Origin of the sequence: Nonomuraea sp. H19 (genome assembly GCF_052068215.1) — a bacterium.
In the GTDB taxonomy this organism is placed as follows: domain Bacteria; phylum Actinomycetota; class Actinomycetes; order Streptosporangiales; family Streptosporangiaceae; genus Nonomuraea.
In genome coordinates this window covers 1-47960 of record NZ_JBQHCV010000045.1, presented here as the reverse complement: position 1 = coordinate 47960, position 47960 = coordinate 1, and the positions used below count along the sequence as shown (strand labels likewise).

The 47960-nt window shown below is 68.4% G+C and carries 47 protein-coding genes and 3 pseudogenes; 25 read left to right on the top strand and 25 right to left on the bottom strand.

Annotation, left to right across the window (positions count from 1 at the left end):
• Positions 1-233 precede the first annotated feature (233 nt).
• The 6 genes from ACTMTI_RS52205 to ACTMTI_RS52180 form a co-directional block, all read right to left on the bottom strand.
• On the bottom strand, positions 234-362 hold the full coding sequence (locus ACTMTI_RS52205) for a hypothetical protein (RefSeq protein ID WP_441128373.1): 129 nt from the start codon (positions 360-362) through the stop codon (positions 234-236).
• A gap of 27 nt (positions 363-389) precedes the next feature.
• Positions 390-593 (bottom strand): DUF4158 domain-containing protein, encoded by a 204-nt coding sequence (locus ACTMTI_RS52200; protein ID WP_441128371.1) that lies wholly within the window; start codon positions 591-593, stop codon positions 390-392.
• A 239-nt stretch (positions 594-832) separates the two neighbouring features.
• Positions 833-1414: a recombinase family protein gene (locus ACTMTI_RS52195; RefSeq protein WP_441128370.1), complete on the bottom strand. Its 582-nt coding sequence runs from the start codon at positions 1412-1414 to the stop codon at positions 833-835.
• 135 nt (positions 1415-1549) lie between these two features.
• A complete protein-coding gene (locus ACTMTI_RS52190; protein WP_441128368.1) occupies positions 1550-1729 on the bottom strand; it encodes a hypothetical protein in 180 nt (59 codons plus the stop codon).
• Between the two features lie 248 nt (positions 1730-1977).
• A complete protein-coding gene (locus ACTMTI_RS52185) occupies positions 1978-3570 on the bottom strand; it encodes an N-acyl-D-amino-acid deacylase family protein (RefSeq protein WP_441128367.1) in 1593 nt (530 codons plus the stop codon).
• A 12-nt stretch (positions 3571-3582) separates the two neighbouring features.
• On the bottom strand, positions 3583-4776 hold the full coding sequence (locus ACTMTI_RS52180; RefSeq protein WP_441128365.1) for an amino acid deaminase: 1194 nt from the start codon (positions 4774-4776) through the stop codon (positions 3583-3585).
• 137 nt (positions 4777-4913) lie between these two features.
• Between ACTMTI_RS52180 and ACTMTI_RS52175 the strand changes: the two genes are divergently transcribed.
• Positions 4914-5852, top strand: coding sequence for a LysR family transcriptional regulator (locus tag ACTMTI_RS52175; protein ID WP_441128363.1), 939 nt, complete (start codon positions 4914-4916; stop codon positions 5850-5852).
• A 4-nt stretch (positions 5853-5856) separates the two neighbouring features.
• Here the strand turns inward: ACTMTI_RS52175 and ACTMTI_RS52170 are convergent, their stop codons facing one another.
• The 5 genes and pseudogenes from ACTMTI_RS52170 to ACTMTI_RS52150 all read right to left on the bottom strand — a co-directional run bounded on the left by ACTMTI_RS52170 (position 5857) and on the right by ACTMTI_RS52150 (position 12794).
• Entirely contained in the window at positions 5857-6696 is an 840-nt protein-coding gene (locus ACTMTI_RS52170; protein ID WP_441128361.1) for an SDR family NAD(P)-dependent oxidoreductase, read from the bottom strand.
• Positions 6681-7439, bottom strand: a complete 759-nt coding sequence (locus tag ACTMTI_RS52165; protein ID WP_441128359.1) for an SDR family oxidoreductase — start codon at positions 7437-7439, stop codon at positions 6681-6683. The genes ACTMTI_RS52170 and ACTMTI_RS52165 overlap by 16 nt, the downstream gene beginning before the upstream one ends.
• 8 nt (positions 7440-7447) lie before the next feature.
• Positions 7448-7900, bottom strand: a complete 453-nt coding sequence (locus tag ACTMTI_RS52160; RefSeq protein WP_441128358.1) for a 2,4'-dihydroxyacetophenone dioxygenase family protein — start codon at positions 7898-7900, stop codon at positions 7448-7450.
• Positions 7901-8119: 219 nt separating this feature from the next.
• Positions 8120-11216 (bottom strand): annotated as a pseudogene (locus ACTMTI_RS52155) (Tn3 family transposase); the annotation flags it as partial.
• Between the two features lie 465 nt (positions 11217-11681).
• Entirely contained in the window at positions 11682-12794 is a 1113-nt protein-coding gene (locus ACTMTI_RS52150; RefSeq protein WP_441128357.1) for a tyrosine-type recombinase/integrase, read from the bottom strand.
• 121 nt (positions 12795-12915) lie between these two features.
• Between ACTMTI_RS52150 and ACTMTI_RS52145 the strand changes: the two genes are divergently transcribed.
• The 3 genes from ACTMTI_RS52145 to ACTMTI_RS52135 all read left to right on the top strand — a co-directional run bounded on the left by ACTMTI_RS52145 (position 12916) and on the right by ACTMTI_RS52135 (position 16513).
• Positions 12916-14319 (top strand): hypothetical protein, encoded by a 1404-nt coding sequence (locus ACTMTI_RS52145; protein WP_441128356.1) that lies wholly within the window; start codon positions 12916-12918, stop codon positions 14317-14319.
• 5 nt (positions 14320-14324) lie between these two features.
• Complete coding sequence (locus tag ACTMTI_RS52140) at positions 14325-14477, top strand: hypothetical protein (RefSeq protein WP_441128355.1); 153 nt, start codon at positions 14325-14327, stop codon at positions 14475-14477.
• An 836-nt stretch (positions 14478-15313) separates the two neighbouring features.
• Positions 15314-16513, top strand: coding sequence for a hypothetical protein (locus ACTMTI_RS52135; RefSeq protein ID WP_441128354.1), 1200 nt, complete (start codon positions 15314-15316; stop codon positions 16511-16513).
• A 1048-nt stretch (positions 16514-17561) separates the two neighbouring features.
• Here the strand turns inward: ACTMTI_RS52135 and ACTMTI_RS52130 are convergent.
• Positions 17562-17894, bottom strand: coding sequence for a hypothetical protein (locus ACTMTI_RS52130; protein WP_441128353.1), 333 nt, complete (start codon positions 17892-17894; stop codon positions 17562-17564).
• 31 nt (positions 17895-17925) lie between these two features.
• Here ACTMTI_RS52130 and ACTMTI_RS52125 point away from each other — a divergent pair, with 31 nt between their 5' ends.
• Positions 17926-18435 carry a Tn3 family transposase gene (locus tag ACTMTI_RS52125; RefSeq protein WP_441128376.1) on the top strand — a complete coding sequence of 170 codons (510 nt, stop codon included), beginning with the start codon at positions 17926-17928 and terminating at the stop codon, positions 18433-18435.
• Positions 18436-18691: 256 nt separating this feature from the next.
• Here the strand turns inward: ACTMTI_RS52125 and ACTMTI_RS52120 are convergent, their stop codons facing one another.
• On the bottom strand, positions 18692-19369 hold the full coding sequence (locus ACTMTI_RS52120) for a helix-turn-helix domain-containing protein (protein ID WP_441128352.1): 678 nt from the start codon (positions 19367-19369) through the stop codon (positions 18692-18694).
• Between the two features lie 146 nt (positions 19370-19515).
• On the opposite strand from ACTMTI_RS52120, the gene ACTMTI_RS52115 reads away from it, so the two are divergent.
• From ACTMTI_RS52115 to ACTMTI_RS52100, 4 genes are read left to right on the top strand one after another with little or no spacing between them, the layout of a single operon-like run.
• Positions 19516-20724 carry a cytochrome P450 gene (locus ACTMTI_RS52115; protein WP_441128351.1) on the top strand — a complete coding sequence of 403 codons (1209 nt, stop codon included), beginning with the start codon at positions 19516-19518 and terminating at the stop codon, positions 20722-20724.
• A 5-nt stretch (positions 20725-20729) separates the two neighbouring features.
• Complete coding sequence (locus ACTMTI_RS52110; protein ID WP_441128350.1) at positions 20730-21656, top strand: ATP-binding cassette domain-containing protein; 927 nt, start codon at positions 20730-20732, stop codon at positions 21654-21656.
• Positions 21653-22411, top strand: a complete 759-nt coding sequence (locus tag ACTMTI_RS52105) for an ABC transporter permease (RefSeq protein WP_441128349.1) — start codon at positions 21653-21655, stop codon at positions 22409-22411. Before ACTMTI_RS52110 ends, ACTMTI_RS52105 begins: the two co-directional genes overlap by 4 nt.
• Positions 22412-22419: 8 nt before the next feature.
• Positions 22420-23511, top strand: a complete 1092-nt coding sequence (locus ACTMTI_RS52100; protein ID WP_441128348.1) for a hypothetical protein — start codon at positions 22420-22422, stop codon at positions 23509-23511.
• A 139-nt stretch (positions 23512-23650) separates the two neighbouring features.
• Here the strand turns inward: ACTMTI_RS52100 and ACTMTI_RS52095 are convergent, their stop codons facing one another.
• Together ACTMTI_RS52095 and ACTMTI_RS52090 are read right to left on the bottom strand one after the other, a co-directional pair.
• Positions 23651-24763 (bottom strand): alkene reductase, encoded by a 1113-nt coding sequence (locus ACTMTI_RS52095; RefSeq protein WP_441128347.1) that lies wholly within the window; start codon positions 24761-24763, stop codon positions 23651-23653.
• A 508-nt stretch (positions 24764-25271) separates the two neighbouring features.
• Positions 25272-26615: an aldehyde dehydrogenase family protein gene (locus ACTMTI_RS52090; protein WP_441128346.1), complete on the bottom strand. Its 1344-nt coding sequence runs from the start codon at positions 26613-26615 to the stop codon at positions 25272-25274.
• Positions 26616-26788: 173 nt separating this feature from the next.
• Here ACTMTI_RS52090 and ACTMTI_RS52085 point away from each other — a divergent pair, with 173 nt between their 5' ends.
• A complete protein-coding gene (locus ACTMTI_RS52085; protein WP_441128345.1) occupies positions 26789-27712 on the top strand; it encodes a helix-turn-helix domain-containing protein in 924 nt (307 codons plus the stop codon).
• A 67-nt stretch (positions 27713-27779) separates the two neighbouring features.
• Here the strand turns inward: ACTMTI_RS52085 and ACTMTI_RS52080 are convergent, their stop codons facing one another.
• Entirely contained in the window at positions 27780-28070 is a 291-nt protein-coding gene (locus ACTMTI_RS52080; RefSeq protein WP_441128344.1) for a hypothetical protein, read from the bottom strand.
• A 67-nt stretch (positions 28071-28137) separates the two neighbouring features.
• Here ACTMTI_RS52080 and ACTMTI_RS52075 point away from each other — a divergent pair, with 67 nt between their 5' ends.
• Together ACTMTI_RS52075 and ACTMTI_RS52070 are read left to right on the top strand one after the other, a co-directional pair.
• Positions 28138-28479, top strand: a complete 342-nt coding sequence (locus ACTMTI_RS52075; RefSeq protein WP_441128343.1) for a helix-turn-helix domain-containing protein — start codon at positions 28138-28140, stop codon at positions 28477-28479.
• 140 nt (positions 28480-28619) lie between these two features.
• Positions 28620-29279: an IS630 family transposase gene (locus ACTMTI_RS52070; protein ID WP_441128342.1), complete on the top strand. Its 660-nt coding sequence runs from the start codon at positions 28620-28622 to the stop codon at positions 29277-29279.
• A gap of 52 nt (positions 29280-29331) precedes the next feature.
• Here ACTMTI_RS52070 and ACTMTI_RS52065 read toward each other — a convergent pair whose 3' ends face one another.
• Positions 29332-29634, bottom strand: a complete 303-nt coding sequence (locus tag ACTMTI_RS52065; RefSeq protein WP_441128341.1) for a hypothetical protein — start codon at positions 29632-29634, stop codon at positions 29332-29334.
• 33 nt (positions 29635-29667) lie between these two features.
• Here ACTMTI_RS52065 and ACTMTI_RS52060 point away from each other — a divergent pair, with 33 nt between their 5' ends.
• A complete protein-coding gene (locus ACTMTI_RS52060; protein ID WP_441128340.1) occupies positions 29668-30072 on the top strand; it encodes a UTRA domain-containing protein in 405 nt (134 codons plus the stop codon).
• Between the two features lie 297 nt (positions 30073-30369).
• Here ACTMTI_RS52060 and ACTMTI_RS52055 read toward each other — a convergent pair whose 3' ends face one another.
• The gene (locus tag ACTMTI_RS52055) at positions 30370-30774 is read right to left on the bottom strand and encodes a hypothetical protein (RefSeq protein WP_441128339.1); all 405 of its coding nucleotides are present in this window, start codon (positions 30772-30774) and stop codon (positions 30370-30372) included.
• Positions 30775-31083: 309 nt separating this feature from the next.
• Between ACTMTI_RS52055 and ACTMTI_RS52050 the strand changes: the two genes are divergently transcribed.
• Together ACTMTI_RS52050 and ACTMTI_RS52045 are read left to right on the top strand one after the other, a co-directional pair.
• Entirely contained in the window at positions 31084-31461 is a 378-nt protein-coding gene (locus ACTMTI_RS52050; RefSeq protein ID WP_441128338.1) for a hypothetical protein, read from the top strand.
• 998 nt (positions 31462-32459) lie between these two features.
• Positions 32460-33326: a hypothetical protein gene (locus tag ACTMTI_RS52045; protein WP_441128337.1), complete on the top strand. Its 867-nt coding sequence runs from the start codon at positions 32460-32462 to the stop codon at positions 33324-33326.
• Between the two features lie 73 nt (positions 33327-33399).
• Here the strand turns inward: ACTMTI_RS52045 and ACTMTI_RS52040 are convergent, their stop codons facing one another.
• Positions 33400-35988, bottom strand: a complete 2589-nt coding sequence (locus ACTMTI_RS52040) for an ATP-binding protein (protein WP_441128336.1) — start codon at positions 35986-35988, stop codon at positions 33400-33402.
• 200 nt (positions 35989-36188) lie between these two features.
• Here ACTMTI_RS52040 and ACTMTI_RS52035 point away from each other — a divergent pair, with 200 nt between their 5' ends.
• Positions 36189-36431: an STAS domain-containing protein gene (locus tag ACTMTI_RS52035; protein WP_441128375.1), complete on the top strand. Its 243-nt coding sequence runs from the start codon at positions 36189-36191 to the stop codon at positions 36429-36431.
• 103 nt (positions 36432-36534) lie between these two features.
• Positions 36535-36915, top strand: coding sequence for a RidA family protein (locus tag ACTMTI_RS52030; RefSeq protein WP_441128335.1), 381 nt, complete (start codon positions 36535-36537; stop codon positions 36913-36915).
• 279 nt (positions 36916-37194) lie between these two features.
• Here ACTMTI_RS52030 and ACTMTI_RS52025 read toward each other — a convergent pair whose 3' ends face one another.
• Positions 37195-37746, bottom strand: a complete 552-nt coding sequence (locus ACTMTI_RS52025; RefSeq protein WP_441128334.1) for a hypothetical protein — start codon at positions 37744-37746, stop codon at positions 37195-37197.
• A 536-nt stretch (positions 37747-38282) separates the two neighbouring features.
• On the opposite strand from ACTMTI_RS52025, the gene ACTMTI_RS52020 reads away from it, so the two are divergent.
• From ACTMTI_RS52020 to ACTMTI_RS52005, 4 genes are all read left to right on the top strand, one after another.
• The gene (locus tag ACTMTI_RS52020) at positions 38283-38642 is read left to right on the top strand and encodes a hypothetical protein (protein WP_441128333.1); all 360 of its coding nucleotides are present in this window, start codon (positions 38283-38285) and stop codon (positions 38640-38642) included.
• A gap of 212 nt (positions 38643-38854) precedes the next feature.
• A complete protein-coding gene (locus ACTMTI_RS52015) occupies positions 38855-39556 on the top strand; it encodes a DUF4386 domain-containing protein (protein ID WP_441128332.1) in 702 nt (233 codons plus the stop codon).
• Positions 39557-39678: 122 nt separating this feature from the next.
• Positions 39679-40416, top strand: a complete 738-nt coding sequence (locus ACTMTI_RS52010; RefSeq protein ID WP_441128331.1) for a DUF4386 domain-containing protein — start codon at positions 39679-39681, stop codon at positions 40414-40416.
• A complete protein-coding gene (locus tag ACTMTI_RS52005; RefSeq protein WP_441128330.1) occupies positions 40413-41051 on the top strand; it encodes a DUF4386 domain-containing protein in 639 nt (212 codons plus the stop codon). The genes ACTMTI_RS52010 and ACTMTI_RS52005 overlap by 4 nt, the downstream gene beginning before the upstream one ends.
• Before the next feature lie 298 nt (positions 41052-41349).
• Here ACTMTI_RS52005 and ACTMTI_RS52000 read toward each other — a convergent pair.
• The 4 genes and pseudogenes from ACTMTI_RS52000 to ACTMTI_RS51985 all read right to left on the bottom strand — a co-directional run.
• Positions 41350-41760 (bottom strand): annotated as a pseudogene (locus ACTMTI_RS52000) (cytochrome P450); the annotation flags it as partial.
• Positions 41761-42425: 665 nt separating this feature from the next.
• Positions 42426-43010, bottom strand: a complete 585-nt coding sequence (locus ACTMTI_RS51995; protein ID WP_441128329.1) for a hydrolase — start codon at positions 43008-43010, stop codon at positions 42426-42428.
• A gap of 115 nt (positions 43011-43125) precedes the next feature.
• Positions 43126-43884: an SDR family oxidoreductase gene (locus ACTMTI_RS51990; protein WP_441128328.1), complete on the bottom strand. Its 759-nt coding sequence runs from the start codon at positions 43882-43884 to the stop codon at positions 43126-43128.
• Between the two features lie 14 nt (positions 43885-43898).
• Positions 43899-44396, bottom strand: coding sequence for a carboxymuconolactone decarboxylase family protein (locus tag ACTMTI_RS51985; RefSeq protein WP_441128327.1), 498 nt, complete (start codon positions 44394-44396; stop codon positions 43899-43901).
• Positions 44397-44598: 202 nt separating this feature from the next.
• Between ACTMTI_RS51985 and ACTMTI_RS51980 the strand changes: the two genes are divergently transcribed.
• Positions 44599-45537 (top strand): RNA polymerase sigma-70 factor, encoded by a 939-nt coding sequence (locus tag ACTMTI_RS51980; protein ID WP_441128326.1) that lies wholly within the window; start codon positions 44599-44601, stop codon positions 45535-45537.
• Between the two features lie 9 nt (positions 45538-45546).
• Here ACTMTI_RS51980 and ACTMTI_RS51975 read toward each other — a convergent pair whose 3' ends face one another.
• Entirely contained in the window at positions 45547-45837 is a 291-nt protein-coding gene (locus tag ACTMTI_RS51975) for a helix-turn-helix domain-containing protein (protein WP_441128325.1), read from the bottom strand.
• Between the two features lie 71 nt (positions 45838-45908).
• On the opposite strand from ACTMTI_RS51975, the gene ACTMTI_RS51970 reads away from it, so the two are divergent.
• The 3 genes and pseudogenes from ACTMTI_RS51970 to ACTMTI_RS51960 form a co-directional block, all read left to right on the top strand.
• Entirely contained in the window at positions 45909-46661 is a 753-nt protein-coding gene (locus tag ACTMTI_RS51970) for an EamA family transporter (RefSeq protein ID WP_441128324.1), read from the top strand.
• 31 nt (positions 46662-46692) lie between these two features.
• Positions 46693-47400 carry an alpha/beta hydrolase gene (locus tag ACTMTI_RS51965; protein ID WP_441128323.1) on the top strand — a complete coding sequence of 236 codons (708 nt, stop codon included), beginning with the start codon at positions 46693-46695 and terminating at the stop codon, positions 47398-47400.
• 297 nt (positions 47401-47697) lie between these two features.
• Positions 47698-47805 (top strand): annotated as a pseudogene (locus ACTMTI_RS51960) (transposase); the annotation flags it as partial.
• Positions 47806-47960: the final 155 nt, after the last annotated feature.

Here is a 47960-nt window from a genome sequence, read left to right as displayed (position 1 = left end):
GCTCTGCACAGAGAACGCCCTGGTCCTGGGGCGGGAGGACCTGGAGAGGCGCTCAGGAACCCAGGGGTTATTTCTTATTGGAGCCCACCATGGTCCATTCATCACGATGGCGGTAACGGACGTGCCTCCCGCTACTCGTCCACGGTCAACTCTTGATGGCGGCCTGGCGGTCGGCGCCGGTAGACAGTGGGCGTCGATCGCGCGCAACCAGGTCAGCTTGTCGATCGCGGTCTTCACCGAGGCCGCCGAAGCACTCCGGCCAGCGTGACCAGCCACTCCAGCCGGGTCATCCCCAACCCTGCATCCACCAGCAGCATCCGCTCCAGATCGGAGCGAACCTCCACCGTCAGCAGGTGCGCCACCAGCTGCGACGTCAGATCGAGGCCGCCTTACGCGCTGGTGCCGACCATCTTGGCCAACACCAGCGCGCCGGGCCGGATCACCTTGGCCGCCATCAGATGCTCGCGCGCCAGATTGAACAGCAGCGTCGGCGAGTGGTGCTCCATCGCCCGATCCAGCACGGCCGGATCGGCGTAGCGAGACCACCACGTGCCAGGTGAGCGGTGCCCCGGGACGCATGCACGCAGAGGCACTCCCGGGGCTCATGCAGCCACGCTAACTGTAGGTGCTCGGCACGCACGGCAAGGACACGTCAGTCCCGGCCGTCATCCCAGCGATACGGTGGCAGATTCCGCTGCAGCCGTGATGACCAACCACTGCAATCACGTGACGAAACCGGGGTTGAGGAACCGGCGGACAGCCGTTATCGATGAGAACGATCTTGCTAGGACTCCGAAGGACAGCAGCGGGACGCGGGTGGGATAGCTGCTGGTCAGCGTCCTGCGAGAGCCGCGTAGGCGGTGGAGCGGCCAATTTTGAGGGTGCGGGCAGCCTCGGTGATCGAGACACCCTCGTCGACCAGGCGACGCAGCGTGGCCAGTTCGGCAGGGCCGATGACGCGCGGCCGGCCGGTCTTCTTCTTGCCGGGCAGCATGGCACCGGTGGCCTCGCGGCGCTTGGCGGCGGCGATCCCCTCGGCCTGGCGCTCGGCGCGCAGCTCCAACTCGTACTCCGCGGCCGCAGCCAGGACCGCGAACATGAACCGGCCCTCCTTGGTGCCCAGATCAAAGTTCTCCGTCAGTGACATCACCGTGATGCCGCGGTCGCGCAGGTCGTTGACCGTGGTCAGCACGTGTCCCGCTGAGCGGCCCCACCGGTCGGACTTCCAGAACTTCAGCGTGTCGCCCGCCTTGGGCAGCGCCAGGAGCGCCTCCCATGCCGGCCGCGCGACACCGCGCTTGCCCGACTCCTTCTCCATGATCAGCTCGTCGTAGCCGCTGGTTGCCAGGGCGTCGAGCTGGAGCTGCGGGTTCTGATCCCGTGTCGAGACTCGTGCGTACGCCCAGACGGTCATCAGTTACCTCCGGCGGTGTCCAGAAACGTGGTACCTTTCTGGACACCGTACCGACCAGGCGCGACATCGTCCAAAAACCTCTATCCAGAAAGTCGCTATGGCACACCGGCCTGGCCCGCCGGGGCGAGAGAGGATCTACAGCTTGCCGCTGGCAGCAGAAGGCTCGATGCCGACCTCAAGGTCGCCCTTGGTTACGGGGGTCTCGATGGCGACGCTGGCGAGTTGGTCGGCGATGGCGAGCACCGCGTGTGTTCCGGCGGTGATCTGCTCGACCTGTTCCTGGCAGCGCTCAACCTCACGGTGCTGCTCGGCCATCAAGATCATTCTTGTTGTCGACCGCTCGGCCTCGTGCTCCGTTGGAAGTGGGGCGTAGCGCGTTTTGGTGAAGGTTCAGGTGACGAGCTGCGGACGACGCGGACCGATGCAGTCTGGCCTAGCGTTTGAACGAATCTGGACGCCGAACCGGGTGGCGGCCCTGCCTGCCATTCAGTGCAGGAACCGACAGGCAAAGGGTTGAACCGACGGTCCACAGCAGGATGGTCTCGCGCCACCAAGGGACGCGCTCAACGGAGCCGACGGACGGAACGACCGGGCCGAGCACCAGTGGGCCGCCCCTCATCGATCACCCAGGTACCGGCCACCATGACAAAGGGAATGCCCAGCGGGGGCAGCCGAGCTTCGTCGTACGTCGCCACGTCGCCGACCGTTTCGGGGTCGAAGAGCACGAGGTCGGCCAGGTGTCCGGGCTTGACCAGACCACGGGTGGGGAGCCCGAGGCGGCGGGCGGGCCGTGACGTCATCTTCGCGACGCATTCCTCCAGGGTCAGCAGGTTGAGTTCACGGACGTAACGGCCGAGAAGGCGAGGGAAGGTGCCCCACGCACGAGGGTGCGGCCGAGTTCCCGCGAGCAGCCCGTCACTCCCTACCGTGTGCGCGGGGTGGCGCATGATGACACGCACGTTCTCTTCGTGCCCTACGTGCTGGAGGCACGTGGTACCGAGCCGGTCGCGGACGAGCAGGTCGAAGTACACGTCCGCGGCCGCTCGTCCCTCCCGTACGGCGAGGTCGGCAAGCGTGGCGCCCACGTAGGCCTGGTTGGCGGGATCACGGACACCGCTGATCTGGACGGTGCTCCAGTCGACCGGTACGCCATGGCACCCGTCGGAGCCGAGCTCTTCCAGTTCCCGTCGGAGCCGCGTACGAGTCGGGAGGTCCTGCAACCGGTCGATCAACGCCTGCGGACCGCCCTCGGCCGCCCAGCTCGGCAGCAACGCGGCGAGAGTGGTCGAACCTGCGGTGTAGGGATAGCTGTCCATGCTGATGTCGCAGCCGTCGGAGAGGGCGTCGTCGATCATGCGCAGGAGGTCGGCGGCGCGTCCGGCGTTGTCAGGAAAGTTCATCATGGTGTGTGCGAGGTGGAGGGGGCAGCTTGAACGCCGCGACACCTCGATCATCTCGGCGTAGGCGGCGAGGGCGTTCCGACCGTAGCTGCGGTGGTGTGGGCTGTGGTAGCCGCCGTGGGCCGCGACCACGCGGCACAGTTCCACGAGTTCCTCCGTGTCGGCGTACATGCCGGGTGGGTAGGTCAGGCCGGATGACATGCCGACGGCTCCCTGCCGCATTCCCTCGGCGACGAGTTCGCGCATCTTGTCGAGTTCGCCGCTGGTCGGTGGCCGGTTCTCCCAGCCGAGGACGAGCGCGCGCACCGTCCCATGCGGGATCAGGTAGGCGGCGTTGACCGCGATGCCCTCGTCCAGCCGGTCGAGGTAACCGCCCACGGTACGCCAGTCCCAGTCGAGATCCTCGGGATCGCCGTTCCAGCCGGCGAGCTGGATCCGCAATTGCCGGAGGGTCGTGTCGTCGACCGGCGCGTAGCCGAGGCCGTCCTGCCCGAGGACCTCAAGCGTCACGCCCTGCGCCGCCTTTGCCACATGATGCGGGTCCGTGAGGAGGGCCAGGTCGGAGTGCGCGTGCATGTCGATGAAGCCCGGCGCCAGCACGAGCCCGTCGACGTCCAGCACGCGTCCGGTGCCCGCCGTTGCCTGCCCGGGTTCCGTGATCTCGGTGATCATGCCGGCCTTCGTGACGACGTCGGCGCGGTAGGAGGGCCGGCCGCTGCCGTCCACGACCTGGGCGCCCCGGAAGGTGCAGTTCATGAGTCCATCACCTCAGAACAGCGTACGGATGTAGTCGACGACGATGCGGTCCTCGACCATGGGGATCAGAGACCACTTGTCGAAGACCGTGCAGGGGTGCGAGAGGCCGCAGCCCACCCAGTCGCCGACCTCGAGCTGCGTGTCTCCCTCTACGGCGACATAGGCGTGTTGATCGTTGAGTGACACGACCTCCAGCCCCTCGACCGGCATCGAGGAGCAATCCGAACGGCGGATCTGGCGGGGGACCGGCAGTCCCACATCGAAGGAAGCGTCTCTCTTGCCGAAGTCCAGCAGCGCCAGGCCAGGCTCAGGGCGGGAGATCACCTGACTCCACAACAACAGCGCGGGTCGCAGCGCGTCCGCCGTCACGCCGCGTGAGGACGGCCCGATCCCGGCATAGAAGCCGTCGTCATGGGTCACATATGCACCGCTGCGCAGCAGGACGCGCGTCGGCTGGGACAAGAGCCACGGCCCGGCCAGTTCCTCGGCCACGATGTCGAAGTATGCGCTCCCGCCCGCACTCACCACGATCTCGTCCGCCTGCTTGAACCGGCCTTCGACATCGAACTGCCGGGTCAGCCCGCTGATGGTTCGCAGGTAGTCCCTGATGCTACGCAGTGCGGCCGGTGTGGCCTCGTGCGCCACGATGCCTTCGTAGCCGGACACGCCGACGAGGCGCAATGCCGCGCTCTCCGCGACCGCGTCCGCCACCCCTCTGGCCTCCCCCAGGGTACGGCAGCCCGCGCGGCCGCCCGCCGTGCCGAATTCCACGACGACGTCCAGCGGTCGCGAGCGTGGTCGCGAGCGCAGCACCTCGTCCATCAAGGCGACCCCGCGCACGGAATCCACACAGCAGACGAAGGTGAAGCCGGGATCGGCGGCGAGCTCTGTCGCGATCCAGGAGAGCGCGGCGGCGTTGACCAGCTCGTTCGCGAGGAAGATCCGTGAGATCCCGAAGGCGCGATAGGCCCGCACCTGCGTGATCGTGGCGGCGGTCATCCCCCACGCGCCGTGGGCGGCCTGGCGGGCGAACAACTGCGGCGCCATGGACGTCTTGCCGTGCGGAGCCAGGTCGAGGCCGTGCTCGGCCGCGAACCCGGCGAGCACGGCGATGTTGTGCTCGACGGCCGCGCGTGACAGGGTCAGCACCGGCGTCGTGAAGCCGGCCTCGAACAGGTCGAGGCGGGCCTCGGCAAGCTCGCCCACGCTCCGCCCCTGTACCGTGGAGGGCAAGCCCTTGAAACGCCAGTCGACACGCTCCGTGTGCAGCGTCGCAAGCGCACTTTCGTCCATGTGAAACACTTCGGTGACTCCCCGCGCTCGAACATCCGTTGGTAGTGGCCATGTTGATCAATGACGTCCGCCCTGAATGGCTCGTGTCCTTCCTCGCCATCGTCGACTCGGGAAGCTTCAGCGCAGCCGCGGCGACGACTCACCGTTCACAGCCCCGCGTGAGCACCCACGTCGCGGCGCTGGAACGCGCCGTGGGACTCCAGCTTCTGGACCGCCGTCGGCGGCCAGTGGCGTTGACCGACGCCGGCCGGGCGTTCGCCGCGCACGCCCGGGAGGTGGTTGCCGCCATTCAGCGCTGCGAAGGCGAGATGGACAAGTTCCGCGAGGCCAGCCGCGGCCTGGTCACACTCGGCTGCTACCCGAGCGCGAGTGCGCTCTTCTTGCCGAAGCTGCTGATGGAGTTCCAGCGCCGGCACCCGGGAGTGCAGGTGGTCCTCGTGGAGGAGTCGACCCTGGAACTCGGCGCCGATCTGTTGTCGGGGAGTGTGGACATCGCCGTGCGGCCGGTCATGCCGGTACTGCCGGAGGGCAGCACCGAGCGCGTGCTGCTCTGGGAGGAGCCGCTCGTCGCGGTCATCCCCGAGTGGCACCCGCTGGCCGACCAGCCGGGCGATCTGTCCCTGGAGATCCTCACCCGCGAGCCGCTGATCACCATCGGGAGGTCAGACCTTCCCGAATCCGGGAACTTGGAGACCTATGCGGCCTTTTCCCAGGTCGGTCATGACATTGAACCCGTACTCATGACCAACCAGCCGCAAACCCTGATCGCCATGGTACGCAGCGGGCTCGGGATCGGGGTGACGAATCTTCTCGCGGGCCACTGCTCCGACACGAACGGTGTCCGGCTCAGGCGACTCGCCGGGGCCGCTCCCCGTCAGGTCGCGGTGCACTGGCCGGCCGACCGGCCCCTGTCAACGGCCAGTCGGCTCATGCTGGACGCGCTCAGCCGCGAGCCGCTGCCCGACGGCACACACCCGCCGCGAACCTGAACCCTCAATAATCCTCGCCGAGAATGTCGGCAGTCATCACGGCATTGCCCGCCAGAAGACCGCCGTCCACCGTCAGCGCCGTGCCGGTGATCCAGGAGGCCGCGCTCGAGGCCAGGAACAGCGCCGCGTCCGCCACGTCGTCCGGTTCACCGATCCGGCCGAGCGGATACCAGCGAGCCAGCCGCTGGTGAACGGCAGGGTCCTTCGCCAGGCGGCCGTCCCAGAACGGGGTCCGGATCGTTCCGGGGGCGATGAGGTTAACGCGTACCCCGCTCCGCCCATAACGGACCGCCAGAGCCCTGGTGAGGCTGAGCAGCCCGGCCTTAGCGGCGCTGTAGAGATCGTTCCCGAAGTACGAGAACCCGTTCACCGAGCCGATGTTGAGGATCACACCCCCCTCGCGCTGCAGCATGCCGGGAAGCACGGCCTGCGAGCAGAGGAACGGCCCCTTGAGGGTGACACCCACATCGAGATCCCACTCGCGCTCGGACAAGTCCAAAAATGGCAGATCCAGCGTGGACGCCGCGTTGTTGATCAGGACGTCGATCCCGCCAAGAGCGGATTCGACCTCTTCAATCAGACCGTGCACGGAAACCGTGTCGGCGACGTCCACGGTGAAGGCCTGGACCCGGTGCCCCAAGTCGGTGATCGCCTTCGCGGTCTCTCTCGCGGCATCACCGTTGATGTCGGCCACCGCCACAGTGGCCCCCTCGGCGGCGAAACGTTCTGCCAGGTTCCTGCCGATGCCGGAACCGCTGCCGGTGATCAGGACGACCCGGTCGGTGTAGCGATGCATCGTCATACTCTCTTTCTTGTCCTTGTGTGCCTTCAGCGACTCAGCCATCCGCCGTCCACGACGAGGAGATGGCCGTTCACGTAGTCGGAGGCCCTTGATGCGAGGAAGACCGCGGCCCCGGCGATATCGTCAGCCCTGCCCCAGCGGCCTGCCGGAATGCGATCCAGGATCTGCTGGGAACGTATGCCGTCATCCTGGAGGTCCTTGGTGGTGTCCGTGATGATGTATCCGGGCGCGATCGCGTTTGCCTGCACGTTGTACTTGCCCCATTCGTTCGCGAGGGCCTTCGTGAGGCCGGCCAGCCCATGCTTGCTGGCCGCGTAGGAGGCGACGTTGAGTCCCCCCTGGAACGCGAGCAGCGACGCGATATTGATGATCTTCCCCTGTCCCCGGCGCAGCATCCTAGGACCGATCAGGCGGCAGACCCGGAAGGCCGCGCTGAGATTCACCTCCAGCACGTCCTGCCAGTCGCCGTCGGTGAACCGCTCCGCCGGCGCCCGTCTGATGATCCCGGCGTTGTTGACCAGAATGTCGACGTCCTCGGCGAACTCACTCACCACGCTCCGCGTCTGCTGCGCGTCGGCGACGTCGAACACCGCGGTATGGACGGTGCGGCCCAGTTTCTCGGCGCGCTCGCGGATGTCGTCGAGGTTCTCCCTGTCCGAGGCGGCGACCAGGTCCGCGCCCGCTTCCGCCAGGGCCAGTGCGACGGAGTACCCGATCCCGCTGCCCGCTCCGGTGATCATCGCCGTCTGCCCGTGCAACGAGAACAGATTGTCGTCGTTTCTCATCGGAATGCCTAGAAGATTATGGGAGCGAGTTCGATACCGAACTGCTCGCAATGCCGTACGTAGCGATCTAGTTTGCTGTCGGCCGTTTCGGTGCCGATGACGTTGTCCTGGTCGTCCAAGTATTCGAACGGCCCGTGAATGGAGAACAGGGTGATCATTTCTGCGTCTCCGACGACTTCCAGCGTGTGGATGTCGTTATCGGCCTCGAACACGAAGTCCCCGGCCTTCGCGACCCAGTTTCGCTCAAGGTAACGCCAGGATCCCTCGAGGACGTAGGCCTCGACCGGTCCCAGGTGTCGGTGCCGGTTGACCCGGCCCGCGCGTTGGACCTTGAGCAGGTTGATCCAGCTTCCGGCTCTCCGATTGATACGCAGGGGCTTGAAATAGATGCCATCCCCTTGTGGAACCCAGGGGACTTTACTCGCGGCCAAATACAGCTCTTCTTGCGCTGATGAATGCATGAACAGATCCTGACGCCGAAACTCCGGTGTTTCGAGTCAGACTAACCGGTAAGACCTCCGATCGGAATCGCGCGTTTCGCATAATAACTATCCGTCTCGCGTATGAGAGTCGAGATATCGGGAGCACCGCAACAGCGTTGAACGAATCTTCCGTCTCCTCTGCGAGGCCAGCTCCACAGCCGAGATCATCGACCCATCCGGGGGCAGCGCCGCCGCTCCGAGCGACCGCAGGCCCTTCTCCGGCGCCGAGGAAGCGATCGCGTAGCGGCCCAGGCAGTTGAGGTGGGCATGGCCCAGCGGGGACAGCCGGGCCACGTCCTTGACCGGCACGCCTTGGGCATGCAGCTGGTCCACGATCGCCGACAAGTACTTCGAATTCCACAACACCACGGCATTGAGCACCAGCCCTAATGCCGCTAACTGATCTTCCTGGCCCTCCCGGTAGGCCTGCCGAATTTTCCCGGCGTCGCCGTGGCAGATCTTGCGGGCCAGGCGGTGCCGGAACTCCTGGACTGACAGCTGCTTGCCCAGGCTTCGGCGGTAGCTGGAATCGATCGGGTCCAGCATGCTGAGCAGGTGCAAGGTCTTGTCGATGCGGCCGTACTCGGCGAACGCCTGCCCGAGCGGAGTCGGGTGCCCCTGGCGGGCGAACATGCGCAGCAGGTCGTAGGCGCGCACCTGGTTGGTCACCAGCGACCCGGCGACCCGCACCATGTCCGGCCACTGCGTGAGCACCTTCTTGGTGTTCACCTTGTTCCGGGCGATCACCTCCAGCACCCCATAGTCGCCAGTGCTGCCGTCGGGCAGGTCGGCCCGCCAGAATCGCTGGTCGCCCAGGTCGGCGAAACGGGGCGCGAACCGGTAGCCGAGCATGGAGAAGATCCCGAATACCATGTCGCTGTCGCTGGCCTGGTCCGTCGTGACCACCTCGGGTTTCGGCCCGGCATCCAGGTTGATCAGGCAGTCCAGGATGTAGAGCGAATCGCGGGGCGTACCCGGCACCACCATCTGCCCGATCCCCGCCACTTGATCATTTACTGCATTGAGCCAGGTCAGACCCCTTTTGTAACCGTAGTACTTAGGTGAGGGCCCGGCGTTGATCGTCTTGACCGGGACGACGAACCGCAGCCCATCCACCGACGCCAGCAACCCGCCGCCCCATGCCGCGACGATCGACACCCGGCCCTGGTGCTCGATCAGGATCGCGTTGGCCGCGGCGTGCGTCTCGCCGCGCACATAGTTCTGATCCACGTGCGAGAGCCGACCACGGGTCAGCGCCTCATCCCCAGCCTTGATCACCGGCGTCAACCCGACGTTGCAGGCATCGCTGATCAGCAGCGCCACCAGCGATCTCGGCAGGTCGTTCATGCGGGTGGAGATGTCGGCCAGGTGCACGTAGGCGTCCAGGAAACCGGTCCAGGCGTGCACCTCCAGCAGCAGCTCGGGCAGATCGATGCGGGGCAGCATCGCCTGGCAAGTGGCCCGCAGCCACTCCAGCGACTCGCTCTCTCCGAGCGCGCCGAGTTTCTCCACCGACAGCCGGGCCCGCCCGCCGCCGGCCAGGGTCACCACCGAGACCAGCGCGTCCTCGCCCGCCTCCTCCAGCCGGGCGGCCATCTGCTTCCAGGCCGCGTCCAGGGCCAGGACCTTGTCGCTCAGAAGCTTCTGGACCGGGTCGGTGAGCGACAGGGAGGCCAGCACGTCCTGCTCGATCGCCTCCCACTGCGCCCCGGCCAGCAGATGCGCGCGCGGGTCGGCCCAGCGCAGTGACGGCGAGGCGAACACATCCCTGATCGTCAGGGCCCGCATCAGGTGCTCCAAGACGCACACGACATACGCGTCACGATCCACCGCGCCCTGTGGCACGTTTGGGTTGGCATACACCGCCCGCTTCCACGACGCGGTCACCAGCGCGGCGTCGATCTCCTTGGGCAGCAGCGGCTTCTTGCTCACCTGCCGTCGCGACAACTCCGGCAACCTGCGCACTGCGGCCAGCACCCGACGCCCACCCGGTGCCGCAGACAGCGCCTTGGACTCGCCCAGCAGCCGCAGGAACGGGCGCACGGTGTTGTACTTCTCCACCAGCGCGGCCCGCATCGCCGCCTCGGCCGCGCCATCATCCTCGGGGACCAGTTCCTCCACCACGTCCAGCGCCGCACGGACCTGTTCCTTGCTAGCGCCGGCGATCTCGGCCACTGCAGTCCACATCGCCGCCACATCGAGGTCGGCGCCCTCCTGGTCGACCAGGTCGAGCTGGTCGACCAGGACGCGTCCGGCCTTGGCCACCAGCTTGGAGGCCCGCTCCAGCCGGGGCAGCATGCGCAGGCGTTCGTTAGCGGACTTGCGGCGGGCCGGACTGATCAGCCTGGTGGCCATCAGTAGCGCGAACAGATCGAGGGCGTCGTCGATCGCCTCGGCCTCCAGGCTCCGGGTGACCGCCAGCAGCGTCGCCGTCCGGCGCGGCTCGACCAGCCGGTCCAGGGCCGGCGCCTTGCTGCCCGCCCCGTACTTGGCCAGGGTCTTCATCCGCCGCACCGGCACCTTCGACACGTTCACCCGGCGCAGCCCGAATGCGGCCAGGCTGTCGACCCGCTGTAGCGCCCGCACCATCTCCGTGCCCGACGTGCGCTTGGGCGCCTGCCGCAGCTTCTCCAACTCCGAGGCACGCGATCCTGGCGGCACCACCAGCAGACCCGACAACGCCCCTGGCAGGTCCGGATCGGCGCGGCGCACCTGCTTGGCCACCACCGCGTACATGCGCGCATCGGCCCGTTCCCGCACGCTGCCCACCAGCCGCTCCAGCACGGTCACCCCGGGCAGCAGCACCCGATGCCGCCGCAGCCACGCCACCGACTGCTCGAACAACGCCACCGGCCCTTCGGCGTGTGTCCACGCCCGGCCGTGCAGGAAGGTTCGGAACTGGCGCGTCAGCTGCCGCCCGCTCCAGCTGTCGGTGTCGTCGAAGGTGTGGTAGCCGTAGGCGTCCCGGATCACCCACGCATGGTCGTAGGCCGTCTGCGCGCGAGCGGCATACTTCTTGACCTGCGACGCGTCACCTAATCCCCAGCTGCTCGGCCAGATAGTTCACCACCGGCCACGGCACCGCCAGCGGATCCTCCAGGAACAACCCCTTGTACCGAACCGTCCCGATCTGGACGGCAACGCCCAACCGGTGCGAATCAGCCCTCGACTGTGCGATCACGTTTCGGTCGAAGGCGTCCAGGAAGAAGAACTTCTCCAGATCCGACAGCAACGGCATCTCGGCGAACGATGCGTAGGCCGCTCTCTGCTCAGCAGACAGGAATTCCGCAGGCATGCCAGCAAAGTAGGCCGAGCCCGCCCGCCATCAACGCACAGCGATCAACCTGTTACAAAGCGGGCGTTCCAATCTTCCGTAGCTCCGTGATCATTCTCATCGATAACGGCTGTCCGCCGGTTCCTCGACCCCGGAAACCGCTGGTCGGGGCATCGTTGCTCATCACGATTTCAATGGAATTGGTCACGTCTATTGCACTGGCCAGCAGCCCAGGAGACGGGCGAAGGTCCATCAGGCGACAGTTCAGGCCCCGTCCACGCCGCGCATGGCGAGATTCAGCTGGCCGATGCTTTCGCCGCGGCGGTTAGGGGTCAGCTTCACGGCCAGCTCAGGCAGACGCGAAGATCCCGCAGGGCAGAAACAAGCACTGTGAGTTACTTTGTCTCGATCTGAGCGGTGCAATCATGTGACCAATGCGCTGAAACCCTGTGACGAACGCCCAAGAAATTTAAGTGGCGGGTCCCATCAGGGTGCGGTGGGAGGCGGTTGGTCAGCGGGCGTGTCCGGTAGCAGGGGCGCGACGGTGGGGACGCGGAGCCGTTCGACGGCGTCACGGGCCTCTTCGTCCGGGCGCACGTCGTAGCCGAGGGTGGTGCTGGGGCTGGCGTGGCCGGCCAGGCGGGCGGTCATGATCGCGTCGGCCTGCGGCAGGAGGTTGGAGATGAAGGTGCGGCGCAGGTCGTGGGGCCGTACCGCAGTGGTGGCGGCCTGTTCGGTGCGTTTGGCGAGGATGTCGCGCACCGCCTGGGGGCGCATCTGCCAGGGGCGGCCGTCCGGGGCGGTGCGCATCGCCCCGCCCCGGGTCAGACGGGGGAACAGCGGGCCGCGGTGGATGCCGCGGCGGGCGAGCCAGGCCTCCAGGCGGCGGGCGGCGAAGGAGTTGACGGGGATGCGGCGCTGTTTGTCTCCCTTGCCGATGACGGTGAGCATGCGGCGGGCTCGGTCGTAGTCGGTGTACTGCAGGGCGACCAGTTCGGCGCGGCGCAGGCCGCAGGCGTCCAGCACGGCGATGATGGCCGCGTCCCGCAGTCCGGCGCCGGTGGCGGCGCCGGCGGGAGAGCGGTCGGCGTCGCAGGCGGCGATGAGGGCGCCGATGACGGTGTCGGGGACGTGCTGGCCCGCCGGCTCGCGGTGGCCGGTGAAGGGGGCCAGGGCCACGGCCCGCAGGTGGTCGTCGCTGCTGAGCAGGCCGAGCTTCCAGGCCTCCTTGAGCACGCCGCGCAGCGCGGCCAAGTGCTTGTTGCGGTAGGCGGGCGACCAGTCCATCTGGTCGATCTGCTCGCGGATCCAGGCGGTGTGCTCGTAGCGCAGGTGGTGCCAGGGCTGGCCTTGGCCGGTGACGGTGGCGTCGTCGAGCCGGTCCCCGGTGAGCATGCGGGTGATGTGGTCCAGGCAGATCTGCATGGCGCGGCGAGAGTCGGCGCTGCCCAGGCGTCCCAGGTAGAGCAGATAGGGGTCGCGGGCGGGTGTGATCGCCGGGCCGGGGCCCAGCGCCAGTCCGGCGGCGGAGGCGCTGGGGAAGGCGGCTGCGGGGAGCGGGCGGAAATCCGGCCGGGAGGCCGTGGCGGACTCGGTCACGAGATGCACCCTACCAGAAATGATCTTCGAGAAGTCCCCTTCTCAGTGATCATAAAAGAAACGCATAAGCGATATGCGAAATACCTAAAAATAGTGCATGTGCTGATGCTAAATTCGCCTCGTGACGGAGATCAGCTTCGACCCCAGCGAGCCGCGCGGCACCGCGAGCCAGGACCACGCCGACGCCCCGGCCACTCCCCCGCCGCCGGCCGGGCTCCCCATCGAACGGGACGAGGTCCCGGCGCCCACGGGGCCGACCACCGGGCCGAGCGGGGAGGAGCCGCCCCGCGGCGGGCGAGGCCACACCCGCGACTGCCTCGCCCTCGACACCGACGATGTGCTGCGGCAATGCGCCCGGCCCGGCTGCGACCGCGCCAAACACGAACGCGAGCCCGGCAAGGGCGGCCGCCCCAGCAAGTACTGCTGCAAGCTGTGCGCCAACGAGGCCAGCCGGACCGCCGACAGCGCCCCCGCCGCGGTGGCCACCCACACCGCGGTCAGCGCCTTCACCGCCGAGGCCGGCCAGATCCGCGCCCGGCTGCACCAGCGCGACGCCCAGCTGGCCGCCGAACGCGAGGACCTGCACCAGCTGGACGAGCGCCTCATGCAGGTATGGGAGGCCATCGCCACCCAGCTGGCCCAAGCCGAGATGAGCATGCAGCAGGCCGAATCCGACGCCGAGCAGGCCCGCACCTCGATGCGCACCGCCCACGCCGCGCGCCAGACGGCCGAACAGGAACGGGACGCGGCCCTGCGCGGCCAGCAGGAGGCCCTCCACGCCCAGCGCGCGGCCGACGAGCACCGCGACCGCATCCACGGCGAAGCCCGCGCCAACGCCGAACGCCTCGGCATGCAGATCGGCCAGCTCACCGCCGAGCTGCACGACGAACAAGCCCTGACCAGGCGCCAAGCCGAGCAGCTGCGCACCCTGGACGCCGACCTGTCCCGCGCCACAGACCTGGCCGAAGAACGCGCCGCCGCCCTGGCCGAGCGCGACAGTCAGCTGCACCAGGCCCGCGCCGACATCCGCCGCCTGAACGAACACCTGGAGCAGAACAGCGCACACCTGGCCACCACCCGCGAGCAGCTCGACCAGGCCACCACCAGCACCGAGCAGGCCCGCGCCGAAACCCGCGCGGTACGCGACGACCTGGCAGAATGCCAGCGCCGCTTCGAGGAGGAACGCGATCGGCTGCAGGCCGAACGGGAGCAGGCCCGCCTGGGCCAAGCCACCGCCGCAACCCGGCTGGAGATGGCCGAACGCGAACTGCAGACACTGCGCCGCCAGCTCGCCGCAGCCCAAGCGGCCACCGGCCTGGTGGTGCCGCCGCTGGCCGACGTCGACGGACGGCCCGGTGTGCGGCTGCCCGGCGGAGCCTTCGACGCCGTCACTCTCCAGGACGGCGTGGTGACGTTGCACCGCGACAACAGCGCCATTCCCCTTGGTGACGCCCCCCACTCGCCGGTGCAGGCCCGAGCGCTCAGCGCCGCCCTTCAGGCCGTCATCGCCCCACCGCCCGCTTGAGCTGCGTGCGGGGGGCCACCGTGGCCTACGCCGCCGGCGTCCCGGTCGCCGTCATCGCCAAGCACGGCCGCTGGGCTCCGGCCTCACCGGTGGTCCTGCGGTACATCACGGCCGTGGACCGCTGGCGTGACAACGCCATGCGTAACGTGGGTCCGTAGAACCTCAACACAAGCTCTCGGCCGCCAGCAGCGAACTCTCCTCTGCGACAACTACTGACCAGCGACGCCGACATCTTATGACCAACGTGCAAGTCAGCCGCTCATTGGTCACCAAGCTGTCGCAAGATCGGTCATGTATTGTCGTCGCACCACAGGCTGGCCCGTGAACCGTAGTGCCACTATGGCCAGCCCGAAGCCAGCGAACGATCCGGCAGGCCACTGAAGCGTGCAGCCGGACGCCGGTGCTAAGGCCACCACAGGGGTGCGAATTTCACATAGTCGCAGGTCAGAGCGGCTATCGATGCTTTCCCTAAACCGAAGAAAAAGAACTTCTGGAGCAATCGAGCAGGCGCTACATGGGAAGAAAAGGTAGGCGAAGGAAAGAGGGGAAGACTCTCTTACCGCTTCACATCTCGTGAACGGCAGAATACAACAGGAAGAGGGATCTCCGGCAAGCGCCTACACGGTCCCGAATTCTCATCAAAACCGGAAATAGAGACGCCGCGAGTAGGTCGAATGAGCCCAAAAGGGAGATCTGCTCATCGATGGCCAGGAGAGAACGACAAGAGGTGACCAACGCTGCGACAGGTAGCGACGAAGCCGCAGGACAGTTTGATGGCCAGTCACACAATGCGCTGAAACCCTGTGACGAACGCCCAAGAAATTTAAGTGGCGGGTCCCAAGAGCGGACAGTGTCTGCTGGCCCGTCGGTCGGCTTCTCACCCAACTTGCGGGAATTCTGCATTCCCGCAAGTTGGATGGCCGTTCCCAGGACGCAACGGATCAGAATTTCTGAATTCTATTTTCTGGAAAATCAAAAATGGTACGCTGAGTTGGTGACTGCGGAGACCAGTGTCGTGACGCCTTGTAAGCACTGCGGAGCGCCCATCGAGCAGCGGCGCGGGCGCGGCCGGCCCAAGGCGTACTGTCCCGAGAAGGACTGCCAGGCGGCTGCCAAGCGGGAGCGCGAGCTGCGCCGCGCCACGCCCGGGCTGGAGGGGGCGCTGGCCAGGGCCGAACAGCTGTACGACCGCATGGAGAGCGGGTTGGCCGCGGCCATCGAGCCACTGGCGCGGGCGCTGGCCGACGAGCTGAGCCCGGCGGGCGTCGAGGCGAAGCTCAGCGCCGTGCAGGCCGAGGCGCACACGCGCGTCGCCATCGCGCGTACCGAGCGTGAGCAGGCGTTCGAGCAGGTACGGCTGGCGCGTGAGGCCGCCGAGCACGCCCGCAGGCAGACGGCCGAGATGCGGACCCGGCTCGAGGAGGCGGAAAGGGAGCGGGAGACCGCCCTCAATGATGCCGAGCGGGCACGGGAGCAGGCGCTGGCCGCGCTGCGCGAGGCCGCCAGCACCGAACGCCAGGCCCTGCAGACGGCCGAGGAGGCCAAGCGGCGCGCGGAGCTGGCCGAGCAGCGGGCCAGGGAGGCCGCTCACCAGGTCGAGCTGACCGAGCAGGCCAGGGATCATGCCGTCCAGGAGCTGGCCGATCAGGTGGAGCTGGCCGAGCGGCGGGCCGCCGAAGCCCGGGCGCAGGCCGTACAGGCTGAGGAGGCGGCGGACCGCGCCCGGGAGGAAAGGGACGGGGCCCGGGAGGAGACGGCTGCGGCCGTACGCGCACGTGAGCAGGCCGAACGCGACGTGATCGCGGCCACGGCGCGGGAGAATGCGGCGGCGCAGGAGCGCGAGCGCGCCGTGGAGCGGGCTGTCAGAGCCGAACGGGCCGTGGCCGAGGCCGAACGCGACCGGGCGGTCGCCCTCAAGGACGCCGCGCGGGCGGCCGGCGAGGTGGAGCGGCTGGAGGAAAAGGTGGCCGCGGTCGAGCAGGACTCCCGGACCGCGCTGGCCCGGGAGCGGAAGCTGATCGCGCGAGAGAAGGCCCGCGCCGACGCCGCGGGCAAGGAGCGCGATCAGCTGGTGGCCGAGCTGCGGCTGGAGCGGGTACGGCTGGAGGATCTGCGTTCTGAGCTGGAGGCGGCCCGGGCGGAGGCGGCCCAGCTACGGGAACGGGCGGTCGCGGCGGAACTGCGGTCAGGGTGATTTCCCATAGCACAGCGACTGCTCGGCGGAGGAGGGTGCGCCGAGGGTGGGCTCCACGACCCGCTCGGGCATGTATCCCAGCATCTTTTGTTCCACGCCGCCGCGCGTATTGGGCCGTACCGTTGTCGTGACGTTCCCGATGGGCGCGAAAGTAGGGGTGTCACTAAGAATCGTGTCATGAGCCCCAAACGGCGTTGATCTTGTTGTGACTTACCTGGTCAATGCTGGACGGACATGACGCACCCCCCGATACACATCGACGAGTTGGTCGAGCACTGGACGATCCTGGACGAAGAGCGCGACCTCGTCGCCGGCAAGCGCGGTGCCACGCGCCTCGCTTTCGCGATCTTGCTGAAGTTCTACACGCAGTACGGCCGTTTCCGCGCGGACGCTCGGAGCTGCCCGACCAGGTCGTCGAGCACGTCGCCAAGCAGGTCCAGGTGCCCGCCTTGGAGCTCGGCTTCTACGAGTAGTCCGGCTCTACGATCGAGTACCACCGCAATCAGATCCGCACACACCTCGGCTTCCGCACCTGCTCAACCGCGGACGCGACCAAGGTGACAGTGTGGCTGGCCGAGAACGTCGCGCACGCTGAGCGACGGCCGAGCGGGTGCGGGAAGAACTACTGAAGCATCTACGGGAGGAGAGGATCGAGCCGCCCACTCCCGGGCGGATCTCCCGGATCGTCGCCTCGGCTCTGCACAACGCGGAAGTCACCTGGTCACTGCGGATCTCCTCCCGGTTGAGCGGCGAGACCACGCAGCGCACCTGCGGCCTGGTCGACTTCGACAAAGAGCGCGACGCCGACGACGAGGAGCCGGGCGACGGCGACTCGCCCGCGGGCGAGTCGCCGGCCGACGAAGACGACGACTTCGACCTGCTGGCCTTCATCAAGTCGGCGCCGGGCAACGTGAGCCTGGAGTCGATGATGAATGAGATCCGCAAGCTGACGGCGGTGCGTTCGATCGAGCTGCCACCCGGGTTGTTCGCCGACGTGGCGCCCAAGGTGCTGGCGGCATGGCGCGCTCGCGCCGTGGTGGAGGCGCCCTCACACATGCGCACCCACCCGCGCGAGCTCACGGTCCTGTTGCTGGCGGCGCTGATCCACGAACGCGAGCGGGAGATCACCGACACGCTCGTGGAGCTGCTGATCGCCACCGTGCATCGGATCAAGGCGCGGGCCGACAGCAAGGTGACCAAGGAGCTGATCAATGCGTTCAAGCGGGTGACTGGGAAGGAGAACATCCTGTTCAAGGTCGCCGACGCCGCCCTCGGCCATCCCGACGATTCGGTCCGCGCGGTCATCTTCCCGGCTGTTACCGGCGGCGAGCAGACGCTGAAGGACCTGGTCCACGAGTTCAAGACCATCCCGGCCGATCAAGTGGGAGGTGATCGAGCAGAACTACGACCAGATGATCAAGTACGCGACCGCGATCAAACAGGGCACCGCCTCCACCGAGCCGATCCTGCGCCGCTTCACCGAATCCGCCTCCCACCCGACCTACCAGGCCATGCTGGAGGTCGGCCGTGCGCAGAAGACCATCTTCGTCGCCCGCTACCTCCGTCTCCGGGAACTGCAGCGGGAGATCCAGGAAGGGCTCAACGTGGTGGAGTCCTCCAACGGCGCAAACTCGGTGATCTTCTACGGTAAGGGCGGCGACATCACCAACCGGCGCGAGGAACTGGAGATGACCGTCTTGTGCCTGCGGATCCTGCAGGCAGCGCTCGTGTACATCAACACCCTGATGCTCCAGGACGTCTTGGCCGATCCGGAGTGGGCCAAGCTGCTCAAGCCCGCCGACCGGCGCGGGCTGACCCCGCTGTTCTGGCAGCACGTCCAGCCCTACGGCGAGGTACGGCTGGACGTCGCCAAGCGGCTGGCGCTGAGCGGGGATGTCGCGCAGCCGGGCAGCCCGGAGTAGGTCACGATCGCGTCGTATTGCGATGCGCGCGAACTCGGCAGGCGGTTGAGCAGTAGCGGCGGCGACGTCCCGTCGCAGGCTGGCTGACGGTCAGCCTGCATTCGGGAGCCTCGCACGGAGTTTCGTTACATGGTGCCGCTGGCGTGGCGCTGCGTGCGGGAGTTTCGTTTACGCGGGTCGAGCAGGGCCTCGTGGGCGTTGAGGGGGCTATTGGACCGCGGCACTTGAAATCCGGGGCACAATCCTGGCGGTCTGATCATGGCGGGAGGTCGCGCCAGCGTTCGGCCGACGCCAGAGCGTCCAGGCTGATCCGCTCCAAGAACGCACCGCCCCTGGCCAGGCGGCGTCCCACGGGCGTGTCGAGCCCGAGCGTCTGCCCCGCCGCCTTCGTGATCTCCGCCGCCGCGAGCGTCTGCCGCGCGCTGATCACCGTCGAGTGGTACCAGGCGTCGTCGTCGACCACGTAGATGTCGCGCCGCCGCTGCGGATCACGCTCGCGCCTGATCAGCCCCTGCTGGGTCAGGTAGCCCACCGCCATGGAGATCGAGGCGGGACTGACGTTCAGCCCGCGCGACAGCTCGGCTGCGGTGAGCTTGCCGTCCTCGCTCAGCCACAGGCCGATGAGCACGCGCGCCACCATCTTCGGCAGGCCCATCCCGACCGCCATCTCGACGGCTCCCTCTTCCACCTCGAAGACTTTGCGGTCCTGGGGTTCGGCCGAACGTGCCGGGGTGCCGCGCCGCGCCCGCCGCGCCGCCGCCTGGTGCGCCCGCTCGGGGCGGTAGTCGCTGGGGCCGCCGTTGCGGCCGACCTCACGGCTGATCGTCGAGGTCGGCCGGTCCAGCCGCCTGGCGATCTCGGCGTAGGAGCGGCCTTCGGCGAGGCCGGTCGCGATGCGCCGGCGGTCCTGCAGGGTCAACCTTCCTTCTGACATGACACCACTATTGCGTTCGGCATCACACAATGCAATGTTTCATTGCATTTAACTTCAGCGTCAACGCATCAATTTACTGGCTTTCAACTGCGTTTATGTGCATCGACTGATTGACAGAATTTCTGAAAGCAACGTAGCTTTCAATCATGGCGAACACGTACTATCGCGGCGAGCCGGTCACTCCGTCCTTCGACCGCGCACCCGCCTGTCCCTTCGATCCCGCCCCTTCGCTCACCGCCCTGCGCGCAGAGCAGCCAATCGCCCGCGCGGCCACGCCCGAGGGCGCCCCCGGCGTCTGGATGATCACCGGATACGACCTGGTCCGCCAGATCCTCGCCGACCCGCGGTTCAGCTCCCGCTACGAAACCCACTACCACCCCCTGGCGGGCGGGCACCTGCCGCCCGCCCCTGTCGGCGACCTGACCGGCATGGACGCACCCCAGCACACCCGCTTCCGCAAGCTGCTGGCGGGCAAGTTCACCGTCCGCAGGATGAACCTGCTCACCGAGCGGGTCACCGAGATCACCCGTGAGCGGCTCGACGCGATGGAGCGGCAGGGGCCGCCCGCCGACCTCGTCGAGGTCTTCACGCAGCCGGTTCCAGCGCTGATGATCTGCGAGCTGCTCGGCGTGCCACAGGAGGATCGCGACCAGTTCCAGAGCTCCACCCGGGCCCTGCCGGACGCCGGGACCGCTGAGGCGCAGTACGCCACCTTCGTCGAGCTCGGCACCTACCTGCGGGAGCTTGCACTCGCCAAGCGGGCCAAGCCGACCGACGACCTGCTCAGCGACCTGGCCACCGGCGGCGACCTGACCGACGAGGAACTCGGCGGCGTGGCCGCGTTCCTGCTCGGCGCCGGGCTCGACACCACCGCCAACATGCTCGCGCTCGGCACCTTCGCCCTGCTGCGCAACCCGGCCCAGCTCACCGCCCTGCGCGGCGACCCCGACCTGGCCGTCGGCGCCGTGGAGGAGCTGCTGCGTTACCTGTCCGTCGCCGCCACCGGTATGCGCGGCGTGCTGGAGGACGTGGAGCTCGGCGGCAGGCAGCTCAAGGCGGGCGACACGGTCGTCATCGCGATCAACGCCGCCAACCGGGACCCGGCCAGGTTCTCCGACCCCGACGTGCTCGATCTGCGCCGCTCGGCCGCCGGGCATCTGGCCTTCGGCCACGGCGTCCATCAGTGCCTCGGTCAGCAGCTTGCCCGCATCGAGATGCGTGTCGCATTTCCCGCGCTGCTCATCCGCTTCCCGACGCTGCGGCTCGCCGTACCGGCTGAAGACCTGTCGCTGCGCACCGACCCCTCGCAGGTCTACGGCATGCACAGCCTGCCCGTCACCTGGGATCGGGGGTGAACGCGATGCGAACCTTCGTCTCGGTGACGGGACTGCGTAAGTCCTACGGCGCCCACCGTGTCCTGGACGGCATCGACCTCACCATCCCGCAGGGCACCGTCTTCTCGCTGCTCGGCCCCAACGGCGCGGGCAAGACCACCACAGTGCAAATCCTGTCCACCCTGATCAAGGCCGACGCGGGCGAGATCTGGGTGGCCGGGCACGACCTGGCCAAGGAACCCGACAAGGTGCGTGCCGCGATCGGCGTCACCGGCCAGTTCTCCGCGGTCGACAGCTTCCTCACCGGCGAGGAGAACCTGCGGCTCATGGCCGACCTGCTCCACCTCGGCCGAGCCAAGGGCCGCAGGCGCGTCCGCGAACTCCTCGAGCGCTTCGACCTCACCGACGCCGCACGCAAGCCCGCGGTCACCTACTCAGGCGGCATGCGCCGCCGCCTCGACCTCGCCATGACCCTCGTCGGCAGCCCCGAGCTGATCTTTCTCGACGAGCCGACCACCGGGCTGGACCCGCGCAGCCGCCGCACTATGTGGCAGATCGTCCGAGACCTGGTCTCACAGGACGGCGTGACGATCTTCCTGACCACGCAGTACCTGGAGGAGGCCGACGAGCTCGCCGACCGTATCGCGCTGCTCAGCCAGGGCCGCCTGGTGGCCGAGGGGACGCCGGGCGAGCTCAAGCGGCTGGTCCCCGGCGGGCATCTGGTCGTGCGCTTCGCCGATCCCGACGGTTACCTCAGGGCGGCCTCCCACGTGGGAGCCACCTCGCGCGACGACGAGTCCCTCACGGTGCAGATTCCCGACACCGGCGTCCGGGCGCTGCGGAAACTCCTGGAATGGCTGGACGCGCAGGCCGTCGACGTCGCCGAACTGTCGGTGCACACGCCCGACCTGGACGACGTTTTCCTCGCCCTGACCGAGGAGTCTTCCCGATGAGAGCGATCATCGACTCGGCGACGATGCTGCGCCGCCAGATCAGGCACATGTGGCGTTACCCCACGCTGATCCTCACCTACGCGGGCGTCCCGGTGGTGCTCCTGCTGCTGTTCGTCTACGTCCTCGGCGGCATCATGGGCGCCGGGATCGGCGGCGACCGCGCCGCCTACGCCGGTTACATCACCCCCGGCATCATGATCATGACGATCGCGAGCGCCGCGCAGGGGACCGCGATCTCGGTGGCCGTGGACATGACCGAGGGCATCGTCGCCAGGTTCAAGACCATGGCCATCGCCCGCGTCTCGGTCCTGACCGGGCACGTGCTCGGCGCGCTGGTCCAGAATTTCATCGCGATCACGGCGGTGACGCTGACGGCCCTGCTGATCGGCTTCCGCCCCGCCGCCTCTGCGCTGGACTGGCTCGGGGTGGTCGGTGTGCTGGCGATGTTCACCTTCGCGATCACCTGGCTGTCGGCCGCGTTGGGCATGGTCACCAAGAACGTGGCCACGGCCAGCAACCTGCCGATGCCGCTGATGCTGCTGCCGTTCCTGGGCAGCGGTGTAGTCCCGCCGGAGTCGATGCCGGGCCCGCTGCGCTGGTTCGCCGAACACCAGCCGTTCACGCCGGTCATCGAAACCCTGCGCGCGCTGCTGGCCGGGCAGCCCGCGGGATCCAGCTTCGCGGCGGCGGCACTCTGGAGCGCGGCCATCGCGCTGGGCGGATACCTGTGGGCACGCAGGCTCTACAACCGGTGAGGGTAGACGTGTTCAAACGCATTCTTCCAGCACTTGGCCTGCTGGTTCTCGCGCCGCTGGTCGGCGAGTATCTGCTGGGCAACATCGCCATCAACGCCCTACCGATGATCATCGGGCTGATTCCGCTCTATGGCGGTGGCGCGCTGCTGATCCGTGAGGTCGCACGCCGGTGGCGGCTGGGGTGGCCGGGGATCATTCTGCTCGGGCTCGCTTATGCCGTGATCGAGGAGGGCCTGCTCACCCGGTCGCTGTTCGATCCCGACTACGTCGGGTTGCGGTTGCTCGACTATGGGTTCATTCCGGCGCTGGGCATCGGCGCCTACTGGACCGTGTTCGTTCTGGCCATCCATGGGGTGTGGAGCATCGCGGTGCCGATCTCGATGGTAGAGGCGGGCTCACGCCGGCCGGACACGCCCTGGCTCGGCAAGGTCGGCCTCACCGTGTCAGCCGTCCTGTTCCTGCTAGGCGGCGCGGTGCCCATCGCCCTGGCAGGTCCGGCTCTCTACCCGCTGTCGGCCGCTCAGATCATCTGGACGCTGATCGCGGCCGTCGCCCTGATCATCGCCGCGTTCCTGTCCGTTCGATTCCGCCGCCCCCTTCTCCCGGCCACGCCGGCCAGCCCGTGGACCGTCTTCGCGATCACCATCGCGGCCGGGCTGGCGTTCTGGCTCCCCAGTTTGCTCGCCCTGGTGGGGATCAAGCTGGAGTCCATCGTGCCCGCGTGGATCACGGTCGGCTTCTACCTCGCGCTCTACGCCACGATGACGCTGCTCATCCTGCGCTGGTCCCGGCGCATGGGCTGGGGACCCTGGCACAGGTTCGCCCTGGGCACCGCAGGCCTGGTCACCTACGCGTGGCACGGCTTCCCACAGCCGCCGAGTTTCCCAGCGCCCGCGCATGTGGACCTCATGGGCAACGCGGTCTTCGCACTGGCCGCCCTCGGGCTGCTCGCCTTTGTGGTGGTACGGCTCGACACGAGTCCTCCCCGCGGCCCGGAGGTGATCGCTATCCAGGACACTAGCCCCTCGCGTGTTCCGTCGGCGTTGATCCGAATGCGGTGCAACCAGCCGGCTCCGTCCGGCAACAGCTCAACGGGCTGAGCCCTGACGGACCCGACGGTCCTCGAGCCGGTGATCGCCGGTGTGACCGCGGGCTCAAAGGGGCGGGCACAGTGTCGCCGGTCGGGCGCCTGTCCATGTGTGAGTGGGGCTGCCGCATGGTCAGGCGTGACCGTGGGCCTCAAGCCGCTTCGAGGAAGGGGTAGTCGGTGTAGCCCTCGGCGCCCGGCCCGTAGAACAGTTCCGGCCGCGGCTCGTTCTCCGGGTGGCCACCCTGCCAGCGCTCGACCAGGTCGGGGTTGGCGATGAGGGCCCGGCCCACGACCACGGCGTCGGCGTGGTCGGCCTCGATCTGCTGGAGCGCCCGCTCGCGGGTGGTCTGCCCCCCGAAGGGGCCGTTGTTGACGATCAGCTTGCCGTCGAAGCGCCGCCGCAGCTCCTGTACCAGCTCGCCGCCCGGCTCGGCGTGCAGTACGGAGAGGTAGGCCAGGCCCAGCGGGCGCAGTTGGTCCATCAGGGTGCCGTAGGTGGCCAGGACGTCGTCCCGGTCGGTCTCGAAGACGTCCCCGAGGTCGACCTCCGGCGAGATCCGCAGCCCGACCCGCTCGGCACCGACGGCCTGGGCGACCGCCGTGACGACCTCGACGACGAAGCGGGCGCGGTTCTGCGGCGAGCCGCCGTATCCATCGGTGCGCTGGTTGGCCGCCGGGGAGAGGAACTCCTGGAGCAGGTAGCCGTTGGCGCCGTGGATTTCCACGCCGTCCGCTCCCGCCTCGATGGCCCGGCGGGCCGCGGTGACGAAGTCCTCCAGGGCTGCACGGATCTCTGCGGTGGTCATCGCTTCCGGTACGGGGTAGGGCTGCTCGCCCTTCTCGGTGAACGTCTTGCCGTCGATGGCGATCGCGCTGGGGGCGAGGATGCGGCGGCCACCGTTGATGTCGGGGTGGGTGCCGCGGCCGGCGTGCATGATCTGCAGGACGATACGGCCGCCCTCGGCGTGCACCGCCTCGAACACCCGCTGCCAGCCGGCCGCCTGCTCGTCGGTGGCGATGCCCGGCTCACCGACATACCCCTGCGACGCGTGGTCGGGGTAGGTGCCCTCGGTGATGATCATTCCGACGCTCGCCCGCTGCCGGTAGTACTCGACCATCAGGTCCCCGGGAATGCCGGAGGAACCGGCCCGGACCCGGGTCAGCGGTGCCATGACGATGCGGTTGGCGAGCTCGATCTTCCCGAGAGAGACGGGGGAGAAAAGCGACGGAACGGGCGAAACGTCTGAAATGTTGACAGTCATGGGTTTCTTTCTTTCTGCAATACGGAGGGAGACGGGATGAAGGTCTGCGACGCAGGGGGGCCACGCTGTCCCGGCGGAGGCGCGGATGCGGTCCTCGGGCAGGCGCGGGCCCGCTGACGGTGACGCGGTTCCAGGACCGCGATCGGGGTGTGGGTGGTGTTGGCGGCGAACGCGGTGAGAGCCGCATGCCGTCGGCGTCGGTGTCGACGCCGGTCAAGCGCAACTGCCCGCCGGAGTACGGGCGTTCGCTCCTTGCGCACGATCAGCAGCCAGCCAGGTGACGAAGTCATGGGTGCCGCCGCCGGAGTCGGTACGGATCGGTGTCTGCAGGCCGCGCCGCGACCGACTCCCTCGACGCGCCCCCGCGAAGAGGACCGATACACGGCTTCACCTGGAACGCGCTTTGGGCGGTGGCGGGAACAGCGATCTCAGCGATCCTCATTCTCGGCCTGAGGCACTTCCGCCGGCCGATCGCCCATCGGCCAGCCTGCTTCACGAAAGCGCGAGGCTAGCTGAGCGGTACGTCCGCGACAGCCTTGAGGTGGCTGAACGTCTCGAGGGAATACCGGCCGTGGTACCGACCCATGCCGCTTTCGCCGACGCCACCGAAAGGCAGGCCGGGCATGAGCAGTTGCATCACCGGCTGGCCCCAGGCGACGCCGCCGGAGGACGTCTCATTCAAGAGGCGCGACTTGGTGGCCTCGGACGTGGTGAAGGCGTAGAGCGCGAGGGGCTTGTCGCGTTCGTTGATGAAGGCGATGGCGGCATCGAGGTCTGCGACTTCGACGACGGCGAGGATCGGACCGAAGATCTCCTCCTGCATGACCGGCGATGCGGGGTCGACATCGGTGAGCACGGTCGGTGCGATGAACAGGTCGTCACGGTCGTGCTGGCCTCCCACCGCCGCCCGGCCGGAGTCCAGCAGACGGGTGAGCCGGTCGAAGTGCCGCTCGTTGATGATCCGGCCGAAGCCGGCTGCGGTCTGCGGGGTGGTGCCGAACTGGGCTTCGACCGCCGTGCGCAGGGCGGGAACCAGTGCGGCGGCGGTGGCAGGATCGGCCAGGACATAGTCGGGGGCTATGCACTGCTGCCCCGCGTTGCCGAACTTGGCGCCGACCAGCCGCTTCGCGGTCTCGTCCACGTCAGCGTCAGGTGCCACGAAGACCGGCGACTTGCCCCCAAGTTCGAGCGTGACCGGGGTGAGGTTCTTGGCTGCTGCGGCCATGACGATCCGGCCGACCGTGCCATTGCCCGTGTAGAAGATGTGGTCGAAACGCTGTGCCAGGAGGGCCGTGGTCTCCTCGGCTCCCCCCTCGACCACGGTGAGCACGTCGGCGTCGAAGTACTCTCGCAGGAGGCGTGAAGCCACTGCCGATGTGTGCACCGAGATCTCGCTCGGCTTGGCCACCACGGTGTTTCCGGCGGCCAGTGCGCCGATGATGGGGTCGATGAGAAGATGCAGCGGGAAATTCCACGGAGCGATCACCAGGACGACCCCGAGCGGGTCGTACGTGGTGTAAGCGGTTGTCGTGGGACCGAAGTGGGCAGGAACCTCCACCGGGCGAGGCTGAAGCCAGCTCTCGAGACTCGCCAGCGTCTCGTCGATGTCAGCAACGGTGAAGTCGATCTCCTGCGTCTTCGCCTCGGCGGCGTTCTTCCTCAGATCCGCCCAGAGCGCTTCGAGCAGCTCCTGCTCGTTTTCGACCAGCAGTGCCCGTAGCCGCTGCAGCTGGTTGACGCGCCAGTCCAGTCCGCGGGTGACGCCGGTGTTGAACGTCGCACGAAGGCGGCCGACCACCTCGGCCGTTTCGCTCTGGCGCGTCCTCGACTCGGTCCCCTGTGTTGCGGTCATGGGGTGTGCTCCGTTCTTGATGCAAGCCACGCCCCGGCTGCCTTCCAGCCGGGCACGGTCTCCAGCGTGCTGGACGATCCGGTATTCACCCAGGTCACGGCTTTGCGTACGTCCGCTGTGCCTACCACTGGCTGGGTCAGGCAGGTGTGCGTCCGACCGTGGATACTCAAGACATGGACGAATACCCCGAACCGGTGCACGAGCCCGCCGCCGGCGCTCTGGACCCGCGTGCCGAGCTCAGTGAGTTCTTGCGCACCCGGCGGGCCCGGCTGAGGCCGGAGGACGTGGGGCTGCCGGACTTCGGGCGGCACCGGCGGGTGCCGGGGCTGCGCCGCGAGGAGCTGGCGCAGCTGGCCGGAGTGTCGGTGGCGTACTACACGCGCCTGGAGCAGGGCAACGGGCGCAACGTGTCGGCGGAGATCCTCGACGCCATCGCCCGCGCGCTGCGGCTCAGCGACGCCGAGCACGCCCACCTCACACACCTGGCGAAGCCGAAACAGAAGAAGAAGCCGGCCGTCCGCGCCCAGCAGGTGCGGGGCCCCCTGCGGACGCTGCTGGACACCATGGACGGCGTCCCGGCGATCCTCGTGGGGCGGCGCTCGGACATCCTCGCCTGGAACCGGATGGCCGCGGCGGTCTTCGGCGACTGGGCGGAGCTGCCGGCGCACGAGCGGAACTGGGCGCGGCTGGTGTTCCTGAGGCCCGAGTACCGCGACCTGTTCGTGGACTGGGAGCACAAAGCGATCGACGTCGTCGCTCAGCTGCGCATGGACGCCGGCTCCCATCCGGACGACCCCCGGCTGTCCGCGCTGGTGGGCGAACTCTCCGTGAAGAGCGAGGAGTTCAGGCGGCTGTGGGCCACCCACGACGTCAAGGACAAGTGCCACGGCATCCAGCGCCTGCACCACCCGCTCGTCGGCGAACTCGATCTCCGCCTCGAGTCATTCCACCTGGCCGACGACCACGAACAGACGCTGGCGACGTACCACGCCGAACCGGGCTCCCCGTCGGCGGAGGCGCTGCGACTGCTGGCCAGCTGGGGCACGGACGCGACCCGGGCGGGAACGGGCACGCCATCGGCACATAGGGCTCGATGAACTTCCAATGATTGTCGGAGAGTTGACTGCGCCTCACACCCGCTCTGCGCGTCGATTTGATCACTTCTCAGAAGGTGGCCTGATCGAGGAGCTCGAGCAGGTGGTGGTACGGCTTGCCGGTAGTCCGGGTCAAGCCCAGCTCGCAGGTGCGGTTGACGGAGGCGTGCGCGGCGAACTCCTCGGCCCGAACGGCGGCCGCCTCCTCCCGTGTGGCCGATGCGGTCAGCTCGGGGTGGAGCAGCCCGCGGTCACCGGCGAAGGCGCAGCACTGCCAGCCGTCCGGGACCACCACCTGGTCGGCGATCGCCGCGGTGATCCGGTCGATCGCGGTGTCCAGGCCTAGTGCTGCGTTCCTCAAAGGGTGTGGGATTGCCTCTGGCCAGGAGCCTTGAGCAGGCGGATTCTCATGGCAGGAGGGTTTCGCCATGCCGAAACTACTGTTCGCGCGGGCTCCGCGCGATGAGAGGGAAGAACGCACTATGCGCCGGTTGGCCGGTGCCCGGCACGCTCCCGGTGACTGGATTCAGCGCGCCCGGATCGTGGTGGCCAGCTGGGACGGGCTGCGGGTGCCGGCAATCGCGGCCAGACTGGGCTGTCACCCGGAAACGGTGCGCCGGCGGTTACACCGGTTCAACGGTGAAGGGATCGATGGCCTGGGCGATCGGCCCGGGCCTGGGCGACGACCGCGGCTCACCGAAAGCGAGCGCAGCCAGATCATCGCCCTGGTCAAAACGACCCCGCCAGGGCGGCCGGTGCCCGATCCGTGACTGAACGGGCTGGCCGCCGCCGAGGAGGAAGATGCGCCGGGCGTGTGGACGCTGGACACGCTGACGGCTGTGGCCCGTGCCGCCGGAATCGAGGTCGGTCGCTCTCAAGTGCGCCGGATCCTGCTGAAGGAAGGGGTGAGATGGCGCCGCCCCCGATCCTGGACCACCAGCAAAGACCCGGAATTCGCCGCAAAAGATCCCGGATCGTGGACCTCTATACGCGCCCGCCGTCCGGCGCGATAGTGGTCTGCGCAGATGAGCTTGGGCCCGTGGTGCCGCGGGCCTTCCCACCCGCATCCGGCTGGTCGCCTGATGGGCACCGGATCAAAGCGCCGCTGGACTACTCTCGCGGCCCTGAAAAGACCTGGGTATACGGAGGTCTGCGCATCGCCGACGGGACCGCGGTCACCATGACCGCCCCATCCCGCAGCAGCCGCTACTACCAGCAGTTTCTCGCCAAGATCGAGAACGCCAACCCTGGCACCGCTCCCATCTTCGTCATCACCGACAACTTATCCAGCCACAACAGCTACGCCACCCGGGAATGGCTGGCCGGCCATCCCCGGATCCGGCAGGTCTTCATCCCGGTCGGCGCCTGCTGGCTCAACCTGCAGGAGGCCTGGTGGCGCATCTTCCGGAGGCATGCCATCGCCGGGCAGTGTTTCGTCGGCCCCGACGACATCGACTACGCCACCCGCATCGCCACCGCCCAACTCAACGCCCAGGCCAGACCCTGGGTCTGGGGACGTCCACCACCGCCACCACGGCAGCTACGCCGACGGTTCACCTACACCCTTTGAGGAACGCAGCACTAGGGCCTGTTTTCTAATGGCGCGAGGAGAAGCGGGCTGATCATCTGGCGTGTTGGTGAGTGGCGAGCCAATCGCTGACATGCTGGGCGATCTTGTCGTGGTCGGTGTGGATGGCGTGCTGGTGCTCCTGCCGGTCAGGATCGGCGAGTTCGACTTCGTAGCCGCCGTCGGGGAGCAGGGACACCGAGGCATACCAGGCGGCGCTCTCGTCGGCGGGGTTGATGGTGACGAAGGTGTTGTCGTCGTGGTTGAGGCCGGCAATCAGCAGGAGGAGGGCGTCTTGGTCGGGGTCGTCGACGAAGCGGCCGTTTTCGGTGTCGGCGATGAAGAAGTCGGCGGCCATCTCGCTCTCCTCGGGTTGTGGTGGTGATCAGCGATGCTCCAGGATGGCATGCCGCGGCGGCGCGACTGTCGTCCGCCGCGACCGGCACGCGCTCCTCAACGGCCAGGCCGTCATGCTCGACACGGCGTACTACCCGCTCGCCCTGGTCGACGGCACCCCCCGGCCGGCAGCGGCAAGGTCGACGGCGGCATCTTGGCCGCGCTCATCGCCGCCAGCGTGCTCGATCCCGCGACCGCCCGAGTCCGGGAACTCATCGGAGCCCGCACCGCGGCGAAAGACGAGGCCGAGACACTTCGGCTCCGTCCCGGCGTGTCCGTCCTGACCGCTGAGCGCCTCACCCGAGACGGGGAAGCGCAGCCGGTGGAGCTGCTGTATCGAGTTGCGAACGCGCGGCGGATTCGACTCCAGGCCGACGACCTACCGCTGAGGACCCTCTAACCTACGCCGCCAAGCCCTACGTGTGAGGGTCTGCGTGCCGGTGAACGCCCGGCAGAGCCGGCAATCAGGCCTCAAACATGGCCAGCTCCCATTGTCCGGTGCCGGATTGTCGGGAGGATTGTCTCGGGACTGCCGTTGACAACGGACTTCAGAGAAGATCATCCGAAGATCGGTGATGCGTTTGAGGAGCGCGACGGAGGCGGCACAGCACGTGGGGCCGATACCCCGTACCGCCTCCCGTGGTCGTCGAGCCCCTCTCGGATGCCTCGCCAGACCGTCAGAAGCACGTACCGGATGCTAATTACCGAAGCACTCCTTGCTGATAATCTTCCCGGTCTCCAGGTCCGTGCATATCGAGCACTTCCGGCCCGGCCTACCCGGCAGCGGGTCCGCGACTGTCGCGCAGTCGCGCTGCGTCGGTGCAGGGGGCTTCGCCGGTTCAGTGGGCTTCTTTTCCTTCTTCTCGCAGTAATGCTTCTTGTATCCGCTGCCCTTCTTGACCCTACAGTAGAGGCACCTCTGGTTCTCCTCCTCGAACCATTTGCACTTAGGCGCGTGCCAGGACGTGCAATTGGTGAGTGAAGTGGACTTGGCGGGCGTGGCGACGGCGCGGACTTTCTCGGCCTGCGCTGCCTGAGAGGCCGTCGACGGAACGAGCGCAGCAGCCGCAAGGGCGCTGGCGGCACATATTTCCTTGAGCATGAATCCTCCCACCGCATTCGTCTTCCGCTGTCCTTCTCATGGTGACCCGCCACGGCGGAGAAACGTCAAGACATACGAGCAGACTTCTTTCCCGGCCACTGAAACGCATTTCCGGGTTAAAACGTGCCGCCGCAACATGATGCACTGGCGCCCACTTTCCCATGGAATCACTTTTACGTTGGGCGGCCACACCTTTCTCGCTCCACAGCCGCCGGATGGCGCTCCATTGAACCGGCACCCGGGCCTACCAGATTGAGCTGCGCGAGCGCGGCGAGCCGCACCATAGCACGCGTGTTCGATACTGGACCGATGGACTTTGACGAGCTACTGCGGGTCGCGCTGCGCAGCTGGCCGCACGATCGCGGCCCAGGCGGCTGGCTCCACCCTTACGACGACGACCGCCCCGACTACCTGGTGTGGTCGGTCGTCGAGCACGTCCACGCCAGGTTTGAGGCGCCGCGCGAGGAGATCGAAGAGTACGTGCCGCTGCTCGGGATGACCCTGCCGCGGGTGACGCGTATGTTCAGGCTGCGCGCCTATCTGGTCGATCTGACCTCGGAGTGGGACCTGCCGACCATGAAACGTGTGCTGCTGCACCAGCGGCCCAGCCCGATGACGCCCTGGTGGTTCCTGCGGCAGGCGAGCGAGGAGGAGATCGCCGCGATGGAGCAGTACCGCGCGGCGTGACACCGGCGCGAGGAGTGGCTGGGGTCTCGTGGAGGGCCGTTCAGGAGCAAAAGCCCCGTCCTGCACGGGGTGAATTCCAGGGGTTGTCGCAACACGGTGATCGATCTCTAGCGTCGAGAAGCATAGCGAGACGCTCGGCCGGACTGCCCCAGCCAAGCGTCTTCGCCGTCTGGCACAGGCATCCGGGACTTGGGCTGCGGGTGGCCAGGCTTGTTGGACATGCTCTGCGGCTTGTCCTTTGGGTCCCGATCTTCGCGTTTGCACCGTTCAGCGACAAAGGGTCGTTTATTCGCAGAACGGGCTATGCCCCGCGCAACTGCGCCAGCTGGGGCTGACGCCCTGACAGGTTCGGCGCCGCGCTCCCGGTTGTCGGCGTAGGCGGTTGACGTAGGGATGGCCCCGCGCCGGGCGCGGGGCCACCTCCTACTCGGTGGTGGCGCGCACCATCGAACCCGCCGCCGGACGGGTGACAGGCCCCCGGCGCCCGCATCCGGGACGGCCCGCCCGCTGCCCCGGCCCGGCCGGGGTCTGGGCAGGCGGAAGGCCAGCTGCACGATCGTGCCGCCGGGGCCGCTGGACAGGCGGCTGCCGTCGGCCGGCTCGCCGGTCAGCCACAGGCCGCGCCCGCCGGCCCCCGTCCGGGTTCTGGTCGGTAGCCGAGCGGCGCGCGCAGCCGGCGCCGTTCTCGCCTCGGCAGGCCGGCAGTCCCGGCCCATCGTCGCTGAGATGCTCAATGAGCAACGTGCCCGTCGTCGGCGCCTGCGCGGACGCCCTGGCGGTCAGTGGCCGCCCTGGCGGTCAGTGGCCGCCGGGGCCGATCTCGGTAGCGGTTACCGATGTCGCACCTGTCCGTCGGCCGCAGACTCGCCGATATAAGAAGCGGGTCATGTTGCGATATGTCGTTCAGCGAATCCCCTCACAAGAGGCTGATCAGAGCACCGAAGTGCTGAACTCCCTTCGCGGCATGAACCCGCTGTGCCAATCCTGAAGGAAGCGTCATGAACATTGTTCGTATCGTCCTTGCGGCGGTGGTCGCGGCCGCGGGAATGCTCGTCGCCGGCCAGGCCTCCGCCGCTCCGGCCTCATCGGCGGCCGCGGCATTCCAGATCCAATACATCAAGCGTGTCTTCTCCGGCGCGCCGAACACGGTGGTGAGCGGCACGGCGCTCTGCCCAAGTGGCACCCGGATGGTCTCCTCCGCCGCGGGCAACGCCGGCATCGCCGCCATCACCCCGCTCCGGGACTTCTCGGGAGCGGAGGCCGTCGGCCGTCTCAGAAGTACGGCCAGCCGGGCCTTCCTGGAGATCGTCGTCGGCTGTCTGCCGACGGCCCAGGTCCCCGGCCTGAGCTCGTCCAACTGGATCTCACTCACGGAGAACTTCTTCCCCGACGCGCGGGGCAATCGCCGGGGCGTGGTGACCTGCCCGTCCGGGATGCGCGCGTTCGGCGGTGGCGGCTCCTTACGGACTCCGGAGGGCGCTCTCAGCACCAAAGGCAACGCGATGTACTCCAACGCGGTGACCGCTGACGGCACCGGCTGGACCATGAAGGTCTTCTCATCGAGTCTCAGTGAGAAGCTCGTCATCACCACGCAGTGCGCACCGCTGGCCGGTGCGCAGGTCCGCCAGACCGGCATCCCGCTCCCCATCAACGCCAGGGAGGAGATCGTCCACGTTCCGTGCTTGCCGGGATGGACCATGATCTCGGGCGGGGTTTACCTGTCCAAGTCGGACGGCACCGAACAGCAGGGAGTGATTCTCGACTCACTCCCGGGCGCCGAGGGCTGGGTCGCCAGCGGAAACTCCCATGGCTTCCGCGACACCAAGCTGGTCGCCCTGGCGCAGTGTTTCCTTCCCACCGGCTGACCTAACCTGATCTTCCGCCGGCAGGAGCCCGCCCGGCGCCTCGGGGCGGGCTCCTCTCAACGGCTGTCGGCGCTCATCGCCGCGGATCGAGGACGCCGAGGTCGCGGGCGCGGGCGACCGCCTCCTTACGGGTGCGGACGCCGAGCTTGTCCAGCGCCGCCGCGACGTGACTGTCCACGGTGCGCACCGAGAGGACGAGCCGGCCGGCGATCTCGGCGTTGGTCATGCCCAGGGCGAGGAGCTGGACGACCTCGCTCTGGCGTTCGGTCAGCCCGGCCGGGTTGACCCGGGTCGCGGGTGTCGGACCGCGGGGGATCCGGGTCACGCCGAGGCTTCTCAGGCGTGCCCGGACCAGCCGGGCCAGCGGCTCGGCTCCCAGGTCGTCGAGCAGAACCAGAGCCGCCAGCTGGTCGTCTGGCTCGGGGCTGTCGGCCAGGGCCGCCGCGTATTCGTACCGGCAGCCGGCGGCCCGCCACGCCTCGGCGGCCTCCCGCCGGCGGCCGTCGGCGAGCAGCGCGTAGGGATGGTCCAGTCCCTTCCCGCCGACGGGGCGGCCCGCCCGGCCCAGCCAGTAGGCCAGCTCCGCCCGGATGGCGGGCGTGCCGAACCGGAGGGCCAGCTCGTAGGCCTCGGTCAATTCGGCGGCGGCGTCGCCGGCGTCGCCGGCGAGCATGGCCGCCTCGGCCAGCGCCGCGGCGGCCGGGCCGATCCACTGGCACTCGCGCAGGGGTAGCGCGATCTGCCACGCCTCACGCAGCGTCTCCACCGCACCGGGTTCGCCGCGGCGCAGCCGGGTTCGGCCGATCAGCGTCACCGCGGCGCATCGCACCGGCGGGGAGCTGTCGAGTGCGTAGGCCGCGGCCGGCACGACCTGATCCCATTCGGCGCTCGCGAAATACAACGCCCCCAACGCCACCTGGAGATATCGGGTGAACATCACGAAGTCGGAGCGCTCGGCGAACTCGATGCCCTCGGGGAGCAGCCGCCTGGCGTCGTCGAGATGCAGGAGTTCCAGGTCGTACAGGATGAGGTTCACGTAGGCCCGGCAGGCGTGTTCCGGCTCGTCGGCGGCGAGTGCGATCTGCAGGCTCTCCTCCATGGTGGAGTGTGCGCGTGCGTCACCGGTTCCCCAGAGCGCCATGGCGAGATTGTTGAGCGCGTGTGACAGGGTCGCGGGCGTGTCCTTGCCGAGCGCGATGGCCTGCTCGGCCACGACGATGGCCTCGGCGTTGCGCCCCACCAGCGCGTGCAGTTGCGCCTTGCCGCTGAGCGCCATCGCCAGCAGGTCGTCGTCGCCGGCGGCGGTGAGGACGGCGATGGCCTCGTCGGCCGCCGTGTCCGCCCCGTCCGGGTCCCCGGCCCACCAGCAGATCCGTGATAGCCAGCGCAGGGAAGCCCCGTAGACACGTGGGTCGTCACCGCGCCGCAGCTCGACGGCCCTGCGTTGGGCCGCCAGCGCGTCGCCGGCCGGGGCGTCGATGGTGTAGCACTCGATGGCGAAGCCCTCCCACAGCTCCGCCTCGGCTCGTGGCTCGAGGATCGGGTGCTGGTCGAGCACCAGCCGCAGATGGGCCGCCGCTTCGCGGTGCGCCCCGGCCGCCGATGCCTGCCGGGCGGCGATCGGCCCGTATTGGAGGATGACGGCGCTGTCGCCCGCCTGGGCCGCGTGATGCACCACCCGGGACACGTCGGTCCCCGGCCGAGCCAGGAGCGCGGCGAGCACGCTGCGGTTGGCCGCCATCCGCCGCGCGGCCGGCATCGAGTCCACCACCGCGCGCCGGGTCAGCTCGTGGCGGAAGCCCACCCGGCTCGGCGTGACCGCGATCAGGCCGCGCTGCTCGGCCGGGGCGAGTGCCGCCGGACCCCCCGGTACGAGCACCTCTACGAGCCAGCGCTGTACGACCGACGGCACGACGGCGAGCCGTTCGAGGATCTCCAAGGTGGCCGGGTCGAGATGCGCTGTCCGGGCCTGGACGGCGTCCGCGATCGTGAGCGGCACCGCCGTCGCGTCGCCTGAGGCCAGAACCTCGGTAACGAAGTACGGGTTGCCCGAGGTTATCGCGAAGACCTCATCGGCATCGGCGTTCGCGGCGGCGCTCAGCCGGCGCACCGCGGCCTCGGTGAGCCGGGCCAGGCGCAGCCGGCGGACCGGCCCGACCCGCGAAGCCAGTCCGAGCAGGTGCCGCAGCGGATGGTCGGTGCCCAGCTCGTCGTCGCGGTAGGTCAGCACCAGGACCAGCGGCAGCTGCGCAGCCCGGCGGACGAGGTAGCGCAGCACGTCGAAGGTCGCCTCGTCGGCCCAGTGCACATCCTCGACGGCGAGCACGGTCGGGTGGCCGGCCCAGCCGAGTTCGTCGCGCAGGGCCTCCAGCACCTCGCCCCGGTCACCGCGCTCCAGCGCCCGGGTCAGCACCGTGCCGACGCTGCCGATGAGATCCCGTAACGGGCCGAGCACCCGCGGCGTCACCAGGTCGTCGCAGTAGCCGACGAGGAGCCTGCCTTCCGCCGGCAGCACTCCGCGAATGGCCTCGACCAGGCTCGACTTCCCGATCCCTGCTTCGCCGGAGATGAGGACCACCGTGCCGGATCCGTCGCCGGCGTCGCGGACGGAGCTGCCCAGCGCCGCCAGCTCGTCTTCTCGCTCCAGGATCGCGTTGCCCACTTCTCACAGTCTGGCATCCGCCCGTCCCGATATGGGTGATGCCGTGGCCCGGCCTAGGTAGCCGGCACCGAAGCCGAAGCGGCCGGGCCGCCCTAGAACTGAGGGGAAAGCTCACGCGACGAGACAAGGAGCATCCGGCGGGGTCGCCTAGACGCCCTTCACGCCGGAGCGGAACAGATGGGGTTCGGCGATGATCACGCATAGAAACCGGGCGTCACGTTCCGTCCAAGATCAACCTCAGCGCCAACGGCTGTTCCTGCCAGTCAAGCCCCGATCTGTCCCAGGTCACCTTCTGCGGGGCAGGCGGGCTGGGCGTGCTGGTCGGCGTGCAGGGCCGTGCCCGGGCACGAGGCATCACGCTGGCCCTGACCGGCCTTCCGCCGCGCGTGGCCCGGCTGCTGCACCTCACCGACCTGGACCGCCGCTTGCCGATCGTGGTGTGATCCGGCAGGTCAACCGAGTCCGGCGACGTCAGGGCAGGCCTTGTCGGCGGTTGAGCGCTTCATCCGAGGAGAACAGAACCCCGTCAAGAGCAGGAGCAATGCGATGCCGCGAGAAGTCATCTCCACGCCCGAGGCGCCGAAATATCCCAGCTACAGCCAGGCGGTGAAGGCGGGCAACACGATCTACGTCGCCGGGACAGTGGGAGTCGATGTGGCGACCGGCGAGCTGGCAGGGCCCACGATCCAGGAGCAGACCCGCCAGTCGCTGCTCAACTGCCAGGCGATCCTGCGCGCCGGCGGCGCTGCTTTGAGCGGCGCCGTCATGGTCCACACCTTGCTGCTGCGCCCCGAGGACGCCGACGGCGTCAATGAGGTCTTCGACGAGTTCTTCCCGGACGTGCGGCCGCCGCGCTGTGTGAGCAAGCTAGGTGTCGACCGGCAGGGGATTCTGGTGTCGATCGCCATGGTCGCCGTCACTGACTGATCGTCGGACCTGACCCTGGCCTTCCGGCTTCGCCGGACCAGACACTCTCGACCCGCTTCATCGCTGTCGGTACGGCGTCGGCCGGCCGCGCCCCAGCCATTCCACGGGTCCAGGTCCCCCGGGTACGGCGCGTGGCTCAGCAGGGCGAGTGGAAGGAGATCCGCCGTTCGGCGCCGCAAGCCCCATGACGGCGGCCCGAGCGCCGGACCTTGAGCCAAGCTCCGCCACCGCCCACGCAAGGGCCGATCTCCGGGACCGGTCCCCGCGTGCGCCGATCCGCTACGGGCAGAGCACCCTGGTTTCGGCAGTGCACTGGTCGAAGCCCGGGCCGCCGTTGGCGGCGTCGTTGCCTCCCAGGCCGTTGAGGACGTCATCGCCTGCCCGGCCGAAGACCACGTCTCTGGCCGTCCCGCCGAAGAAGACGTCCTTGCCACGCCCCATGTCCGCCCTGGAACGCGGGGAGGTGAAGTTCCGGAGCGTGTCGTCGCCGCCCCTGGTGGCCGCCCTGATCCGGACGATTCCCGCAGCGGGGCAGGACACCTCGTTGGCGGTTGCCGCCACGCACGGCGCGACCGCCGGGACCACATCGAGGGTGTTCCTGACGTGCAGCCGACCGCCGGCGCCGACGAACACGGTGATGTTGTCCGGCCCGTTGCCCGCGATGATCCGCAGCGTGCCACCGCCGGTCACGACCACGTTGCTGGCGGCATGTGCCGGCCCGGCGACGGCCAGCAGCGCGCCGGACAACGCGGCCCCCGCCGCCAGCGCGCGCACGCCGTACCTGCGCACGATGGTGGCTCGTGAGCGGCTGTCGTTCTTGCGTGTACGCATCTATCCCCTTGCCGGGGGGATGATCAGGCTCCGAAGCCGGTGCCCGATACCCCCAGTACAGCGCCATCACGGCCGCGCCTCAGTGCCGAAGCTCACCAGGGCTCTGCGTCCTTTGGCGTAGACAAGGGCGGTCAGGGCGGAGATCTGCCGGCTTCCGTTCGTTCTCTGATCCGGCTCCCGGGCCCGCTTTCCCGCCATCGGGCCTGCGGCGGTTATCGGCTGTGCTGATGGATCGTTCGCTCATCGCCGGTTTCCCTCCGGCACGGGCGGGCGTTGAGTCAAGGAGCAGGCGTTCGACCTGCGGCGCTGTCTGCCCGCGGCCGGCCCGCTGCCCGCACCGAACGGCGGTCGTCGAGACGACCGCAGGATGAGCGAAATCACCTGGCTGCGGCACTACCACGCGAGGAAGCGGAACCATGCCGATGGCCGGCAACGCCGCTGGTAAGCCTTCGCGACCCTGATTTATCTCCGCGCACCGCCCAGTCTTCTTGATCGAGCGGGGCACGGTTGCTTCCCTCACCAGAATGAGGCCCGCTGTGGCACAGCTCGACATCACCAACCTGCACTGCGTCAAGACCCGCGACGGCTTCGGAGGGGACGGCGACGAGATCGACGTCTACCTCAAGGTCGACGGCGAGGCCGAGAGGCACGTGTCCGGCCCGCACCGCCTGGACAAGTCCAGCAACGACGAGAACGTCACGCTCAACATCCACGAGCCGTTCACCACCGAGGTCCTGGTCCGCCTTCGGGAGCGCAACGGCGCCCGCGGCGGCTCCAACGATCTCGACCTCGGGATCCAAGACATCGGCCCGGCCGTCCAGAGCGCCCGTGACCTTTCCTTCAGCGGCAACAACGGGCGGGTGGTCTACACCGCGAGGATCGGCGTCTCGGCCTGAACCTGGCCCGCAGGAGACACTGCTACCCCGGCCGCCGCTCGCGGCCGGGGCGGCTCATGAAAAGTGCATGACCAGGCGTCTGCCCCACTCGTAGAGCGAGAGCTGCCGGAGCCGGGGCGCCCCGATTCCCGCCAGGCCGTTCGCACGGACCGGCCACGAAAGGCATCGACATGGCAACCAAGATGCACATCCCGCCGCCGGAACGAGGCCCGATGGACGCGACAAGGAGGACTGCGCTCGTCGCGGGCCTGCTCTACCTGATCACCATCGTCACCTCACTCCCCACGCTCGCCCTCTACAGCCCGGTGCTCAACGACCCGGGCTACATCACCGGGCCCGGCCCGGACACCGGCGTGCTGTGGGGCGCCTTCCTGGAGGTCATCTGCGCCTTCGCCTGCATCGGCACCGCGGTCGTGCTGTATCCGGTGGTCAAACGGCACAACGAGGCCGCCGCGCTCGGCTTCGTCGCCGCGCGCGTGCTGGAGGCCGCCATCATCGTCGCCGGCATCATCAGCCTCCTGGCCGTCGTGACCCTGCGGCAGTCCGCAACCGCCGGAACCGATGCGGACTCGCTCGTGATCACCGGCACCGCGCTCGTCGCGCTCCACAACTGGACGTTCCTGCTCGGGCCCGGCTTCATCCCGGCCGTGAACGCCCTGTTGCTGGGTTCCCTGCTGTACCGGGCCCGGCTCGTGCCACGGGTCATTCCCGCGGTGGGTCTCATCGGAGCGCCCTTGCTGTTGCTTTCCGCGACCGCCGTGCTGTTCGGCCTCTACCCGCAGGTCTCCGTGCTGTCAGGCATGTCGGCCGTTCCGATCTTCCTGTGGGAAGGATCGCTCGGCCTCTGGCTGGTCGTCAAGGGCTTCAAGCCCTCGCCCCTCACCGCTGTAACGGTCGCGCCCGGCGCGCGCTGACCCGCGAACCGCCGCCTGGACGACGCCCCCCGGCGGGCGCTGGAAGGGCCCCCGGGTCGCCGAGATGTTCGGCCTCCGGCCCCGAGATTGTGCTCCGGATTCTGAGGATCAGGGAGAGATCCATGAAGAGCATCTTTCATGACAGACCCGGGGCGGTCGTGAATCACGCCGGCTGGTCCATGCGCATGGCCAGTCTGATCGCGGGCATCGCCCTGCTGCTGATGACCGTCCTGGCCGTCTTCGCCAACTTCGCCGCCTTCGAGGCCCTCATCACGCCAGGAGATGCGGCCAGGACGGCCCGGGACATCACCGGCTCCGAAACGCTGTTCCGCTGGGGCGTCGCCGCCTTCGTCCTGGTGGCCGTCCTCGACATCATCGTGGCCGGCGCGCTGCTCACCCTGTTCGAGCCCGTACATCGAAGCCTCGCGGCGATGTCCGCCTGGTTCAGAATCGCCTACGCGGCCGTCCTGCTGGTGGCCGCCGCCCAGCTCGTGACCGGGCTCGACCGTCTCGACGACCCCGTACAGGTCCTGCGCGCGGCGGGAGCGTTCACCACCATCTGGCACGTCGGCCTCGTCTTCTTCTCCGTCCACCTGCTGCTGATCGGCCACCTGGCGTACCGGTCCGGTTTCATGCCGCGCGTGATCGGCATCCTGCTGGTGATCGCCGGGCTCGGCTACCTCGCCGACGGGCTCGGCCTGATGCTGATCCCGGGCTATGCGCTCGACATCGCGCTGTTCACCTTCGCCGGTGAAGTGGTGCTGATCTGCTGGCTGCTCATCAGCGGCCGCAGGCTGGCCACGCGGCCAGAGGCGGCGACGCGTACCGAACCGGACAGAGAAAGGACGGCCCCGTCATGACATCCCGGACAATCGCGGTCACGGTAGGAGCCCTGTTCATCTTCCAGATGATCTCGGCGATGATCGGCACCACCCTCACGCAGGCGTTCACCGACGGCAACCCCGACACGACGGCGCTGACCGCCGGCGTGGCGCTCATGATCTGCTCGGGCCTGGCCGTGGTGGCCATCGGCCTGCTCATGTACCGCATCCTGAAGGGCTTCAACCACAAGCTGGCCCTGTGGTACCCCGTCATGCGGGTCATCGAGTTCGCGGTCTCCGCCACCTGCGGCCTCTACCTGCTGACGCAGCTGCAAGCCGTCCCCAACACGATGTTGTGGGTGTACATCCCCACGGGCATCGGCGGCCTGGTGCTCACCTACCTGCTGTTCGCCTCCCGCATCGTCCCGCGGCCGATCGCGGTCCTCGGGCTCATCGGCTACGCCGTGCTGCTGCTGGGAGTGCCGCTGGACCTCCTCGGCGCCCTGGACATGAACGCGGGAGCAGGCATGCTCCTGCTTGCGCCGGGCGGGTTGTTCGAAGTCCTGGTCCTGCCCATCTGGCTGTTCGCCAGGGGCTTCGCACCGCCTCAGCCGGCGCGGGCCCGCGCCGTCCGAGGAGAGCAGGCCCCTTCACGAACAGGCCCGTCACTCTGACGAGCCGACCACAAGCCGACCACGAGATGGCCACCGACATGGCGATCAACTGCGAACCCAGGTGGCGAAGCGAGGTCGGCAAGACCACAGCCAGATTCGGGGTGAAGAAGCTCCCTCGACGAGACGCTCGCCGAAACCTCCGACACCCGCCGCAAACGCCACCGCCCCGGCTGCCGGCCGCGGCGATCCACGAGACAGGGGCTTCGGGGAAGCTCGGGCAGCACACGGTGCGGCCGGGGAAGCGCCGCAGCAGGGCCGGGAAGGCGATGCGCATCTCCATCCGCGCCAGCGGCGCCCCGAGACAGTGGTGCACGCCGTGGCCGAAGGCGACGTGGCCGGCGGCTCCCCGGGTGATGTCGAGGGTGTCGGGATTGTCGATGAAGGCAGGGTCGCGGTTGGCGGCGGGCAGCGAGCAGATCACGAGCGAGCCCGCAGGGATGGCATGCCCGGCGATCTCCACCTCCGTCGTGGTCGTACGAGGTGGCAGCGACTGCACGATGGACGGCCAGCGCAACAGCTCCTCGACGGCGGGCTCGACCTGGGCCGGATCCTCGCGGATCATGGCGAGCTGGTCCGGGTGCCGCAGCAGGGCCAGGGTGCCCAGGCCGAGCATGTTCGCGGTCGTCTCGTGCCCGGCCAGCAGCAGCAGTCCCGCGATGCCGATCAGCTCGTCGGTGCTGAGATCGTCGCCGTGCTCACGTACCAGCATGCCCAGCATGTCCTCGCCCGGGTCGGCCTGGGCGCGGTCCACCAGGCCGGCCATGTAGGCGCGGTCCTCTCGCTGCGCCGCTACGCGCTGCTCCATCGGCAAGGAGGTGTCCAGCAGGCGCACGGCACACTCGTGGAACTCGGCGCGGTCGGCCTGCGGCACGCCCAGCAGCTCGCAGATCACCAGCGACGGCACCGGCAGCGCGAAGTGCGCCACCAGATCAGCCGGCTTACCGGCCCGCTCCAGATCGTCCAGAGCCGCCTGGACGATCTCGGTGATCCGCGGCTCAAGCCTGCGCATCCGGCGCATCGTGAACTCCGGGGTGAGCATCCGGCGCAACCGCGTGTGCTCCGGCGGGTCGAACCCGATCAGCTGCCCGGCCTGCATCTTGGCCAGCTCGTCGGCGTCCATCTGCCCGGATCCCGGGAACGGCGTCAGGGCGCTGCTGAACCGGGCCGGATCCGACAGCACCTGGCGAACGTCCTCATGGCGGCAGACCAGGTACGCGGGCGGGCCGAACGGCGTCTCGACCCGGACCACACCCTCGCCGTCGCGAGCCCGGGCCAGCTCCTCGACCGGGTTGAACCCGTTCCGCCGCATGTGCAGCGGCAATTCCGGCGTTTGCGTCATCATCTGTCCATTCATCTGGTGATCGTGTGAGATCGTCAGGCGCGGGTCTTGGCCAGCAGGTCGAGGATCTCGGCGGTGGTAGCGCTCTCGCCGAGGAGTGGGAAGATCCGTTCAAGGCTGTTGCGATGCGCGTCCGCGTTCAGATCGGTCATGGCGTCCGTCGCCAGCGTGACGTTGTAGCCGTGTTCGTAGGCGGCGCGGGCGGTGGACTCCACGCCGATGCTGGTGGCGATCCCGGCCAGCACGACCTGCGTGACGCCGCGGCGGCGCAGCTGCAGGTCGAGATCGGTGCCGTGGAAGGCGCCCCAGGTGCGCTTGGTCACGGTGATGTCGCCGGGGTGGCCGGCCAGGTCATCGACGATGACGTCCCAGCCCGCGGGCAGGGGGCCAGGCGGGCGCGGAATCTCGGTGCGTCCTGGAGCAGCGTCCGATCCGTCCGCGCGGGCCGTGACCCGAACCAGGACAACCGGAGCACTGTGGTCGCGAAAGGCGTCAGCCAGTTGGACCGCACGGGCCACCACTTCAGCGCCGGTGAAGGGGGTTGCGGGGCGGCCGACGATGGCGTTCTGCAGGTCGATGAGGACGAGTGCGGTCGTTGTGTCGATAGTGGTGACGGGCATGAGTGAGCCCCTTTCCGAGATGCGGTGATGAGTCCAGGTTCGGAGGAAGCCTTGTTCTCGGAGCTCCGGGCCGTGGAGCTCCGAGAACAAGGTCAAGCCGTGCCATACGCCCGGCTCAGGGTTGCGTGTCGAGCCAGTCCTGGAAGGTTGGGCCGGCGAGCTTGGCGTGCGGGCTGGGCAGGAACCCGCCCTCGGCGGCAATCTCGGCATCGGGCATGCCCGAGCCGTCAACGCCGACGACCTTGATGCCTCGGCGGGCGCCGAGGAGTGCGGCCGCCTCCGCCAAGGTCTCCTTTCGGGGTCCGGCGATCTCGGGGATCGGCGTTCCTGGAGTGGGCTCGCCGGGGCCGAGGGCCAGGTCGACCAGTTCCTCGGCCACGGTGCGGCAGGCTACGAGCTGGGTGGGCAGGGCCGGGATGTAGGCGACGCCGCCCTGCTGCCAGTCCAGAAGCTGACCGACGAACTCGTGGAACTGCGCGGCCCGCAGAATGCGGACAGGGAGCGGGCCGGACAGGAGGAGTTCCTCGTGCACGTTCTTGGCGGCGAGGAAACCGGCGGTGGCCTTGTCGACGCCGATGATGGACGCCACGGTGATCTGGGCGACCCCCGCCTTCTGACCGTACTCGTGCAGATTGCGGGCCGACGTGCGGAAGAACTCCGTCGCCGCCTCCTGCTCGGAGGCGTGCCACGAGGCGACGTCGATGATGACATCCACCTCGGTGAGCGCCTCGGCCAGGCCCTCACCGGTGATGATGTCCACGCCGGTGGCTCGTGACATCGGCACGACCTGGTGCCCCCGTTCGGTGAGGACGTCGACGACGTGGCGTCCCAGCCGCCCGGTCGCTCCCGCCACCGCGAACTTGGTGATGCTCATGCTTGATGCCTTTCTTACTCGCTGTAGTTCTGGCCGGGGGGCATGCCGGGGATCGGCTTGGCGATGAGCGCGGCGGGGGTGAAGAAGCCGATGTGGGCGATCGCCATGATGAGCGTCCAGAGCGCCTTGTCGTCGTAGTGCGCGGACGCCTTGGCGTACAGCTCGTCGGGGACTCGCTCCCCGGACGGGTTCGGGGACAGGACTGCCTCCACCAGCTCCAGCGCGACCCGTTCGGCGTCGGTGAAGTAGGTGGCGTCCCGCCAGGTCGCCACGGCGGTGATGCGCTCCTCCGACTCCCCGGCCTGGCGGAGGTTGCCGGTTTCCCTGATGGTGAAGTACGTGCTGCCGAGCATCTGCCCGGCGCGCAACTGCAGCAGGTGGATGGTTACCTGCGGAATCGAGCCGTTCTTCATGACCTTGCGCAGGCCTTCGGCGACCACTGCCATCTCGGGGACGAACGGGAGGGGGTTGGGCATGCGCGACCGGAGGTCGGTCGTCGTGGGTGTAGACATGGCGAGGGCTTCCCTTCTCGTGGTGTTGCGTGCCGTACGGGTCGTTCGCGCGGCGTCCTGACGAACACGAGACGCCGTCCACCCGCCCCCCGTAACAGCGCTGTCATGTGACGTGGACCACAGAGCGCGGGTGTTACAAAACGGTCGGGAGCGGCGTCTTGTGCGTGTGGTAGAGCTAAGTGCGGACAGGCAGGGGCCGGGCATGAGTGAGCGCAGCGAGCGAACGACGGACGCACCGGGGCTGCTCGACCGGGCCGATCGCGTGGACTCCGCTACCGCGGCGTTCGTCGCCCATCGCAACCTGCTGTTCACCGTCGCCTATGAGATGCTCGGTTCGGCCGCCGACGCCGAAGACATCCTTCAGGAGACCTGGCTGCGATGGGTGGACGTCGACTTTGACACCGTGCGGGAGGAGCGTGCCTACCTGGTGCGGATTGTCACACGGCAGGCGCTGGACCGGCTGCGTGCGCTCGGTCGGCGTAAGGAGTCCTACGTCGGACCGTGGTTGCCCGAGCCGTTGCTGACCGCGCCTGATGTGGCCGAGGACGTGGAGTTGGCCGACAGCGTCTCGATGGCGATGCTGCTGGTGCTGGAGACGCTTCAGCCGATTGAGCGGGCGGTGTTCGTGCTGCGCGAGGTGTTCGATCTGGATTACGACGAGATCGCCGAGGCCGTCGACAAGAGCCCGGCCGCGGTCCGTCAGATCGCCTATCGGGCACGGGCACACGTCGCCGCGCGCCGGCCACGCGGCACCGGCTCCCCGGCCGAGCACCGAGCCGCCCTCCAGGCTTTCCAACGAGCGGTCGAAACCGGCGAGCTGCAGAGCCTGCTCGACATCCTGGCGCCGGACGTCGTCGCCCTGAGCGACGGCGGCGGTGTCAAGCATGCCCTGCTGCGGCCCATTGTGGGGGCTGACAACGTTGCTCGCCTGCTGGCCGTCGGCTGGTGGAAGCGCGACGCAGAAAGGTCGGTCGAGCTGGTGCAGATCAATGGCGGCCCGGGGCTGCTCGTCCGAGTCAACGGCGAGATCGACGGCGTGGTGGCGGTGCGAGTGGAGAACGGTTACGTCACCGGCGCCTACCACGTGCGCAATCCTGAGAAGCTGTCGCGTATTGAACAGCAGACCGCCGTGAGCCGCTGATAACCCATCTTAAAAACCAGCTCGTCGGCCAGGGCTGCCGCCTTCGCCAGCAGCTCGCGTCCGTGCTCGAGGACGACGGCGCCGAGCGATGTGATCCGTACGTCTGGGCCCACCCGGTCGATCGAACACCGGGCCGCCGACCGACCTATCCAACGCGGCGATCTGCTGGCTCACGGTCGACTGGGTGTAGCCGAGGCGGGCCGCCGCCCGGCCGAACGAGCCCTTCTCGGCGACAGCGGCCATCGCGGCCAGGTGCCTCAGTTCGCGATCGGTCGCGGGTCCCAGCGCACTCCAAGCCATCGATTTTAGCGATCAAGTCGATCGGAAACAATCGCTTTTCACGATGGCACCTGGCTCCTAGCGTGGCTGGCATGACAGTGACCACCGTCGCACCGGCAAAAACTCGAAGCCCTCTCCTGCTCGTCGGGGCCGCCCTGGCGATCGTCTACGTCGTCTGGGGATCGACCTACCTCGCGATCCGGATCATGGTCGAGGAGATGCCGCCCCTCGTGAGCGCCGGTGTCCGCTTCCTGACGGCTGGCCTGCTGGTGGGCGGGGCGCTGGCGGTGATCTGCCACCGCGTCCTGTCGGGCGAACGCCCCGCTGGCCGGACGGTGGCGGGCGTGGCGATGGGCTTCGGCGGCATGGTCGTGGTGGTCACCGCGAACGGTCTCGGTAGCGCCTTTCCGGTCTGGACCATGGCAGTCATCCTCGTCGCCGGCCTGTCGTGGGCGTTCGGCTCGTGGTACCAGCCGCGGATCGGGCTGCCGCGTGACCCGTTCGTGGTCGCGGTCTACGAGATGCTCATCGGTGGTGGGGCGCTGACGATCATCGGGTTGGCCAGTGGCGAGCACTTCGACCCGGTCGCCTACTCGGCCCGATCCTGGGCGGCGTGGGGCTACCTGGTCCTGTTCGGATCCGTCCTGGCGTTCTCCGCCCACATCTGGCTGCTGCAGTCGACGGCGACCTCTTTGGCGGCCACGTACGCGTACGTCAATCCGCTGGTGGCCGTGTGCCTGGGATGGCTGATCCTCGCCGAACCGGTGACGGTGCCGACCCTCGGCGGCGGCATGATCGTGGTGCTCGCGGTCGCCGTCGTCGTGCGCTCCGAGTTCCAACGATAAATCCGGATTCCAACAATCAAGGGAGAGTCCAATGAGCACATTCGTGTTGATCCACGGCGGAGGAGACGTCGGATGGTCCTGGCACCTGGTGGAGGCCGAGCTACGAGCGCGTGGGCACGACGTGCTGGCTCCCGACCTTCCGGGGGATGACGAGTCGAAGACCCTGGCGGACTACGCCGACGCCGTGGTCGAGGCCGTCGGTGACAAGCAGGACCTGGTCGTCGTGGGTCACTCGTTCGGTGCGTTCACCGCCCCGTTGGTCGCCGATCGGCTGTCCGTCGATGTGCTGGTCCTCCTGGCCGGCATGATCCCGTCGCCGGGTGAGTCGCCGGATGAGTGGTGGGCCAACACCGGCTACCAGAGCGCGGTGGAGGAGCAGGCCAAGCGCGATGGCGGTTTGACCGGCAGCGCGGATCCATTCGTGAGCTTCTACCACGATGTACCCCGGGGACTGGCCGAGGAGGCGATGGGCAAGGAGCGCGACCATCCGTCCAGGGCCGCATCGGCCGCTCCGTGGCCGTTGGATGCGTGGCCGAACGTGCCGACGAGGTTCGTGCTCTGCAGCGAGGACCGCTTCTTCCCGCCCGACTTCTTTCGCCGGCTGGTGCCCGAGCGCCTCGGTATAGTCCCCGACGAGATCGCGGGCGGCCACTGCGTCGCGCTCAGCCACCCCAAAGAGGTGGCGGACATGTTGGCGGGCTACGCGGCTGCCGCGTCTGCCACGAGGATCGAGCAGTGAACCGTTACTCGGCGGCGGCTGACCCGCCGGGCGTCGAGGCATGGACGCGGCCCGCGCAGACCGCCGCCAAGCGTCAGCTCCGGCACGCCGAGATCGTTGTCACCATCACCGATCTCCGCCAGCAAAAGACGAGCCCGTATGACATCTCCGTCGCCCTCTCCCCCAGCGCCGATCCGACGCTCTCCGCCAAGACGGGCGCCACCTGGTGGCCGGCGGACCTTCTGTCGCGCAGGCAGGCCGAGCGCGTCGGCCGGGCCATCCGCGGCGGCCGGCCGGTCGGAACTGGAGGCCCACAACTACCGGGCGAACAAGCTGTGGTCCGGCTCCTACTTCGCCGGATCAGTGGGCGGCGCCCCGATCAGTGTCCTGCGCCAGTACATCGAGCAGCAAAACCGACCGGCCTGATCGGGGTGGACGCCGATTCGCCTGGCGGCAAGTCGGCTGTTCTTGCCCCGCTACGCGGGCTGGTCCGCTTCACCCCCGGGCTGAAGGACTCTGCTGAGAAATTCTGATTTGGGTTATCAAGCCACGAGAGCGAGCGTTTCGAGGTGAGATGTGCG

Coding starts and splice junctions, on each gene's coding strand:
- ACTMTI_RS52195 (WP_441128370.1), bottom strand. CDS start 1,414: ATGACCGTCTGGGCGTACGCACGAGTCTCGACACGGGATCAGAACCCG.
- ACTMTI_RS52190 (WP_441128368.1), bottom strand. CDS start 1,729: ATGGCCGAGCAGCACCGTGAGGTTGAGCGCTGCCAGGAACAGGTCGAG.
- ACTMTI_RS52185 (WP_441128367.1), bottom strand. CDS start 3,570: ATGAACTGCACCTTCCGGGGCGCCCAGGTCGTGGACGGCAGCGGCCGG.
- ACTMTI_RS52175 (WP_441128363.1), top strand. CDS start 4,914: ATGTTGATCAATGACGTCCGCCCTGAATGGCTCGTGTCCTTCCTCGCC.
- ACTMTI_RS52170 (WP_441128361.1), bottom strand. CDS start 6,696: ATGGCTGAGTCGCTGAAGGCACACAAGGACAAGAAAGAGAGTATGACG.
- ACTMTI_RS52165 (WP_441128359.1), bottom strand. CDS start 7,439: ATGAGAAACGACGACAATCTGTTCTCGTTGCACGGGCAGACGGCGATG.
- ACTMTI_RS52160 (WP_441128358.1), bottom strand. CDS start 7,900: ATGCATTCATCAGCGCAAGAAGAGCTGTATTTGGCCGCGAGTAAAGTC.
- ACTMTI_RS52125 (WP_441128376.1), top strand. CDS start 17,926: ATGATCAAGTACGCGACCGCGATCAAACAGGGCACCGCCTCCACCGAG.
- ACTMTI_RS52120 (WP_441128352.1), bottom strand. CDS start 19,369: ATGTCAGAAGGAAGGTTGACCCTGCAGGACCGCCGGCGCATCGCGACC.
- ACTMTI_RS52115 (WP_441128351.1), top strand. CDS start 19,516: ATGGCGAACACGTACTATCGCGGCGAGCCGGTCACTCCGTCCTTCGAC.
- ACTMTI_RS52110 (WP_441128350.1), top strand. CDS start 20,730: ATGCGAACCTTCGTCTCGGTGACGGGACTGCGTAAGTCCTACGGCGCC.
- ACTMTI_RS52105 (WP_441128349.1), top strand. CDS start 21,653: ATGAGAGCGATCATCGACTCGGCGACGATGCTGCGCCGCCAGATCAGG.
- ACTMTI_RS52095 (WP_441128347.1), bottom strand. CDS start 24,763: ATGACTGTCAACATTTCAGACGTTTCGCCCGTTCCGTCGCTTTTCTCC.
- ACTMTI_RS52090 (WP_441128346.1), bottom strand. CDS start 26,615: ATGACCGCAACACAGGGGACCGAGTCGAGGACGCGCCAGAGCGAAACG.
- ACTMTI_RS52085 (WP_441128345.1), top strand. CDS start 26,789: ATGGACGAATACCCCGAACCGGTGCACGAGCCCGCCGCCGGCGCTCTG.
- ACTMTI_RS52075 (WP_441128343.1), top strand. CDS start 28,138: ATGCCGAAACTACTGTTCGCGCGGGCTCCGCGCGATGAGAGGGAAGAA.
- ACTMTI_RS52070 (WP_441128342.1), top strand. CDS start 28,620: ATGGCGCCGCCCCCGATCCTGGACCACCAGCAAAGACCCGGAATTCGC.
- ACTMTI_RS52065 (WP_441128341.1), bottom strand. CDS start 29,634: ATGGCCGCCGACTTCTTCATCGCCGACACCGAAAACGGCCGCTTCGTC.
- ACTMTI_RS52060 (WP_441128340.1), top strand. CDS start 29,668: ATGCTCCAGGATGGCATGCCGCGGCGGCGCGACTGTCGTCCGCCGCGA.
- ACTMTI_RS52055 (WP_441128339.1), bottom strand. CDS start 30,774: ATGCTCAAGGAAATATGTGCCGCCAGCGCCCTTGCGGCTGCTGCGCTC.
- ACTMTI_RS52050 (WP_441128338.1), top strand. CDS start 31,084: ATGGACTTTGACGAGCTACTGCGGGTCGCGCTGCGCAGCTGGCCGCAC.
- ACTMTI_RS52045 (WP_441128337.1), top strand. CDS start 32,460: ATGAACATTGTTCGTATCGTCCTTGCGGCGGTGGTCGCGGCCGCGGGA.
- ACTMTI_RS52030 (WP_441128335.1), top strand. CDS start 36,535: ATGCCGCGAGAAGTCATCTCCACGCCCGAGGCGCCGAAATATCCCAGC.
- ACTMTI_RS52025 (WP_441128334.1), bottom strand. CDS start 37,746: ATGCGTACACGCAAGAACGACAGCCGCTCACGAGCCACCATCGTGCGC.
- ACTMTI_RS52015 (WP_441128332.1), top strand. CDS start 38,855: ATGGACGCGACAAGGAGGACTGCGCTCGTCGCGGGCCTGCTCTACCTG.
- ACTMTI_RS52010 (WP_441128331.1), top strand. CDS start 39,679: ATGAAGAGCATCTTTCATGACAGACCCGGGGCGGTCGTGAATCACGCC.
- ACTMTI_RS52005 (WP_441128330.1), top strand. CDS start 40,413: ATGACATCCCGGACAATCGCGGTCACGGTAGGAGCCCTGTTCATCTTC.
- ACTMTI_RS51995 (WP_441128329.1), bottom strand. CDS start 43,010: ATGCCCGTCACCACTATCGACACAACGACCGCACTCGTCCTCATCGAC.
- ACTMTI_RS51990 (WP_441128328.1), bottom strand. CDS start 43,884: ATGAGCATCACCAAGTTCGCGGTGGCGGGAGCGACCGGGCGGCTGGGA.
- ACTMTI_RS51985 (WP_441128327.1), bottom strand. CDS start 44,396: ATGTCTACACCCACGACGACCGACCTCCGGTCGCGCATGCCCAACCCC.
- ACTMTI_RS51980 (WP_441128326.1), top strand. CDS start 44,599: ATGAGTGAGCGCAGCGAGCGAACGACGGACGCACCGGGGCTGCTCGAC.
- ACTMTI_RS51975 (WP_441128325.1), bottom strand. CDS start 45,837: ATGGCTTGGAGTGCGCTGGGACCCGCGACCGATCGCGAACTGAGGCAC.
- ACTMTI_RS51970 (WP_441128324.1), top strand. CDS start 45,909: ATGACAGTGACCACCGTCGCACCGGCAAAAACTCGAAGCCCTCTCCTG.
- ACTMTI_RS51965 (WP_441128323.1), top strand. CDS start 46,693: ATGAGCACATTCGTGTTGATCCACGGCGGAGGAGACGTCGGATGGTCC.